This window comes from Brevundimonas vesicularis, from assembly GCF_027105095.1.
Lineage (GTDB): Bacteria > Pseudomonadota > Alphaproteobacteria > Caulobacterales > Caulobacteraceae > Brevundimonas > Brevundimonas vesicularis_E.
The window spans coordinates 503213-560883 of record NZ_CP114278.1 but is presented as its reverse complement, the minus strand read 5'-3'; the positions used below and the strand labels follow the sequence as shown (position 1 = coordinate 560883).

Annotated in this window: 47 protein-coding genes and 1 pseudogene (2 of these 48 running past the window's edge); 27 read left to right on the top strand and 21 right to left on the bottom strand. The window is 60.8% G+C overall.

The window, feature by feature from the left end:
• Positions 1–1105, bottom strand: partial view of a serine hydrolase domain-containing protein gene (locus O2K97_RS02695; protein WP_269220347.1) — the 5' portion only. 548 nt of this gene lie to the left of the window's left edge; only the first 1105 of its 1653 coding nucleotides appear in the window; the start codon lies at positions 1103–1105; its stop codon lies off the left edge, out of view.
• Between the two features lie 427 nt (positions 1106–1532).
• Positions 1533–2282, bottom strand: a complete 750-nt coding sequence (locus tag O2K97_RS02690) for a Bax inhibitor-1/YccA family protein (protein ID WP_017506258.1) — start codon at positions 2280–2282, stop codon at positions 1533–1535.
• A 130-nt stretch (positions 2283–2412) separates the two neighbouring features.
• Between O2K97_RS02690 and thpR the strand changes: the two genes are divergently transcribed.
• The 5 genes from thpR (at position 2413) to mmcB (ending at position 5284) form a co-directional block, all read left to right on the top strand.
• A complete protein-coding gene (gene thpR / locus O2K97_RS02685; RefSeq protein ID WP_269220346.1) occupies positions 2413–2952 on the top strand; it encodes an RNA 2',3'-cyclic phosphodiesterase in 540 nt (179 codons plus the stop codon).
• The gene (locus O2K97_RS02680) at positions 2949–3533 is read left to right on the top strand and encodes a GNAT family N-acetyltransferase (RefSeq protein WP_269220345.1); all 585 of its coding nucleotides are present in this window, start codon (positions 2949–2951) and stop codon (positions 3531–3533) included. Before thpR ends, O2K97_RS02680 begins: the two co-directional genes overlap by 4 nt.
• Before the next feature lie 58 nt (positions 3534–3591).
• Entirely contained in the window at positions 3592–4116 is a 525-nt protein-coding gene (locus O2K97_RS02675; RefSeq protein ID WP_269220344.1) for a lipocalin family protein, read from the top strand.
• A 157-nt stretch (positions 4117–4273) separates the two neighbouring features.
• On the top strand, positions 4274–4795 hold the full coding sequence (locus tag O2K97_RS02670; RefSeq protein WP_105625222.1) for a lipocalin family protein: 522 nt from the start codon (positions 4274–4276) through the stop codon (positions 4793–4795).
• A gap of 45 nt (positions 4796–4840) precedes the next feature.
• On the top strand, positions 4841–5284 hold the full coding sequence (gene mmcB / locus O2K97_RS02665; RefSeq protein ID WP_017506253.1) for a DNA repair putative endonuclease MmcB: 444 nt from the start codon (positions 4841–4843) through the stop codon (positions 5282–5284).
• Here the strand turns inward: mmcB and O2K97_RS02660 are convergent.
• Together O2K97_RS02660 and O2K97_RS02655 are read right to left on the bottom strand one after the other, a co-directional pair.
• Positions 5281–6063, bottom strand: a complete 783-nt coding sequence (locus O2K97_RS02660; RefSeq protein ID WP_269220343.1) for a C40 family peptidase — start codon at positions 6061–6063, stop codon at positions 5281–5283. The genes mmcB and O2K97_RS02660 overlap by 4 nt on opposite strands.
• Positions 6064–6146: 83 nt before the next feature.
• On the bottom strand, positions 6147–7529 hold the full coding sequence (locus tag O2K97_RS02655; RefSeq protein WP_269220342.1) for a leucyl aminopeptidase family protein: 1383 nt from the start codon (positions 7527–7529) through the stop codon (positions 6147–6149).
• A gap of 86 nt (positions 7530–7615) precedes the next feature.
• On the opposite strand from O2K97_RS02655, the gene O2K97_RS02650 reads away from it, so the two are divergent.
• The 7 genes from O2K97_RS02650 to O2K97_RS02620 all read left to right on the top strand — a co-directional run bounded on the left by O2K97_RS02650 (position 7616) and on the right by O2K97_RS02620 (position 13996).
• Positions 7616–8452 carry a tetratricopeptide repeat protein gene (locus tag O2K97_RS02650; RefSeq protein ID WP_269220341.1) on the top strand — a complete coding sequence of 279 codons (837 nt, stop codon included), beginning with the start codon at positions 7616–7618 and terminating at the stop codon, positions 8450–8452.
• A gap of 42 nt (positions 8453–8494) precedes the next feature.
• Positions 8495–9154 (top strand): HAD-IA family hydrolase, encoded by a 660-nt coding sequence (locus O2K97_RS02645; protein ID WP_269220340.1) that lies wholly within the window; start codon positions 8495–8497, stop codon positions 9152–9154.
• Positions 9155–9211: 57 nt separating this feature from the next.
• Complete coding sequence (locus O2K97_RS02640; RefSeq protein ID WP_269220339.1) at positions 9212–9667, top strand: iron-sulfur cluster assembly scaffold protein; 456 nt, start codon at positions 9212–9214, stop codon at positions 9665–9667.
• A 79-nt stretch (positions 9668–9746) separates the two neighbouring features.
• A complete protein-coding gene (gene yidD, locus O2K97_RS02635; protein WP_269220338.1) occupies positions 9747–9983 on the top strand; it encodes a membrane protein insertion efficiency factor YidD in 237 nt (78 codons plus the stop codon).
• A complete protein-coding gene (gene thrS, locus O2K97_RS02630; RefSeq protein WP_269220337.1) occupies positions 9980–11914 on the top strand; it encodes a threonine--tRNA ligase in 1935 nt (644 codons plus the stop codon). Before yidD ends, thrS begins: the two co-directional genes overlap by 4 nt.
• 90 nt (positions 11915–12004) lie before the next feature.
• Complete coding sequence (locus O2K97_RS02625; RefSeq protein WP_269220336.1) at positions 12005–12505, top strand: ferritin-like domain-containing protein; 501 nt, start codon at positions 12005–12007, stop codon at positions 12503–12505.
• Between the two features lie 186 nt (positions 12506–12691).
• Entirely contained in the window at positions 12692–13996 is a 1305-nt protein-coding gene (locus O2K97_RS02620) for a sensor histidine kinase (protein ID WP_269220335.1), read from the top strand.
• Here O2K97_RS02620 and O2K97_RS02615 read toward each other — a convergent pair.
• The 5 genes and pseudogenes from O2K97_RS02615 to argB form a co-directional block, all read right to left on the bottom strand.
• Positions 13997–14524, bottom strand: a pseudogene (locus O2K97_RS02615) (2,3,4,5-tetrahydropyridine-2,6-dicarboxylate N-succinyltransferase); the annotation flags it as partial.
• Between the two features lie 132 nt (positions 14525–14656).
• Positions 14657–16150 carry a GSCFA domain-containing protein gene (locus tag O2K97_RS02610; RefSeq protein ID WP_269220334.1) on the bottom strand — a complete coding sequence of 498 codons (1494 nt, stop codon included), beginning with the start codon at positions 16148–16150 and terminating at the stop codon, positions 14657–14659.
• 105 nt (positions 16151–16255) lie between these two features.
• Positions 16256–17125, bottom strand: a complete 870-nt coding sequence (gene dapD / locus O2K97_RS02605) for a 2,3,4,5-tetrahydropyridine-2,6-dicarboxylate N-succinyltransferase (RefSeq protein ID WP_269220333.1) — start codon at positions 17123–17125, stop codon at positions 16256–16258.
• Positions 17122–17796, bottom strand: coding sequence for a pyrimidine 5'-nucleotidase (locus tag O2K97_RS02600; protein WP_269220332.1), 675 nt, complete (start codon positions 17794–17796; stop codon positions 17122–17124). The genes dapD and O2K97_RS02600 overlap by 4 nt, the downstream gene beginning before the upstream one ends.
• A complete protein-coding gene (gene argB, locus O2K97_RS02595) occupies positions 17793–18722 on the bottom strand; it encodes an acetylglutamate kinase (RefSeq protein ID WP_017506718.1) in 930 nt (309 codons plus the stop codon). The genes O2K97_RS02600 and argB overlap by 4 nt, the downstream gene beginning before the upstream one ends.
• 115 nt (positions 18723–18837) lie before the next feature.
• Here argB and kdsA point away from each other — a divergent pair, with 115 nt between their 5' ends.
• Both kdsA and O2K97_RS02585 read left to right on the top strand, forming a co-directional pair.
• Positions 18838–19707, top strand: a complete 870-nt coding sequence (gene kdsA / locus O2K97_RS02590; RefSeq protein ID WP_194943592.1) for a 3-deoxy-8-phosphooctulonate synthase — start codon at positions 18838–18840, stop codon at positions 19705–19707.
• A gap of 19 nt (positions 19708–19726) precedes the next feature.
• The gene (locus tag O2K97_RS02585) at positions 19727–21019 is read left to right on the top strand and encodes a glycosyltransferase family 4 protein (protein ID WP_269220331.1); all 1293 of its coding nucleotides are present in this window, start codon (positions 19727–19729) and stop codon (positions 21017–21019) included.
• Positions 21020–21030: 11 nt separating this feature from the next.
• Here O2K97_RS02585 and O2K97_RS02580 read toward each other — a convergent pair whose 3' ends face one another.
• Both O2K97_RS02580 and O2K97_RS02575 read right to left on the bottom strand, forming a co-directional pair.
• On the bottom strand, positions 21031–21672 hold the full coding sequence (locus O2K97_RS02580; RefSeq protein WP_269220330.1) for an FkbM family methyltransferase: 642 nt from the start codon (positions 21670–21672) through the stop codon (positions 21031–21033).
• A gap of 515 nt (positions 21673–22187) precedes the next feature.
• Entirely contained in the window at positions 22188–24767 is a 2580-nt protein-coding gene (locus O2K97_RS02575) for a glycosyltransferase family 4 protein (RefSeq protein ID WP_269220329.1), read from the bottom strand.
• Positions 24768–24874: 107 nt separating this feature from the next.
• On the opposite strand from O2K97_RS02575, the gene O2K97_RS02570 reads away from it, so the two are divergent.
• The 4 genes from O2K97_RS02570 to O2K97_RS02555 are packed head-to-tail and all read left to right on the top strand — an operon-like array spanning position 24875 to position 32658.
• A complete protein-coding gene (locus tag O2K97_RS02570) occupies positions 24875–27913 on the top strand; it encodes a hypothetical protein (RefSeq protein ID WP_269220328.1) in 3039 nt (1012 codons plus the stop codon).
• The gene (locus tag O2K97_RS02565) at positions 27913–29433 is read left to right on the top strand and encodes a hypothetical protein (RefSeq protein ID WP_269220327.1); all 1521 of its coding nucleotides are present in this window, start codon (positions 27913–27915) and stop codon (positions 29431–29433) included. Before O2K97_RS02570 ends, O2K97_RS02565 begins: the two co-directional genes overlap by 1 nt.
• Positions 29430–31604 (top strand): hypothetical protein, encoded by a 2175-nt coding sequence (locus O2K97_RS02560; RefSeq protein ID WP_269220326.1) that lies wholly within the window; start codon positions 29430–29432, stop codon positions 31602–31604. The genes O2K97_RS02565 and O2K97_RS02560 overlap by 4 nt, the downstream gene beginning before the upstream one ends.
• Positions 31591–32658, top strand: coding sequence for an NAD-dependent epimerase/dehydratase family protein (locus O2K97_RS02555; RefSeq protein ID WP_269220325.1), 1068 nt, complete (start codon positions 31591–31593; stop codon positions 32656–32658). Before O2K97_RS02560 ends, O2K97_RS02555 begins: the two co-directional genes overlap by 14 nt.
• A gap of 457 nt (positions 32659–33115) precedes the next feature.
• On the opposite strand, the gene O2K97_RS02550 is transcribed toward O2K97_RS02555, so the two are convergent.
• The 3 genes from O2K97_RS02550 to O2K97_RS02540 all read right to left on the bottom strand — a co-directional run bounded on the left by O2K97_RS02550 (position 33116) and on the right by O2K97_RS02540 (position 36087).
• Entirely contained in the window at positions 33116–34186 is a 1071-nt protein-coding gene (locus O2K97_RS02550; RefSeq protein WP_269220324.1) for a GSCFA domain-containing protein, read from the bottom strand.
• A gap of 118 nt (positions 34187–34304) precedes the next feature.
• On the bottom strand, positions 34305–34901 hold the full coding sequence (locus tag O2K97_RS02545) for a hypothetical protein (RefSeq protein ID WP_269220323.1): 597 nt from the start codon (positions 34899–34901) through the stop codon (positions 34305–34307).
• A protein-coding gene (locus O2K97_RS02540; RefSeq protein ID WP_269218895.1) for an IS3 family transposase occupies positions 34898–36087 on the bottom strand; the annotation gives its coding sequence in 2 pieces (ribosomal slippage) (positions 34898–35829 and positions 35829–36087; 1191 coding nt in all). Before O2K97_RS02540 ends, O2K97_RS02545 begins: the two co-directional genes overlap by 4 nt.
• A 533-nt stretch (positions 36088–36620) precedes the next feature.
• Between O2K97_RS02540 and O2K97_RS02535 the strand changes: the two genes are divergently transcribed.
• Positions 36621–37349, top strand: a complete 729-nt coding sequence (locus O2K97_RS02535) for a hypothetical protein (protein ID WP_269220322.1) — start codon at positions 36621–36623, stop codon at positions 37347–37349.
• Between the two features lie 1073 nt (positions 37350–38422).
• Here the strand turns inward: O2K97_RS02535 and O2K97_RS02530 are convergent.
• Positions 38423–40570, bottom strand: a complete 2148-nt coding sequence (locus O2K97_RS02530; protein WP_269220321.1) for a glycosyltransferase — start codon at positions 40568–40570, stop codon at positions 38423–38425.
• A complete protein-coding gene (locus tag O2K97_RS02525) occupies positions 40563–43043 on the bottom strand; it encodes a glycosyltransferase (protein WP_269220320.1) in 2481 nt (826 codons plus the stop codon). The genes O2K97_RS02530 and O2K97_RS02525 overlap by 8 nt, the downstream gene beginning before the upstream one ends.
• Before the next feature lie 77 nt (positions 43044–43120).
• Here O2K97_RS02525 and rfbC point away from each other — a divergent pair, with 77 nt between their 5' ends.
• Genes rfbC through rfbA form a run of 4 tightly spaced genes read left to right on the top strand, consistent with a single transcriptional unit; the run spans position 43121 to position 46530 of the window.
• Positions 43121–43690, top strand: a complete 570-nt coding sequence (gene rfbC / locus O2K97_RS02520) for a dTDP-4-dehydrorhamnose 3,5-epimerase (protein WP_269220319.1) — start codon at positions 43121–43123, stop codon at positions 43688–43690.
• Positions 43691–43716: 26 nt separating this feature from the next.
• A complete protein-coding gene (rfbB, locus tag O2K97_RS02515) occupies positions 43717–44772 on the top strand; it encodes a dTDP-glucose 4,6-dehydratase (RefSeq protein ID WP_331276134.1) in 1056 nt (351 codons plus the stop codon).
• The gene (rfbD, locus tag O2K97_RS02510; RefSeq protein ID WP_269220318.1) at positions 44765–45667 is read left to right on the top strand and encodes a dTDP-4-dehydrorhamnose reductase; all 903 of its coding nucleotides are present in this window, start codon (positions 44765–44767) and stop codon (positions 45665–45667) included. The genes rfbB and rfbD overlap by 8 nt, the downstream gene beginning before the upstream one ends.
• Positions 45664–46530, top strand: coding sequence for a glucose-1-phosphate thymidylyltransferase RfbA (rfbA, locus tag O2K97_RS02505; protein ID WP_269220317.1), 867 nt, complete (start codon positions 45664–45666; stop codon positions 46528–46530). Before rfbD ends, rfbA begins: the two co-directional genes overlap by 4 nt.
• Before the next feature lie 29 nt (positions 46531–46559).
• Here rfbA and O2K97_RS02500 read toward each other — a convergent pair whose 3' ends face one another.
• The 5 genes from O2K97_RS02500 to putA all read right to left on the bottom strand — a co-directional run bounded on the left by O2K97_RS02500 (position 46560) and on the right by putA (position 53381).
• On the bottom strand, positions 46560–47456 hold the full coding sequence (locus O2K97_RS02500) for a hypothetical protein (RefSeq protein ID WP_269220316.1): 897 nt from the start codon (positions 47454–47456) through the stop codon (positions 46560–46562).
• Positions 47456–48136, bottom strand: coding sequence for an ABC transporter ATP-binding protein (locus tag O2K97_RS02495; RefSeq protein WP_269220315.1), 681 nt, complete (start codon positions 48134–48136; stop codon positions 47456–47458). Before O2K97_RS02495 ends, O2K97_RS02500 begins: the two co-directional genes overlap by 1 nt.
• Complete coding sequence (locus O2K97_RS02490) at positions 48136–49305, bottom strand: chain-length determining protein (protein ID WP_269220314.1); 1170 nt, start codon at positions 49303–49305, stop codon at positions 48136–48138. The genes O2K97_RS02495 and O2K97_RS02490 overlap by 1 nt, the downstream gene beginning before the upstream one ends.
• A 31-nt stretch (positions 49306–49336) precedes the next feature.
• Positions 49337–50065, bottom strand: coding sequence for an ABC transporter permease (locus O2K97_RS02485; protein ID WP_269220313.1), 729 nt, complete (start codon positions 50063–50065; stop codon positions 49337–49339).
• A 184-nt stretch (positions 50066–50249) separates the two neighbouring features.
• Positions 50250–53381, bottom strand: coding sequence for a bifunctional proline dehydrogenase/L-glutamate gamma-semialdehyde dehydrogenase PutA (gene putA, locus O2K97_RS02480; protein WP_269220312.1), 3132 nt, complete (start codon positions 53379–53381; stop codon positions 50250–50252).
• Positions 53382–53490: 109 nt separating this feature from the next.
• Here putA and O2K97_RS02475 point away from each other — a divergent pair, with 109 nt between their 5' ends.
• The 4 genes from O2K97_RS02475 to O2K97_RS02460 all read left to right on the top strand — a co-directional run.
• Complete coding sequence (locus tag O2K97_RS02475) at positions 53491–53952, top strand: Lrp/AsnC ligand binding domain-containing protein (RefSeq protein ID WP_269220311.1); 462 nt, start codon at positions 53491–53493, stop codon at positions 53950–53952.
• A 127-nt stretch (positions 53953–54079) separates the two neighbouring features.
• Positions 54080–56299 carry an AGE family epimerase/isomerase gene (locus tag O2K97_RS02470; RefSeq protein WP_269220310.1) on the top strand — a complete coding sequence of 740 codons (2220 nt, stop codon included), beginning with the start codon at positions 54080–54082 and terminating at the stop codon, positions 56297–56299.
• Between the two features lie 118 nt (positions 56300–56417).
• Positions 56418–57503 (top strand): glycosyltransferase family 4 protein, encoded by a 1086-nt coding sequence (locus O2K97_RS02465; protein ID WP_269220309.1) that lies wholly within the window; start codon positions 56418–56420, stop codon positions 57501–57503.
• A gap of 43 nt (positions 57504–57546) precedes the next feature.
• Positions 57547–57671, top strand: the 5' end (the start) of a protein-coding gene (locus tag O2K97_RS02460; protein WP_269220308.1) for a phosphomannomutase/phosphoglucomutase. The gene runs 1372 nt beyond the window's last position; 125 of the gene's 1497 nt are visible here — the first part of the coding sequence; its start codon is at positions 57547–57549; its stop codon lies beyond the right edge, outside the window.

Genomic DNA, 57671 nt, shown 5'->3' with positions numbered 1-57671 from the left:
GGCCCATGCCGTAATATTCGTCGCTGCCTTCCGCCACTTGGGGAATGCGACGCGCCAGAAGCGGCTCTTCGGCGATATAGCGCCGTCCGTCCGGCAAGCGTCCTCGCGCCAGTTCCATCTGCACATAGTGCAGCATGTCGCGCACGGTGCTCCATTCCCCGCCATCCGGGCGAGAAGGGACGCCGGCGTCGTTCAATCCCATCACGGCGATCCGCTGTACGCCGTCGATGTCGAGCGCATGGGGCGAGGCATGGTCGCCCGCCATCACGCGCGCCTGGTTGAAGGTCGTTTCCGTCATATCCAATGGGCCGAAAACCTCATCCTGCATGGCCAGATCGTAGGCCGCGCCCAACTCCATTTCCGGATGCAGGATGTGAGCCGCCAGATAGCCACCCGCCGCCGCCATCAGGTTCGAATATTGATAGAGTTCCCCGAAGTCGCTGGTCGGCTTCATCGCCGACAGCCAGTCAAGCACGGTCGCCGCCTGGGCTTCGTCGCCTTGGAATATCCACGGGTAGTCCTGTCTCGGCAGTCCAGTGCAGGCGCACACCAGATGACGAACGCGGACCTGTCGCGTGGTGACTGCGTCGCCCAGCCTGAAGGCCGGCCAGACTGAGGACACCGGCGTGTCCCAGTCCAGCAGTCCCCGTTCAACCAATCGCGCCAACAGAAGGGTCGTCAGGGCCTTGCCGTTCGAGCCGATCATGAAGGCGGTGTCGGCGTCGACGGTTTCGGACCGTCCAATCTCACGGACCCCGAACCCGCCTTGGAACACGACCTCGCCGTCCTGCACGAGCCCTAGCGCGACACCCGGGATGTCGAGGTCGGCCCGGGCCGTCTCGATGAAGTCGGTCAGCGCCTGGACCCGCGTTGCATCGAGGCGATGAGCCTGGCGCCCGGCGAAGTTTTCGCGCCGATAGCCTTGGGGGAAGAGGCGACCCAGCGCGACCTCGATTTGGGAATCGCGCTTTTCAGCGGTCTCGTCATCCATATCGTAAAGAACGACCGTCCAGTCGCCGCCCTCCCGATAGGCGCGCGCATACGCTGTTCGCCCTTCTTCAGCGCGATAGGCGTAGCTTGTGATCTGCGCCCAACCATCGCGCAAAGGCAAATCTCGCACAGAGAGCTGTGGCAGAGCAGTCTTGTCGTGAGCCGCCCACGCTGCGGCTACGGCGTGATCCGCATCCCCGCCGCTGGTGTCCGTAAAGATGAGAAACGAACCCGGCTCGGGCGTTTCCAGAATGATTGACGACGCCTCTCGTCGCACGGACCAGGCCGATGGCGCCACGACGCCGACGCCGTTAGGCAATCGTATTTCGGCCGCAGAGCTCTCCACTCGGGCCTGAACCTGGCCTGTCGCCGCCAGAACGAGCAGCCCAAGCCCTAGGCCGCACCCGAAACGCCGCATCATAGACATCATGCATCAGCCTCGCCGTTTTACGCAGGAGGCTGTGGAGCGTGCGAATGGATGCAGAGAGAGATAAAAAAGGGCCCCTCGAGGGGCCCTTTCCATATCCGTCTTTCGACAGACCTCAGTTCCGGTTGCCGCCCATGAAGGCGAGCAGGAATTGGAACAGGTTCACGAAGTTGATGAACAGGCTCAGAGCGCCGAACCCCGTGGCCACGCCCATCGCGTTCTGATCGCCGCCCAAGGCGTAGTAGGTCATCTTCAGACGCTGGGTGTCGTAGGCGATCAGACCCGAGAAGATCAGCACGCCCAGGCCCGAGATGATCAGATAGAAGGTCCCGGACTGCAGGAACATGTTCACGATCGAGGCGATGATCAGGCCGATCACGCCCATGATCAGGAAGGTGCCCATGCCGGTCAGGTCCTTCTTGGTCGTATAGCCCACCAGGCTTAGACCGCCGAACGCCGCCGCCGTGACCAGGAAGGTGGTGGCCAGCGAACCGCCCGTGTAGCGCAGGAACAGGATGCCGAGGCCCGCGCCGATCGTGGCGACCACGGCCCAGTAGAGCATGTTCACGCCCTTGGCCGTCGGGTTCTTCATGAAGAACATCGAGCCGAACAGCATCACCAGCGGCGAAAACTGGACGATCATGCCCAGCACAGTCAGGCCGATCCGGCCGTCCGCCGTCTGGACGAACAGCAACTGCTGCACCGCCGGCACATTGCCGGTGACATAGGCCAGGGCGCCAGCGACCACGAGGCCCAGGGCCAGCTTGTTGTAGACGCCCAGCATGAAGCTGCGCAGGCCGGCGTCGACGGACATGTCGGCCGTCTGCGGCAGAGGACGGGCGTAACCGTTGTTGAAATCGCTCATGGCGACAAACTTTCTCCGATTGGCCGGAGAGGCTTCTCCGGTCACAGGCTTTGAATATCGTGAGCCGAGGCCCGCGCTGCAAGGAAAACCGGACTTGGAGGCTTGTGTTCCGGCCGCTACCTTCGGTCGCATGCTTCGTCTGTTCACCGCCCTGACCCTGCCGCCCGACGTCGCAGAGACCATGAAACGCCGGCAATCGGGCCTGCCCGGCGCAAGGTGGCGGCCGCTGGACGCCCTGCACGTTACGCTCGCCTTCTATGGCGAGATCGACGAACGCCGCGCCGACGATTTGGCGTCGGAGCTGACGCGCGTGACGGGCGGCCCGTTCGAGATCGCGCTGAAGGGCGTCGGCTGTTTCGGCGACGACCACCGCAGCCATACGCTGTGGGCCGGGGTCGAAACGCCTAATGAGCGCCTGTCGGTTCTGGCCGGGCGCTGCAAGGCTGCCGGAGAACGCGCCGGGATCGGCATGGAGGCGCGCGCCTACAAACCGCATGTGACCCTGGCCTACCTGAAGACCCAGACCAATCCCGACCGGCTCGGCGCCTGGGTGTCGGGGCACAATCTGCTGCATTCACCGCCGATCCGCATTGATCGCTTCGGCCTGTATTCCAGCGTCCTGACCGACAGCGGCAGCCATTACGAACTGGAGCGGGAGTATCTGCTGTGATCACGGCCGCGTACACCGTGCCGCCCCATGTGACCTTGGGGCCGACGCTGGAGACGGAACGACTGATCCTGCGTCCGCCGGCGGTTGAGGACTTTCCGCGCTGGGCCGCGTTCATGACCGATCCCGAGACCGCCCGCTTCATCGGCGGCGTCCAACCCGCGCCCCAGGTCTGGCGCCTGATCTGCACCATCGCGGGCATGTGGGCCCTGACGGGAGAGGGCATGTTCTCCATCTTGGAAAAGGAGACCGGCCAATGGATCGGCCGCATCGGGCCGCTGCACCCCTATGGCTGGCCCGGCCGCGAGGTGGGCTGGAGCCTGCATCGCGACGCCACCGGCAAGGGTTATGCCGTCGAAGCGGCCGCAGCCACGATGGACTACGCCTTCGACGTGCTAGGGTGGGACGACGTGATCCACTGCATCGCGCCCGAGAACCTGCCCTCGGCGGCGGTCGCGAGACGGTTGGGTTCGCGCAATCGCGGACCGGGCGTCCTGCCCGAACCCCTCCAAGACATCGCCATCGATCTGTGGGGTCAGACGCGCGACGAATGGGCGATCAATCGGACTCGTCTGAATCGCTGACCGACAACCGAACGCGTCGTCGCATCGTATCCCTTCCAAACTGAACGAGGATACGCCCATGTTCCGCGCTAGCCTGATCGCCGCCTCCGTCGCCCTCGCAGCCTTTCCGTCAATGGCCTTCGCCCAGGCGTCGAACGTCGATCTGAACCGCTTCGACGGCCGGTGGTTCGAGATCGAGCGCAATCACAACAATGTCCAGAAGGACTGCAGCCGGGCGCAGATCGATTTTACGCCGCAGGGCGCGGCCGACCGCTACGCCATCACCGTCACCTGCGTCCGGCGCGCCGATGGCAAGGTCGAGACGCTGCGCGCCAACGCCCGCGTCACCGACACCACGACCAATGCGAAGTTCCGGTTCAGCCTGACCGGCTTGCTCAGCTTCGGCGGCTTGGCGGGCCAGAACTACTGGGTCTACGACCATGCCCCGGACTACCGCTGGGCCATCATGGGTCTGCCGGACAAGTCGAACTGGTGGATCTGGCACCGCAACCAGAATGCCTCGCAGGCTGAGCGCGACCGCATTCTGAGCCGCGTCCGCGCCCTGGGTTTCAGCACCGGCCGACTGGTCCACACCGGCCTCTAAGGCGCCGCTTGCGATGAGAGCAGTCTGCCGCAGCGCTCAAGACCTCACACGATCCATCCGCATATAAGTGTTGCGTGTGTACTGAGCGCATAATTGTTGGCGACAACCACCAGTATGTACGCTAGGCTACTCGCTCAAACTGAACGAGGATATGTCGATGATACGCGCCAGCCTGATCGCCGCCTCCGCGGTCTTGTCACTCATTCCCGCCACCGCGTTCGCCCAGTCGCAAAGCGTCGATCTAGGTCGGTTCGACGGGCGTTGGTTCGAGATCGAACGCAGTCAGAACGACGTCCAGAAGGACTGCAGTCGCAAACAGATCGACTTCAACCCGAGCTTTGGCGACGATCGATATTCTATGGCCGTCAGATGCACCAGAAGCGACGACGGCGGTGTTGAAACACTGCGCAGGAACGCCCGCGTCACCAACACGTCCACCAACGCCAAGTTCACGTTCAGCCGGAATGGCATCAGCGTAGGCCGTTTGGCGGGCGACAGCTATCGCGTCTGGGATCACGCACCGGACTACAGCTGGGCTATCATGGGTCTTCCTGACAAGTCGAATTGGTGGGTCTGGCATCGCGATCAGAATGCATCTCAGGCCGAACGCGACCAAATTCTAGCTCACGTTCGTGCCCTGGGCTTCAGCACAAGCGATTTGGTCCGAACCGGCCTCTAAGGCGCCGCTTGCGATAGGAACGTAGGCAGAACATAAGCTGTCGGCATGTCCGCCGTCGCCCATCTCGAACTCGTCTTCAGCCGCCCCGAGACCACGCTTTCGGTGACGCGCGGCGCGGCGCGGCTGATGATGGACATGGGCTATGCGCCACTCCTGGAAGTCTGCCTGCCCAACGGTCGCCGCGCCGATGTCATGGCGATCGGGCGCAAGGGCGACATCGCCATCTGCGAGGTCAAGTCGGGCGTCGAGGACTATCGCGTCGACCGCAAATGGCATGAGTACGGGCCGTTCTGCGACGCCTTCTTCTTCGCCGTCGCGCCCGAGTTTCCGCAGGACATCCTGCCCGAAGAACCGGGCCTGATCGTTGCAGACGGTTTCGGCGGGGCGGTCGTGCGAGACGCGCCGGTGATCGGCTTGGCGCCCGCCCGCCGCAAGGCGCTGACGCTGGCTTTCGCCCGGCTGGGCGCGATGCGGACCTTGCGGGACTAGAGCCGACGGAAGACGGCGGTCGCGAAACCCTCGGCGACCAGACGCGCCTCGACCTCGGCCAGGGTCTCGATCACCACGCCCTTGCCGCCCGTCGCGTGAATGATGCGTTCGCCATCCAGCATCAGCGCCGAATGGCCCGTCCAGTCCTGATCGTCGTTCGGCGCCAGCCAGACGACGATATCGCCGCGCTTAAGGTCCGACAAAAACACCGCTCGACCCAGCAGGGCCTGCGCGTCCGACCGGCGGGGACCGGGCAGGCCGCATGCCAGAAGGGCCTGCTGCACCAGGCCGGAACAGTCGGTGGAGATCGAAGACCGCGCGCCCAACTCATGCGGACGGCCGAGCAGCCGCTCGGCCACCGCGACCAGATCCGTCTCGAACGCGCCCATGGGTTTCAGATCAGCCTCAGCCACATCCGTCGTCTCGACCACCAAAGCGTTCAGCGGCAGGGCGGCATCCACGCCGGCGATCCAGTGCGTCGCCAGCGGCGCGCCGGCCGACAGACTGTCCAGGACGACCCAGCCGACGACGCCGTCTCGACGCGCCCGGCCCCAGGCTCGTCCGTTCGAACGATCAAGGACGTCGAAGATCTCGCCATGCAGCAGCTGGTCGATCCGACCGTCGGCGTCCGACAGGATGTCGGCCACGGCGACACGACAATGCATGGCCTCGGTCGCCCGATAGGCGTCTGCGCGCACCAGCCCTTCCAACGCCTGTTCGGCGAGTTCAGGGCGAACGAGTCGATCGCCGGGCGGAAGAAGGTCGAGGACGTCGGTCAACGTGAACTCGCATTGCTGAACCCACAGCCTTATCCCCCGATGGCTTAGGGGCCGTTAACGCGGGACGCTTTTGCGAAAGAAAATCAACAGAACCGCGTTCTGAGATATTGGAAGCAGGCTCTCAGCGCCTGGGCCTCGCCGCCTTCCGGATGGCCGGGGCGGGCGCGGGGGTTCCAGGCGAAGATGTCCATGTGCGCCCAGGCCCCGGTGGTCGGGGCGAACTTTTGCAGGAACAGGGCGGCCGTCACCGAGCCGGCCTGGGCCCAGCCGGCCGGGTCGTTCCGGAGATCCGCGATCTCGGCGTCCAGCGCGCCGCGATAGCCGGGCCACAGCGGCATCCGCCACAGGGGATCGCGCACCTGACCCGCCGCAGCAAGCAGCCCGGCGGCCAGACCTTCGTCGTCAGTATAAAGCGGCGGCAGCTCCGGGCCCAGGGCGATCCGCGCGGCGCCGGTCAGGGTCGCGAAGTCCAGCGTCAGGTCGGGTTGGTGCTCGCCTGCCCGTGTCAGGGCGTCGGCTAGGATCAGCCGGCCTTCGGCGTCCGTATTGCCGATCTCGATGGTCAGCCCCTTGCGGCTGTTCAGGATGTCGCCGGGCCGGAAGGCGTCGGCCGACACGGCGTTCTCGACCGCCGCGACGATGACCACCAACCGCACGGGCAGGTCGGCCTGCATCACCAAACGCCCCAAGGCCAAGGCATGGGCCGAGCCGCCCATATCCTTCTTCATATTGCGCATTCCGGCGGCGGGCTTCAGGTCCAGGCCGCCGGTGTCGAACACCACCCCCTTGCCGACCAGGGCGACCAGCGGCACGTCGGTTCGGTCCAGCTTCCAGCCGATCTCGATCAGGCGCGGCGCCCGGTGCGGGGCGGCGGCGCGCCCCACGGCGTGGACGGCCGGATAGTTGTCTTCCAGCAGGGCGTCGCCGGTCGTGATGGTGATCTCGGCGCCGGTGCTCTCTGCGATCTCGCGGGCGATGGTTTCGATCTGCAACGGCCCCATGTCGGCGGCGGGCGTATCGACCATTTCGCGCGCCAGGGCGCAGGCGGCGGCGATGCGCGAGATTTCGGCGACATCCACCCCGGCCGGCGCGACCAGCCGCACGGGCGTCCGGTCCGGCCGGGCCTTGTAGCGGTCGAAGACATAGGCCCCCAGTAGGAAGGCCAGGGTCGCCAGTTCCGCGTCCTGCGCGGCGACCTCGAGCCGATACAGACCGCCCGGCAGTCGCGCCGACAGCCCTCGCACGCTCATCGGGTCGAAGGTCGCGCCCACGCCGACAACCACCTGGCCGATCTCGCCGTCCGCGTCCGGCACGACCAACAGCTGGCCCGGCTTGCCTTCGAACCCATGCCGATCGCCCCAGCGGCGGGCCGCACCCTCCAGCACGCCGCCCGCCTGAATGAAGCGGATCGGGATGGCGCCGTCGCCGTCTTGGGCGGAAACCAGCAGGGGATGCGAGACGGACATGAGGCCCTCGAAACGAAGTTAACCATCGGTTGACGCGAACCGGCGATTCTAGAGGCGAGACCTCTAGGACCGTCTGGACCTGACCCATGTCGCGCATGCCCGCCCTTCTCGCAACCGTCGCCCTGATCGCCCTGTCCGGCACGCCGACGCTGGCGGCTGATCCGACGGCGGCGTCCGCAGCCCAGGCTCGCGCGCCGTCGTCCGCTGCGGTGCGGGCCACCTATGACCGGATGGACGCCCTGTCGCGCTCGGTCTTCTGGGCCTCGGAGCAGCAGGCCGATCCGACCGACGCCGTGGCGGGCGTGAAACTGGCCCAGGCCCTGCGAGAGCTGGGCCGCTACGATCAGGCGGCCGAGGCCGCGCAGGCGACCCTGACGATCCAGCCCAACAATCTGGACGCCCTGCTGGAGCTGGGCCGCGCCCACATCGCGCGCGGCCAAGCCTTTTACGGCGTCGCGCCGCTGGAGCAGGCGCGCGACCTGGCGCCACGCGATTGGCGCCCCTATTCCCTTCTGGGCGTGGCCTATGAGCAGGTGCGTCGCACCGACGACGCGCGCGCCGCCTGGAACCAGGCCCTGGCCCTGTCGCCCGACAACCCCGATGTCCTGACCAACGCCGCCACCGCCGCCCTGACGCATGGCGATGCGCCGGGCGCCGAGACCCTGCTGCGCCGCGCCGTGGTCCAGCCGACCGCCTCGGCCAAGGTGCGCCAGAACCTGGCCATGGTGCTGGGCCTTCAAGGCAAGATGGGCGAGGCCGAACAGATCCTGCGCCGCGAACTGCCGCCCGAACAGGCCGAGCAGAATCTGCAATGGCTGCGTTCGCGCAGCACAGGGGGCGCTGCGACGTCCGGCGGCGGCGCGGCAAATCCGTCGCCCGCGACCGACACCGCCCGCACCTGGAATTCGCTGCAAGGCAGCTGATCCGCCCGTTGCGGTCTGACCGCCCGCATGGTGGATGAGACCATGACCGCCTTCCCCGCGTCCCACGCCTATCAGGCCTTCCTGTTCGACATGGACGGCACCCTGATCACCTCGACCCTGGCCGCCGAGCGCGTCTGGACCCGCTGGGCCGCGCGCCACGGGCTGGATGTCGCCGCCTTCATCCCCACCATCCACGGTGTCCGCGCCATCGACACCATTCGTCGCCAGAACCTGCCCGATATCGACCTGGACGCCGAGGTCGCCTGGGTCGAGCGCGGCGAGATCGAGGACGTGGAAGGCGTCGCCCCCATCGCCGGCGCCATCGACTTCGTCAAACGCCTGCCGCCCGACCGCTGGGCCGTGGTCACCTCCGCTTCAGTCCCGCTGGCGCGCGCCCGTCTGAAGGCCGCAGGCGTGACCCCGCCCGCCGTCATGATCACCGCCGAAGACGTCGAACGCGGCAAGCCCGACCCGGCCGGCTATCTGAAGGCCGCCGCGACCCTGGGCTTCGACATCGCGGACTGCCTGGTGTTCGAGGACGCCGAGGCCGGGATCAAGGCGGGTGAAGCGGCCGGCGCCGACGTGCTGGTCGTCACCGCCGCCTGGACCCATCCGCTGGAAACCGATCATCCTACACTGGCGGGCTATGCGGATGCGGATCTGGAAGTCCGATCCGATGGGCGTCTCGTCCTGACACTTTGAATCCTCCCCCATTACGCTGCGCTTCACGGGGGAGGACTGAGCGCCTATCTTCGCCCCATGATCGACGACCTCTACAGCGCGCGCATCCTGTCTCTGGCGGCGAACCTGCCGCATTCGGGGCGTCTGCCAGCTCCTCAAGGCACCGGCGAGCGGGTGGCGAAACTGTGCGGGTCGCGCGCGACGGTCGATGTGACGCTGGACGACGACGGCCGCATCGCCGACTTCGCCCAGGACGTAAAAGCCTGCGCGCTCGGCCAGGCCGCCGCCGGGGTGCTGGGTCAGTCTGTGATCGGCGCGTCGGTCGATGATCTCAAGGACGCCCGCGACGCCATGATCGCCATGCTGAAATCCGGCAGCGACGGCCCCGTCGGCCGGTTCGAGGATTTGCGCCTGCTGAAACAGGTCGCCGACTACCCCGCCCGCCACGCCTCGACCCTGGTCTCGCTGGAGGCGACGCTGGAGGCGATGAACGAGGCCCTCGCCGCCCGAACTCGTCTCGCCGGCGCGGCCTGACGGGCACGACCGGTTGATCCCCCTGCTGCAACAGGGGATAAGCGCGGCGAACCTCTCAAGCCCCCGGCGAAGGGACGTGATGTCTCTCTATGAACGCGGCGTGCGCGCGGCCCATCGGGGCTACAAGCTGACGCTGTCCCCCCTGATCGGCCAGCAGTGCCGCTTCCTGCCGACCTGTTCGGATTACGGGCGCGACGCCCTGCTCCAGCACGGACCGGTAAAGGGGGGATGGCTCACCGTGCGCAGGCTCTGTAAATGCCATCCCTTCGGCGGGTCGGGATACGACCCGGTTCCGCCAGTAAAGACGAAGCCATGATCGACTTGAAATTCCCCGATGGCGCGGTGCGCCAATACCCGGCCGGCTCTACGGCGCGCGACGTCGCGACCTCCATCTCGCCGTCGCTGGCGAAGAAGGCCGTGCTGGCCGAACTGAACGGCGAGCAGCGCGACATGGGCCGGGTGCTGGAGACGGGCGGCGACTTCCGCCTGATCATGCGCGACGACCCCGCCGCCCTCTATACGATCCGCCACGACACCGCCCACGTCCTGGCCGAGGCCGTCCAGACCCTGTTCCCTGGCACCCAGGTCACGATCGGCCCGGCGATCGAGGACGGTTTCTACTACGACTTCTACCGCGAAGAGCCCTTCTCGACCGACGACTTCGCCGCCATCGAAAAGGAGATGGGCCGGATCGTGGATCGCGACGCCAAGTTCGAACGCGAGGTGTGGGAGCGGGACGACGCCATCCAATTCTTCGAGGCGCGCGGCGAGAAGTTCAAGGCCGAGCTGATCCGCGACCTGCCGGGAACCGAGACCATCACCCTATACAAACAGGGCGACTGGATCGACCTGTGCCGGGGCCCGCACTTCCCCTCGACGCGCCACGTCGGCAAGGCGTTCAAACTGACAAAGCTGGCCGGGGCCTATTGGCGGGGCGATTCCAAGCGCGAGCAGCTGCAACGCATCTACGGCACCGCCTGGGCGACCAAGGAGGATCTGGACGCGCATTTGCAGCGTCTGGAAGAGGCCGAAAAGCGCGACCACCGCAAGGTCGGCAAGGCCATGGAGCTCTTCCATATGCAGGAAGAGGGCCGGGGCATGGTCTTCTGGCACCCGAAGGGCTGGGTGCTGTGGCGCGTGCTCGAGGCCTATATGCGCCGCCGCCTTGACGCCGCCGGCTATGTCGAGGTCAAGACGCCCCAGGTTCTGGACCGCAAATTCTGGGAGCAGAGCGGTCACTGGGACAAGTACCGTCCGAACATGTTCGTCTGCGAGACGGTCGAGGGCGAGGAGTTGTCCCTCAAGCCGATGAACTGTCCCGGCCACGTCCAGATCTTCGACCAGGGCCAGCGGTCCTATCGCGAACTGCCCCTGCGTATGGCCGAGTTCGGCGCCTGCCACCGCTATGAGCCGTCGGGATCGCTGCACGGCCTGATGCGCGTGCGCGGCTTCACCCAGGACGACGCCCACATCTTCTGCCGCGAAGACCAGATCGTCGAGGAGACGGCCGAGTTCATCAAACTGGCCCGCAGCGTCCACGCCGATCTCGGCATGGAGACGGCCTATATCAGCCTGGGCACCCGGCCCGAGAACCGCGCCGGCACGGACGAGTTCTGGGACAAGGCCGAAACCCTGATGGCCGAGGCCGCCCGCGCCGCCGGAACAGAGCCGGTCGTGACCGAGGGCGACGGCGCCTTCTATGCGCCCAAGCTGGACTTCATCGTCAAGGACGCCATCGGCCGCGAGTGGACCTGCGGCACGATCCAGCTGGACTACGTCCTGCCCGAACGTCTGAACGCCACGTACATCGCCGAGGACGGCCAGAAGCACCGGCCGGTCATGCTGCACCGGGCGATCCTGGGGTCGTTCGAGCGCTTCATCGGCATCATGATCGAGAACTACGCCGGCGCCTTCCCGCTGTGGCTGGCTCCGACCCAGGCGGTGGTGGCCACCATCACCTCGGACGCCGACGATTACGCCCGCGATGTGATGGCCAAGTTCAAGGCCGCCGGCCTGCGCACCGAAATCGACCTGCGCAACGAGAAGGTCGGCTATAAGGTCCGTGAACACTCGGTCGGCAAGGTGCCGGTCATCGCCGTCGTCGGCCGCAAGGAGGCCGAAGAAGGCATGGTCGCCATCCGCCGTCTGGGCTCGCAAGAGCAGACGGTGGTGACGGTGGAGGAGGCCATTCGCATCCTGACCGACGAGGCGACCCCGCCGGATCTGAAGCGGGCGACCGCCGCCTAGGCCCGGATTCGGACACAGGAACATAAGCCGGCCTGATCGCTTGTGATGGGGTGCGCCCCCCGCGCCCCATCACCATTGCGAGACACGACCATGGCCGAGAAGACCCTCGACACCCTGTTCCACGACACGCTCAAGGACATCTATTACGCCGAGCGCAAGATCCTGAAGTCCCTGCCCAAGATGGCCCGCGCCGCTCAGTCGCCCGAGCTGAAGGCGGCCTTCGAAAAGCACAAGGACCAGACCGAAGGTCAGGTCGAACGCCTGCAACAGGTGTTCGAAATCATCGGCAAGGCCCCCCGCGGCAAGACCTGCGACGCCATCGAGGGCATTCTGGCCGAGGGCGACGAGATCATGGAGGAATACAAGGACAACCCGGCCCTCGACGCCGGCCTGCTGGCCGCCGCCCAGGCGGTGGAGCACTATGAGATCACCCGCTACGGCACCCTGAAGCGCTGGGCCAATGTCCTGGGCCTGAAGGACGCCGCCGCCCTGCTGGACGAGACCCTTCAGGAAGAAGCCCAGACCGACGAAGACCTGACCGGCATCGCCGACGCGGCTGTCAATGCGGACGCCATAAAGACAGCCGCCTGATACAGAGATGGGAGGCGGCTGACGACCGCTTCCTGCCTATCCGCGCATTCCGCGCTATGTCCGACGCCGGACACTTCGCGCATAAAGCTTAGCGTTCATAGTCTCTTAGTCGGATTTGGGCGACGATGCGTCATCGAACCCCGAGATCCGACGATGACGAACCACACGCGAGGCCAAGATCGCTCATTGCTGCAGCATCTGATTGCCAACGGTCATATGCGGTATCTGATCATCGCCAGTTGGGCGGTCGCCCTTTTTACCGTCACCGATTTGGCGACCGCAGTCTTGTGGTTTGCAGCAGGGACCGCGTCGGGCCTGCTGCGGACCTTCGTCGAACGTGTTCTTGTGCTGAGGGATGAAGGACTGCACGGCCGGATCAAGCTGACGGCCGCCACCATTTCCTGCATCGCCTGGTCAGCGGCGCCTCTGCTCGCCTTCCTCTACGGCGGTGCCTATGGCGTGCCGTTGGGCGTGGCTCTTCTGATGGCCGGCTATGTGTTGGTCTTCACCCAGATGCGCGCCGCGCCCCGCGAGGCCCTGATCGCATCGGCGCCCTATTCGGTGGTCGTGGTGCTGCTGTTGGCAAAACTGTGGGGCACGCCCGGCTTTTGGGTGGTGCTCAGCATGATCCCGGTTCTGGCGCTGGCCTTGGTGATCAAGGTGGCGATCAATCAGATGAAGGACAACGATCTGGAGGCCGTGAACCGACGCCAAGCCGAACTGATCTCCGAGTTGGAAGCCGCCCGCGACCGGGCGGACGCCGCCAGCGCTGCCAAATCCAGCTTCCTCGGCGTCATCTCTCATGAGCTTCGCACGCCGATGAATGGGGTTCTGGGGGCCGCACAACTGTTGCAGATGTCCGAGCTCAGCGACCGCCAGAAAGAATTCGTCGGGGTCATCCGCGACTCCGGTGAAGGGCTTATGGTGCTGCTGAACGACATCCTCGACATCACCAAGATCGAGTCCGGCAAGATGGAACTGGACTTCGTCGATGTCGAAGCCGAGACCCTCGCCGCCCGCCTGACAGGCCCGTTCAAGGCCCAGGCCGAAGCGCGCGGCCTGACCTTCGTGACCGACATCCGGGGCCCGCTGCCGCCGCTTCTCAGAATGGACCCGCTGCGCCTGGCGCAGGTGACGCATAACCTGCTGGCCAACGCCATCAAGTTCACGCCCCAGGGCGAGGTTCGCCTGATTATCGACAGCGAGCCGGCAGGCGAGGGCCGCACGACCTTACGACTTGGTGTGGTCGATTCCGGCATCGGCATCGCCGCCGACGATCTGACGCGCCTGTTCCAGCCCTTCTCTCAGGTGGACGGGTCGTCCACACGCAAGTTTGGCGGCACCGGCCTGGGCCTCAGCATCTGCCAGCGTCTGGCCGCCCTGATGGACGGCGAGATCACGGTGACGTCGACCCCCGGCAAGGGATCGACCTTCACCCTTCACGCGACCTTCGACACGCCTCAGATCGAGGCCGTGCGCGTCGCCGCTTGATCAGTCGCGCAGCAGTTCGTTGACGCCGGTCTTGGCCCGCGTCTGCGCGTCAACACGCTTGACGATGACGGCGCAATACAGCGACGGCCCGCCATTAGGATCCGGCAGTGAGCCCGGCACGACCACCGAATAGGCCGGCACCTCGCCCCGGAACACTTCTCCGGTCGCCCGGTCCACGATCTTGGTCGAGCCTGACACATAGATGCCCATGGCCAGGACCGCGCCCTCGCGCACGATCACGCCCTCGGCGACCTCGGCGCGGGCGCCGATGAAAAAGCCGTCCTCGATGATGGTCGGATTGGCCTGCAGCGGCTCCAGCACGCCGCCAATGCCCGCGCCGCCCGACAGGTGCACATTCTTGCCGATCTGGGCGCAGGAGCCGACCGTGGCCCAGGCGTCCACCATCTAGCCCTCATCGACGAAGGCGCCGATGTTCACGAACGACGGCATCAGCACCACGTTCCTGGCGATATGCGCGTCGTGGCGGACGATGGCGCCGGGCACCGAGCGGAAGCCAGGCGACTGATAATCCGACAACTACGACGATAGGTTGCAGGAAAAATCCGAACCAGCAAAGACCTGAACCGAATCGCCGACAACGCCGTCATGACCACATCGCCTGATAGTTACGAGAGACGGCCGCAAGGCCGCCTCCTTATTTTATGCGCCGATGGATTGGCGCTCAACGAGCGCCAATCCATCGGCTGCTCGCTGGTCGTCCGGCGCGAGCGTCAGTGCCTTTTGAAACAGCGCTTTGGCCTGTTCGAAAAGCCCCGCTCGACGCGCCTCTTCTCCATAACGCCAGGCGTGGTCTGGGGCATCAGGAGCTAAGCGAAACGCATTGTCGAAGAAAACAAGTGCCCGATCTCTGCGTGCTAAACGCGCGTTTCCTAGGCCAAGCTTATAGTGGAGCCTTGCGTCAAGCGGCGTCTCTGCCAGGGCGGCTTTCAAGGCGGAGACGCCTTCGATCGGTCGCCGCGCCCGAAGGTAGGCGACGCCCTTCGACGTCAGAACATCGCCGCGCTCCTCGTCAGTCATCTCATGGCCGTATTGGTCGAACAAAGCGCCGAATCCTGCCGCCGCATCATCATAGTTCGCCAACTTGAAGTGCTTGTCGGCCCAGCGACGAAGCTCGTCACGACTTTTCGGCTGTTCCTCGACTTCTATACGGACTTCGTCCTCGACCACGACATCGGGGCAATAAGCCTTGACCACCGAATTCATGATCCCTTGCACAACGTTTGGCCGGACGTGAATATTGTCTACCTCATACGCGCGCGCGCGATCAGTCAAGGTCACGACTTCGTAGCTTGGGAAGTAATCTACGTCGTTATGAGCGGCGGAAAAGACCTGACAGGCTGCGCGTTGAACGCTCTTACTATAGCAATTCGCCGCAAGGGCATCTTCCCCACTAAACGTCGCCTTAAAGGGCACTGGCGATGTTGTGATCAACATCTTGGCATTCATATTTGAGTATTTCGCCACCAGTGCATGAATGCGCTCAAGACTGTCCAAAATTTCGTCGTGGGTCAGAACGTCGAGCGTAAAGCGCCCCGGGTACCGTTTAAGCGCTGCGGGAGGAGGCGCGCCGTTCAGATACAGTTGGGTTTCGAGGTCGAACCACGACTCGGCTAGCCCTAGGGTTATGATCACCAGACCGCAGCGCGCCAGCTCTCGCGTCGCGGCCATAACCTGATCATGTCTGGCTTTCACCCGCTCGAACGATGAGGGCAACAGATTTGGTGCCAGTTGAGGATCGTGCCAGAATCCATCCTCAAGCTCCAGGAACAGCTTTTCCGGCTTGATCGACACACCCTCGAACGCCCACCGAATCTCATTCTCAATGGAGTGAACGCTGTATTTGTTGAGAATATCGTTTGCAGTTTCGCTGACACGCTCATCTCGAGGGATATCGACCTTCGTCATTGGCAGGTCAAAACCCAACTCCTGAAGGTGCCGCTCAATGTTGCGTGCGAAACACGAGCCGATAGTCAGGACAGGCGTATCCAGACCAAACGAAAAGGTCGGCGTAACCGCGACCTGAGCCACGCCTTCTAACCGCTTCCCATTCTTCCGCCCGTCGGGCCAGGCAGCGACGCGATTACGTCGTAAGCTCGCAAAGGCGTCATCGGCAGGGATACGAACGACCGGCATCTTATTACTCCAGAAAGCTAGTTAGCCCATCTCAACATCTCGCCCTCGGCCAACGCAACCGTCGCGTTGGTTTTGCGCGAGATGGGGCTTTAGAGGAGCGTATTTTCAGTCGCGCAGCAGCTCGTTGACGCCGGTCTTGGCCCGCGTCTGCGCGTCCACACGCTTGACGATGACGGCGCAATACAGCGACGGCCCGCCATTGGGATCCGGCAGCGACCCCGGCACGACCACCGAATAGGCCGGCACCTCGCCCCGGAACACTTCGCCCGTCGCCCGGTCCACGATCTTGGTCGAGCCCGACAGATAGACGCCCATAGCCAGGACCGCGCCCTCGCGCACGATCACGCCCTCGGCCACCTCGGCGCGGGCGCCGATGAAACAGCCGTCCTCGATAATGGTCGGATTGGCCTGCAACGGCTCCAGCACGCCGCCGATGCCCGCGCCGCCCGACAGGTGCACATTCTTGCCGATCTGGGCGCAGGAGCCGACCGTGGCCCAGGCATCGACCATCGAACCCTCGTCGACGAAGGCGCCGATGTTAACGAACGACGGCATCAGCACCACGTTTTTGGCGATATGCGCGCCGTGACGGACGATGGCGCCGGGCACCGAGCGGAAGCCGGCCGACTGATAATCCGACGCGGTCCAGTCGCCGAACTTGTTGGGCACCTTATCCCAGAAGGGACCGACGGCGACGGGATGATCCACCGACAGCGGCATGACGGACGGCGCGCCCGCCCGCATGATCTGGTTATCGTTCAGACGGAAGGACAGCAGCACCGCCTTCTTCAGCCACTGATGCGTGGTCCAGACGCCATCCGCGCCGCGCGAGGCGACGCGCGCCTGCCCGGAATCCAGCAGGGCCAAGGCGGTGTCGACGGCGTCGCACACCTCGCCATGCGTGGCGGCGGACACCTCGGCGCGCTGTTCCCAGGCGGCCTCGACGACGGATTCGAGATGCGACAGATCGGTCATGCGGCGTCCTTGAAGCTCAGGTCGGAGAGGAAGTCGAAAAGGTCGGGGGCCACATGGTCGATATGCGGCCCGACCGGCTTGCCGTGGCCGTCGCCGATCAGGACCGTCGCCATGCCCAGCGCCTTGGCCGGTTCCAGGTTCTTGGGCGTGTCCTCGAAGAAGGCGGCTCGGTGCGGATCGATGCCGAACTGCTCCAGCATCCGGCGGAAGGTCGCGGGATTGGGCTTGGGCGTCAGATCCCCATCCTCGATGGCGAAGACGCCTTCGAAACAGTCGGCGACGCCGATCCGCTCCAGAACACGATGGGCGTAGTCGCGCGCGCCGTTGGTGAAGACGTAGCAACGACCGGGCAGGGCATTCAGCCGCTCGGCCAAACGCGGATTGGGTTCGACGCCATCCAGCGGCACGTCGTGCACCTCGCGCAGGAACCGTTCAGTATCGACCGCATAGTTGGCCATCAGCCCGGCCAGGGTTGTGCCGTGCTCGTCCAGAAACTGGCGCTGCATCGCGGCTGCGGCCTCGGGCTCCAGCCCGACGGCCTCGACCACGAAGGCGTTGATGCGCGCCTGGACCAGCCGCATCAGACCCTGCTCGCGCGGATACAGGGTGTCGTCCATGTCGAACACCCAGGCGCGCACATGCCCAAGGGATGTGGAATGGGGGTCGCTCAAGACGCCTTCACCAGGGTGCCTGCGCCGAACTCTGTGAACAACTCGACCAGCATGGCGTGCGGCCGACGCCCATCCAGAATGACCACGGCTTCGACACCCGCGCGGACGGCGGCCATCGCGGTCTCCAGCTTGGGGATCATGCCGCCGGTGGCCACGCCCGTGTCGATCAGGTTTTGCGCCTCGTCCAGCGTCATCTGACGGATGATGTCGCCGTCCGCGCCTTTGACCCCCGGCACGTCGGTCAGCAGCAGCATCCGCTTGGCGTTCAGCGAACCCGCGACGGCGCCCGCCACCGTGTCGGCATTGACGTTGTAGGTCTGTCCGTCCTCAGCCACGCCGATCGGCGCGATGACCGGCACCCAGTCTTCCGTTTCAGACGCGATCAGGCCGGCGATCAGCTTGGGATCCACCTTGGTCGGTTCGCCGACATAGCCCAGGTCGACCTCGTGCTCGATCATGCTGTCGGGATCGCGCTTGGTTCGACGCGTCTTCTCGACGGTCAGCAAACCGGCATCCTTGCCCGACAGGCCGACGCCGCGCACGTCCGCCTCCTTGCCGGCCATGGTGATCCAGTGCGCGATCTCCTTGTTCACGGCGCCCGACAGCACCATCTCGGCGACTTCCATCGTCGCCGGATCGGTAACCCGCAGCCCATCGACGAAGCTGGACTTCACCCCGGCCTTGTCAAGCATGGCGCTGATCTGCGGCCCGCCGCCGTGCACCACAACCGGATTGACGCCCATCAGCTTCAGCAGCACCACATCGGCCGCAAACTGACGCGCCACGGCGCTCTCGCCCATGGCGTGACCGCCGTATTTGATGACCACGGTCTCGCGGTCATACACCTGAATGTACGGCAAGGCCTCGGCGAGCGTCTTCGCCGTCTCCCAACTGCGTTCTTCCGACTGGCGTTCTGTTTCGTTCATCACGCGCGCGAGATAGCGGGGCATGAGGGCGGTGTCACGCATTAAGCAGATGCTCCGAGGCCCGTCACAACTTGTACTATGGCCACACAGTCCTCGCTCATGTTAGGCCGCCAACATGAAAACTCCCAACGCTGTCATTACGTTGTCCGAAGGTCTTCGGACGCCTGTCGTCATCGGCGGCGGCGCAAGAATCGCTTTCATCGCCGGTCCTTGCCAGATGGAGAGCCGTCAGCACGCGCTGGAGACAGCCCACGCCCTGAAGGAAATTGGCGAGCGGTTGAATGTCGGCATCATCTACAAGACCAGTTTTGACAAGGCGAACCGGACCAGCGCCAGCGCGGCGCGTGGTATCGGTCTGAAAGACGCCATGCCGATCTTCGCCGAGATTCGCGAGGTGACCGGCCTGCCAACCCTGACCGATGTCCACTCCGAGGTTCAGTGTGGTCCGGTCGGCGAGGTCGTCGATGTGCTGCAAATCCCGGCCTTCCTCAGCCGCCAGACCGACCTGCTGCTGGCGGCCGCCGCTACCGGCAAGGCGATCAACATCAAGAAGGGTCAGTTCCTGGCTCCTTGGGACATGAAGAACGTCATCGCCAAGGTGGTCGGCGCCGGCAATCCCAACGTCATGGCCTGTGAACGCGGCGCCAGCTTTGGCTACAATACTCTGGTCAGCGATATGCGGGCGCTTCCGGTGCTGCGCGAGATCGGCTGCCCTGTCGTGTTCGATGCGACCCACAGCGTTCAGCAGCCGGGCGGGCAAGGCGCGTCGTCGGGCGGTCAGCGCGAGTTCGTGCCGGTGCTGGGCCGCGCTGCGGTGGCTGTGGGCGTCGATGCGGTCTTCATGGAAACGCACCAAGACCCGGATAATGCGCCGTCGGATGGCCCTAACATGGTGCCGCTGAGCCAATTCGAAGCCCTGGCCGCCGAACTGATCGCCTTCGACGACCTGGCCATCAAGATCGGGGCCAAGGCGCCGGTGGCTTAACGATCTGAAAAACAGCAGCATGGCTAAGGTTTGCATCGACGCGTTCAACCTCTCGCTGCCCAAGGGCTCCGGGATCGCCACATATGGGCGAAATCTGCTTGATGCGCTGTCCGATCTCGGCCATTCAGCTGAAGTTCTCTATGGCCCCCAAGGCGAAGTTTCGAAAGACAACCTGCTAAGTACAATCAGCCTGAGCGACATCACGGCTCGCAAAACCGGCGCCGGCAAGTTCACACGTTGGTGGATGACAAGAACCACCCATCGCGGTCGTACACCGACAAAGGTTGAAGTCAGCGAAGAGATAATTTGGTCCACGCTTGGAGGCGGCCGCCCTCGAGCATCAAAACACTGGGCCTCCCAGAAACTCTTCGACTATGCGCTGCGCGCTCATCGCCTCAACGGCCGCTTTACACCTGTCCTCTTTCCGGACCGGGACGCACCGGACATAATGCACTGGACGTGCCCTCTTCCCATGCACGCTCGAGGTCAGGCGAACGTCTATACATTTCACGACCTAATTCCTCTCAAGCTGCCCCACACAACCAATGAGCAGAAGGCGGCATATCTGTCGATGTGCCGTGAAATAGTCGACAGAGCAGACCATATACTGACGGTTTCCGAAACCACGCGGAACGACCTTGTCACTATGCTCTCGGCGCCCGACGACAAGATCACCACTACCTACCAGTCCGTCAGCATACCTTCAGAAATACTGAGCATGCCTGAAATAGAGGCGGAGCGATATGTCGCCGACGTCTTTGACCTGAACTGGAAAGGATATTTTCTTTTCTACGGAGCTATTGAGCCGAAGAAGAACGTCAACCGCCTTGTTGAAGCCTACCTGTCGTCCGGAGTTCGGACGCCCTTAGTAATCGTGGGCGGTCGATCCTGGCTCGATGGTGGCGAAGGCTCGCTCATCGCTTCAGTCATAGAAAGCGACAACGATCTGCGTAGAGGCAGAATAATAAAGCACGACTTCCTAAGCGCCGCGATGCTGAACACTCTGATACGTGGAGCCAGGGCAACACTGTTTCCATCTCTTTACGAAGGATTCGGGTTGCCTGTACTGGAATCCATGTTGCTGGGCACAGCGGTTTTGACGTCAACGGCCGGATCTCTGCCCGAGGTGGCGGGAGAAGCGGCCTTAATGGTCGATCCCTACGACACAGACACGATCAAGGCCGGCATCGTGAAGCTGGATGCGGACACCGACCTCGTGAACCATCTGGAACGTTCGGGGCAGCAGCAGGCGTCGAAGTTCAGTCCCGCGGCGCACAGACAACGCATAGCAGAAGCCTACGCCAAGCTTTAGTTCAAGCAGCTCTACTCAGGCATCATGACAAGGTCCCACCCTCTGGGGCAGGTGGCCACATGCTTGTACCCGATGCTCTCGAGATAGGTCTTCGCGGCATAAGGCTCTTCATCCGGCAGCCGGACATCATTTTGTTCGATCACGATAAGCGGCCGGAAAGCGGAAATTGTTTTCTGTCCACCAAGAAGTACCTTCTTCTCGAAACCTTCAACGTCGACCTTGATGTAGTCGACATCTTCCAGACCAAAGTCGTCGAGTCGAAACATCGGCACTTCCTTCATTTGTCCTTCAACGGTCTGGTGCGTCCCCCCAAACATTTCGATCGTTCCTTGAGCGTCACCCAGAGCGCAGTTGAAGTGTGTGGTATTTGATAGATCTACGTTCCAAGGAAATCTCGGATGAAGATTCGCATCGAATGCGAAAACATTGTCGAAATTTTTGCTCAAAAACCTTGTGTATTCACCCATACGGCAGCCCACATCCACAGCTGTGCGCGTTTTATTGATAAATGGCTTCGTGATATCGAAGGTGAGTTTGCAATGATGCGTAGGAGAGTTAGTGGGGCCGTCTGGAGTGAAAACATAGTTTTCCTCAAACCATTCGGCTCGATACGGATTATCCGAAAAAATCGATGGAGAAACGGGAAAGGTCATAAATCACCAATCTGGACATGCCGCCGAAGCTCATCGTCCTATCACTAAGAATTTTCAAATGTCGAGAGCACGACCCGCACTCGAGAGAGCCGCACTCCAAGTCGAGGCGGACAGACTCAATGCAGCGCCACTCAACCACAAAGCAAGAACCAAACGAACCGCCTTTTCAGTCACATAGGGAGGCAAGACGATCATACTATCATCGTCTCGCCCCAAAACCGCCAATGACTTTCCACGGACGGAACTCAGCGTGCGATTCAGGGCAACGAGGACACAGCCGTCGTAATGGTACGATCCGTCCTTAGTGGCGACCAAAATCTCTCTCAGCCTCAACATGTCGGGTGAAGCAGGATCTAGATTTTGACGACTCATCCCGGGGACAGGAAATTTACCGTAGGTGTAGGCCACCCCCTCGCCATTCACCCTCGATGCCGTTTCGGTCAATCGTCGAGCCATCGATTCATTATCGGCCGCGCAGGCCGACACGCCGATAAGCAGAAACTCGCCTTTCGCATTCAACGGTGAAGCTCCCTGGATTCGTTTTCAAGAAGCAGCCGCCACGCACGACCATCCCCGATCTCAGCTGCCGAGAACTGATTATAGGCCAAATGGGCCAACCAAGCGCTCCGATCCGGACGACGCGGCACCTCAATTCTCGAGAGATCGGTTTCTCCAACTGGCGCCGCAGCACTTGCCTCCGAAACGAAAACGGGCACGCCGGCTACGACAGCCTCCACGGCGACATTCGATGAATGAGTGACTATTGCCCAAGCGCGTTCGAAGGCATTATCAAGCGGCTCGACCGGTTGGCCGGCTACTGGTTTAGCCCGGACCTCGATCGGTCGGTCCGTGGCGTGCCGAATCTCTCTCATCGTCTGCTGAAGCCAATCAGCGCAGCCATGAGCATCGCAGAAGAACTGTGTAGGCGGGCACACAAGAATAGTATCTCCCCCGCTGCGCCATGATCTCGGTTGAACGCCAAGAGCTTCGAGACGGTCCGGCGGACATACTCGAACCGGTCCGGCATCATAAGAATCGCGCGAAATCCGGTAGTTCAGCCCGTGCCCACGCCCAAAATACGCATGGTCGATATAGTAGAAAGGCTTTCCATCCCGCCGAGCGCGCGCGATGACCTTGTCACTACCTCTTAGAACCCCCCAAACAACAGACACGCCAATGGCGTCATCGTCCGCTTGGTCTTCTGCGTGGGAAATTTGGGCGCCGATAGCGTTGGCGAACGCCTCGACAATGGGATTGCCCGCCCCTCCCCTGTTCAGATAGGCTCGCACCATATCGGGGGCTAGATTTCCGGCAACCCCTGAAAATAACATCGAACTTTCATCCCCCGCAGCCCAACGGAGGCGAGAGGGCGTATTTTTTACAAGATCCAACGGCGTAGGGAGTTCAAGAACGCGCCCTCGCCTCCCCCCGCTCCTACGCACGATTGTGCGCGGCCCAGCGGGACCATCAACAGCGATCCTAAGCCCCCCCCCGGCCTCCAACCGCAAGACGGGAGCTATTTCGCGCACAATTGGCCCTAACCTCGGTTTTGGATGAGCCGAACGAGCAGGAATTCTCAGCCGCGCGCAATCATGCTCCAAGAGATGATCACCCGCGTGCCAAGCCTCAACCAAGGCTAGGGCCTTGGACGCAGTTTCTGGCGACAGCTCCGCGCCAGACGCAATCACGGCCACAGGGCCATAGTCGACGACCTTGGCGATGCAAGCCTCCACGTCGGCGGCCGATACCTCGACAAGACCGTCCAGCGCTGAGAACCGCAAATCGCGTTCAAACAAACTCGCCGACTTTTGGTTGCCGGTCGCGACAAGCAGGTCCAGGTCCAAACCGACCTCAGCGAGTTGAGACAGGGCCGGCGTCCTGCCTATGTCTTGCAATGACGACGCTCCGGTCACGACCACGACCTGTTTCGCCCCTGTAGGCTCGACACGAGAAAGGGCGGCGGCCAAGCGCGCTTCCGAATTTCGCTCAATTTGGCTCAGCTTCGAAAACCGCCGCACCTTTTCTACATCGCCTTGGTCTGGCGCAGGAAACTCACGTGCGTTGGCCGGGCTCGCGTCCCGTCGAGACAGCTCAGCCCCCCCTGCAGCAGAGGCAGCCGCATCATGCTTTTCGCAAAGGGCGTGGATCGCAAGAGCGAACTCATCCCAGCTATAGGGAAGGACGGTGCGCCTGATATCGGCACGGTTCGAGAATGCGGCGTCGATCAACGGCGCAACGACATCGGCGCCTGCCCCCACGGGGAACAGATATCCGTTAACGCCGTGATCGATAAGATCAGGCGCGAAACCAGTTCGGCTGGCGACAGGAACAACGTTCTCCATCATGGCCTCGATCAGAGGGATCGGCCCCCCTTCCAGCATGGCCATGGAGAGGAAGACATCGAACTCGCGATAAAGGCTTGGATACTGCTCGTATGTAGCTTGAATATATGTGAAATTTTTCAGCGCCTTAAGCTCTGAAAATCGCGAATATTCCTCCCACTTCCGGCCGACAAGGGCGAAGTCGCGCTCCGGCATTCTCGAAACGACTTCAAGTAAGGCGTCTGGATTTTTCCGCTCGTAGAAGGACGCGGAAAGCCCGACGACATTCCCGCCCCTTCTCTCATGTCCCAAGAACAAATGCGGGTCAGCACCGCCGAGGATCACGACGGCCTTCTCAGGCCTCACCCCTCGCCCCAACCAAAGATCCCTATACTCACTGCAGGTAAACAGCACCTTGTGGGCTTTATTAAACCCAACCACTTGCTCATCAATACTGTACGGAATATCCCGCGGATGCGTGTACCATACAAGGACATTTCCATCCGAAATATGAGGATGCTTCTTTATTGCATCCAAATAGTTCCAGTAATGAGAAAAGAAATAATTCCTCGCCTCAGGTATAGAACTTAACCCATAGAAAACTTCCCAAGCCCCCTCTTGTCGACCGCCGATCTCTCGACATATCGCATCCAGTATCCAACCTTTTGAATCCCGAGGCGTAATGAAGGTCCATTCGCCCGGGCCGTGGAAGGCCTTACGTTCTGGATAGATCGGCAGAGGCAGGGGGGCGGCAAAGGATCCGGAAGCAGGCAAAGGTCGTCTCAGGTTGCTGCAGGGCGACCTGCAGGGTTTACACACTTAAGCCATTCTTTAGTAGTGCCTCCAGCACCACCACACGCTGAAAGACGTAGACGAAATTCATGGGCAACGACAAGAAATTGGGCTCGTCCAGCGAAATCACCGAACGTGAAGTCTCGAGCATTTTGGACCTGCAGCACCAACTGGCCGACCGGATCGCCCGTGCGGATCGCCTCAGCGAAGATGTAGCGGAACTGCGCGTTACCCTGGCGTCCGAACGCGCCGCCTTGTCTTATGCGCGGGAACAGGCGACCCGGGGCGACGAACGCCTGCGCGCTGTAAACGAAGAAGTGGAGACCCGCCGGAAGGAGGCGCTCAATTTCGGGCGGGAACTGACCTCGCTGGCCGCGAAGCTGAGTACGGCTGAAAACCAACTGAGGATCGAAAAGGCGTCCGCGCGGACGACGGATCAGTCAATCGCAGTCGGCGACGCTCCACGGCCCCCCTCCACCGCGCAGCGCCCTCTCGCCAAGTCAGCATCCAAACCCGCCGCATCAAGGCGGTCGATCAAGAGACGCCTCAAGGCCTGGGCCAACCGACTGCTCAAGCGCCATGCGGAAAAACCTCAATCCCCCCCGAAGAACGAACGCGAAGCCATGGCCATGATACTGGCCAGCGGCCTCTTCGATGCGGAGTGGTACCTCGCCAAATATCGCGATGTCCGCGAGGCCAAGGCCGCGCCGCTCGAGCATTTCCTTCACCACGGCGGCAGCGAGGGGCGATCGCCGGGCCCCGACTTCGATACTCGCTGGTATGTGAGCCAGGACGCAGGGATATCGAAGTCAGGCCTCAATCCCCTGATTCATTTCGTCACGCAGGGGCGCGCGAAAGGTCACAAGCCCGCTCCCCCTGCCAACGCCATGCTCGTTGAACGTCGCAAGGACGTGATGGAGTTGCTGTCCACGCCCCTGTTCGATTCCGCCTGGTATCGAGCACAGGTTCCAGGCCTACCCAAGGGCAATCACAACGTCGCCGCCCACTATCTCGATCACGGCTGGAAACAGGGAAAAAACCCCGGCCCTCAATTCGATGCCGCTGCCTACCTTGCGCAGAACCCCGATGTTGCGGAAGCTCAGGCCAATCCGCTCCTGCACTTTATTAGACACGGCCAAAACGAAGGCAGGAAGATAACGCCGGCCAGTGGATCGAATTCGCGAAGACATACGCCGCCTTCCGCTCGCCAGGATCAAACGCCGGCCAAAGCCATCACCTCCCGTTCCCCTACGGCTCAACCGTGGCCGTGGCGCAAAATTGCTGAGTTTGCGACTGATAATTTGCGAACGCTAGGCGGCGTCGCCATCGGCTTTCTTCCGACTACCTCAGACTTAGAGCAGCAGTCCGAAGACTTGTTACGGACGTTTGAATATTTAAGCCGAGGCCGGCGACCGCAAATACATCAAAAGGCGACACTATCCCTCCAGTCTTCTCACCCGATCTCGGACGCGTGGTTCGTCACTCGCTTTGATCTTCGGCTAAGATTGACGTCAACCTCTCCCTCAAATGTCGCTCTCCGCGCCTTCCAATGGGACATGACCGTTGGCGAACTCCGCCTGCTTTCCGAGCAATCGGTAGCCATCGATATCCTCGGGATCGCCGACGTCCGTCTTGCGAACCCCTATAGTCCGCTCTTGATCATACTGGATGACGGCGACGGAGCCTGGATCGACGCACAAGTCATCGCCTATCCGTCACTGGCCAGAAATGGGGATCACCACGCCGAGCTTGCCTCCGTCACAGAGACGCTCAGCGGGTTGAACCAGAGCTTGGCCGATCGTCAGTTGGCGAAAGTTCATCCCACGACCATGATCTCAACCATCAAGATCGACACCGCATACGCCTTGGGCGGCGAGCGTGTCCTGACGCAGGCCTTTTCGGACTGGGCCCGAGGCGTGCTGGGCATCGAGCTGACGACCACTGACAACGGTAAAATCAGCCTACCTTCCCAACCCGCAACGCCGACTCCTCGACCGAAGGGGCGCACATTGGAAATTGGCCACGACCAATTACCGACTATCGGCGCACTGATTTCGACGCCAGCCGATCATGGGGCGTTTTTGATCGCAGATGTGATACGCGGCAAGCCGCGCTGGATGATAGATCCGGGGGATATCGAAGTTCCTGCTGAGGCGCAGCCGATACACGGCCCCTCCTCCCTGGCGCGCCTGTCACCTATCGACCCCGAGACGGACCTTGTTTCGCCCCCTCATTCGGGCGCACTGACGATTCGCTTCATGGAGAACGAAACGGCCGAGGACGCCACCTTGCTGTTCCCGATCTCGCCCGACGCGCCGGGCGCCCTGTTCTCGGACACATCTCCACTGCCTCACATCGTCACCGCGATCCTGGTGGTGGAGACGGACACGGACATGGAAAGCCTGCGACTTACGATGGAAGCCCTTCGGGCTCAGCAAGAGGTTGAAGTCAGCGTCATCATAGCGGCGCCCTCGATCGACAGCGTGCCGGAGCCGCTTCAGGCGATCTTCCCAGACCTTTTGGTGATCGAGGCCGGCAGAACCGTCGCGCACAGCATCAACATGGCCGCCGAGAAAGTTCAGACGCCGCTGTTCCTCACACTTGAGATCGGCATGATGCTGCACGATGTCCGCACCTTAGCGGGGCTGGCCTCTCTCGTAACGCTCGACAACATCGCGACAGCCTCCTGCGCCATCGTGCAAGCCTCCATCGGCCGCGGCGACAGAATGCTCCGTTTCTTCAGCGCGGGCGTATTTCCGATGCAGATGAGCTTTTCAGGAACGCCGACCCTGACCTTCTGCGAGCCGCTTGCCGCGTCGGCCCTTCCCCTCTCGACCTTCTCCGTGGCCGCCAACCGTCGACGCCTCACCGCTTACAAGAAATCCTCATGGGACGCGGCCGGCGGGTTCCCGGTCCACAGATCGAAACCTGGCGATGAAGATATCGCCTTTGGCCTTCAAGCGATCATGAATGGCGAACTCAATGTTTGCACGACCGCCATCACTGCTTTGGCGCCTGAACAGAAGACGTTCAACCAGTCGATCGACCCGATTTACAGCGATACTCGCCCCGCAACAGAATGGGTGCGCCTGCTCTCGGGCCTATCGGTGTTGAAGAGTCTGTCCTGATGAAGATTTGCGTCCTCACCCCATCAGTAAAATATAGATCAAGCGCAGGATCTCGGATACGTTATCTTCGCATTGAAAAAATGCTGCAGGCCCTAGGCCACTCCCTGACGCTACTCCCAATAGAAGAGTTCAAATCGAAGCATACTGGAGAGTTCGACACATTCATCCTAAGCAAATGTTATGATACGCGAGGATTATCCACCGCAAAGATCATACATTCTGCCGGAAAAATCGTCGGAACTGACCTTTTCGACGATAATTTTTCTCAAATACTGGATAGTCGCCTACTCCAACAACGCAGTTGGATGAGTGCAATAAACGCCTCAGTCGATTTTGCCCTTTGCTCTACCCCCACAATGGCGGGGGTTGCCGCCCATTTCTGGCCTGGCAAGCCCAGTCATGTGATGAATGACCCCTTCATCATCACAGAGATGAACGACCTGGCAGCCAAGCTTGGGCGCAAATTCCAGCATGCCGCTGAGTCAAAGCACCTTCGCGTTGCATGGTTTGGTCAGGGAGACAATCCACGCTTTCCTGTTGGCTTGCGCGACCTTGATGCGTTTGGGGAAGCCATCGGCCAACTCGCCGGCACCCATGTCGTCGATGTCACCGTATTGACGAACCGCCGCAGCCTGACCGCTGCCGGCTTCGAGAGAATTAACTCTCTTCCCGCCACCGTTTCGGTCCAAGAGTGGAGCGAAGCAAAAGAACACCAACTTCTTGACGGGGCTTTGATCGCCTTCATCCCCGTCAATGCACAGCCTTTCAGTATCGCAAAATCCATGAACCGGGCCCTGACGGCGCTCACCGCCGGGGCCCAGATTCTGTCGACGGGCTACCCTCTTTACGAAGCTCTTAACGACTTCATCTACGAAAGTTCGAAAGCACTTGTGAGCGACCTTGGCAGAGGCGAGTTGCGCATGAGGCCGCAGGTCATTCCGGAGCTTGCGAAACGCATGACGCAACTCGGCAACCCGGCCATCGAGGCCGCACAGCTCGCCACCTTCCTGTCATCCCTGCTGGCGCTCAAGCCGACACTTTCCGACACCTCCGCCCCCTTGTCACCGCTCGGCGTATTACATGGCATCAGCAGCCCCAACGATTGCCATCGATCGATACAAAAGCTTGGGCATTTCTCAATCGCCGGACCATTCAGTCGACCTGGACCTCGTTACGACCTGTGGATCGAGGGAGAGCAGGGACTTTCAGCGATCAATTTCTCTGAGCGGCTTCTCCCTCATCTGAAAGACGAATTTCGCGCCTTTCTTACGTTTCACACGCTTGAAAGGCGTGACGAAATCATATGCCGCATTCCTTTGTCCGCTTTGGCCAGCGAAACAGAGATCGATCTGTTGAGGCCCCACCCTCTCGAGAGGATCACGTCTGCACTGCCGGGCTACAAGGCCGTCATGGCTAAAATGACGGAGATTTGTAAGCGCTTGGCGCCCTCCATCGACGTTATGGTATCCGAAGGCGACGCCGCATTCACAGCACTTCTTTGGCAGGAGAAGGCTCAATGAAACGCCGCCTCGTTTTCCTGATCAACCTTCTGCAGGACGTGAACATCCTACGGCCCCTTGCGCTGATGGCAGCGGCTGAGCGCGACGATGAGATCCTGTTCCTTGTTTCCGAGAAGTTCGGCGGTCGCGACCGCTCCGGGCTCTGGCAGAAGGAACTGGTGACGCTGCGCCAGGAGACGCACGGCAGCGTGAAACTCTATGCAACGCCGTTTGATGCCGTGATCCCGCTCTATGGCGGAGAGGGTCTCATAATTGCGGCGAGCGAATCGAACCTTTCAGCGCATTCGGAAACGCATGACGTCATGCGTGCGGCTCCTTCGACCTATGTCTGCATAACACTCCAGCATGGCTATGAGTGCGTAGGGTTCCTTCAGAACCGCGACCACAATGCCGCTCATGGTCAAGGCGTGCGCTTTGCCGCAGATATCGTGGCCGGATGGACGCCGCTCGATAAGCAGCACTCCATGGCCGCAAGCCAGAGGCCGAAGTATTATCAAAGCGGGCCCACCGCCTTTCTCCCCTCGCGAGATGTCCGCACCCCCGTCATGGCGGAAGGTCTGATTTGCGAGAACCTTCATTCAGTTCGCTTCAACTCGTCCGGCAAGTCGCGCGACTCCTTCATGGAAATGTTCGTGGGGTTCGTCAGCGCGCTTAACGCCGCTGGAAAGACCATTGCCCTGCGCCCCCACCCCGGCGGCAAGCGTGGTTTTTCCCTGGGGGCAACCGGTCTGGATTTCCAGATTGCGGATCAGCCCATCTATCGGCTGGATCTGTCTTCTTTCCTCTATGGAATATCGCCGCCTTCATCCGTTCTGATCGACATGATCGCCGCAGGCATTCCTGTCGCGGTATGGCGAGATCCGGACGGGATAATGGACGTGGACGCCTACCGCGGCCTGCCTGCGGTCAGCCTCCCAGGCGACGTCCTCGAGTTCCGCCAGAAAGCTTTGCATGAACGAAGCGCTCTGCTGAAACGCCAAGAGGCGTTTCTTCGCGAAATCGATCTGCCCTGCGAGAGCGAAGACGTAGCGCGACGCTTCCGCGCCTTGCTCAATATCGGCGTTTCACCAGTCGTACCGACAACGAGGCAGAACATTCTGGTCGTGGCGGATCCTGTCTCCGCGACCCAGGTCATAAGCTTCGAGCGCCCAGTCTCTCTATCCGACGATCACCACCTGACCATGGTAAGCGACTCGGCCGATTGGGCGGACGGGCATGCAGTCGATGCCTTGCTGGAACGGTCCAATGCATCATGGATGGTGCTCTCCCGTTATACGGGCGACAATGGAACCTCCTTGATCGCCGGCGCGCGGCGAAAGGGCATTCCTGTCATTTTCCACATTGATGATGACCTGCTGAACGTACCCCATACCTTGGGGCCGGCCAAATACGCACGCTACAACGCACCGGAACGCCTATCCGCACTGAGGTTCGCGATGGAAGCGTCAGATTTAATTTATGCCTCAACGCCCGAACTCAAGCGAGTGCTTGGGGAGCACGGAATAAGCACCCCCATCGTTGCAGGCGACATCTACTGCGCTTCGCCAGGCCTCATTGATCGCCCTCGCCCGAACATCCCCCAAGTGATTGGCTACATGGGAACCGGCGGACACAGCGCCGACCTGGACATGGTGCTGCCGGTGATTTACGATCTGATGGGCGAGTTCCCTGACCTGAGATTTGAAACTTTTGGCAGCATTCGCCCGCCAAAGGGTCTGGAAGTTTTTGGGCCTCGCGTCCGCCACCATGAAGGTGTTGGCGATTACACTGGATTTCTCGAGAAGCTGGCGTCTCTGGGCTGGACCGTTGGCTTGGCGCCCCTTCAAGATTCCAGCTTCAACCGGTGCAAAGCGGACACCAAATGGGTCGAGTATGCATCGGCCGGCATAGCCACCGTGGCCTCCGATCTTCCTGTCTATGCGTCTGCATGCGCTGGCGGCGCCGGATTGTTGGCGTCACGGAAGGAGGAGTGGGCTTCTTCAATCCGCTCACTCATCACGGATCATGATCTCCACACTTCCACGCTCCGGAAAGCCGAAACTCGGCTTGCTGACCGCTACACATCACACCGGCTGATGGCCCAAGTAAAATCGGTTCTCAAGCAGGCAGAATCGCTCCGCACGAAACAGCGCGACGAGGATCGCGAAAGGACTTTTGTTGAACCTCTCTGATCTCAGAATATTCGTGACCGGCGGAGCCGGCTTCATCGGATCTCGTCTTTGCAAGCGTTTGACGCAGGCCGGCGCCTCGGTAACGGCGTTCGACAACCTCCACCCTCAGGTACACGGCGAAAATCCTGCGCCCTTTACGGCGTGCGACCTCGTGGTCGGCGACGTTTGTGATCGCGCGGCGCTTGATGATGCGCTTCAAGCATCTCGCCCGGACATCGTGATCCATCTGGCGGCCGAAACAGGCACCGGCCAGTCCGCAGACGAACCGGCGCGTTATTGCAACGTCAACGTCATGGGCACGACCTATCTGCTCGAGAGCCTCAAACGACTTCCTGCACCTCCGCGTCGGATCGTCTTAGCCGCGACCCGCGCTGCTTACGGTGAAGGAGCCTATCAGAACAAGAAGGGCGAGCTTGTCGTCCCCCAACCGCGTGATTCCGCAGCAATGGCGGGAGGAGAGTTTGACCTCTTCGACGAATTGGGCGACCGGCTTACACCCATCCCCACTCCGGAAGACTGCCCCCTTCGCCCCGGCTCGGTGTATGGCTCGAGTAAATTGATGCAGGAATATCTGCTGCAACAAACACCGGCGCCTTGGGAAACCGTGCGTCTGCGATTGCAGAACGTGTACGGGCCAGGCCAGTCGCTTCGAAATCCTTACACCGGCGTCCTCTCCATCTTCTGCCAGCAGGTCCTGGAAGGCAGAACGCTGCGCATATTCGAAGATGGAGAAATCTATCGCGACTTCGTTTTTGTCGACGATGTCGTCGAGGCCTTCGTCTTGGGATGTGTCAGCGCGGAGGCGGCGAACCGGGTTTTCAATATCGGCTCCGGCGAGCGCATCTCGATCCGGTTTGCCGCCGAAAGCATTCTCGAGGCGCTTGGGAACACCACGTCTCCGGAGATCACCGGCGAATTTCGTGCAGGCGATATTCGCCATGCAATCGCGGACATCTCCGCCGCCAAGGCAAACCTCGGCTGGTCTCCCCAGACGGATTTCGCCAAAGGCGCGAGCCTCCTCGCTCAATGGGCCAAGGCGGAGCACGATAGTTAGAATTCTCAGCAGTTAACGACGTGGCCTGCGAAGCGTCGCTCGGATTCAGACAGCGCTCAGGATCAGCGAGCGGCAGGTCTGTTCCATCCTGACGGCAGACCGCAAAGTGGTGCGACACCCTCGGACATGGCCTCACGCGAACCCCTGTGGGAACCGGTGGCCAGGCGACGGGGGTTCGGTGATCGCGGCTTGTTCGCGCTGCTCAAAAGCGGGAGGCAGGGCGTCGATCAAGAACCGCGTCCACACCCCGTTCAGAGGAGAACATGACCATGCACCGTCGCCCGTCGCCCGTCGCCCGTCGCCGCAGCGGGTTGGCGGCATGGACGGGCGACCACAACCACACCCGACCACAGTCCTAGATCGACCCCTTCCCATGCAGCTTATACCGCGAGCCTGAACACGCCGAGAAGTAAAGCTCATGTCTCTGCTGGATAACAGCTCAGATCCTGAACCCGGGTCAGGCGTCCAGCTTTTCCTCGTCACACAACGCCTCGGCAATCTTACTGGAGAGTTCAACAAAATCCCCCGGCAGAGCAACCTTGTCTTTTTGCGAAGGCCTAGCAGTTTCCGTTGCAGTTGCATGACTCAGGAAGATTCTCATGACATGTGAGACGCCTTCTTCCGTTACATTGCGCAAATCATGAGCGTAGTAGGCCCCGCGAGACGCCATGCCGGTGATGATCTCGAATGAGGGGAAATAGTGCACATGGCGGTGTTGTTTGGCCAGCATCTCCGCCACAACGCGTAAAACCGACTTGGAGTAGGTGGTCGCTGAAAGTACGTGCTGGTCCGGCTCAGCTGTCGCAGCCAGTGGGACTGGAGAGACGGTAAGGATCACTTCTGCGGCGGGATTGAGCAGGCGTAGGTGATCGAGGAATGCGTTCATATCACCTAGAACTTCATTAACGTCATAATTCTTGAAGGCGTATAGATCGGGATTGAACACGCCGCCCTCGACGCCTGGCGCGATGGGATAGGCTGCGCCATCTGCCTTTGATACCCAACCTTCAGTCAAGCCAAGGGTGAAGACGAAAACATCCAGATTCTCGAACATCTCACGCACAATGCGCAGGTGCTGGTCACGATCGGCCAGCATTTCGACTTTCGAGATGTAGCCGCCAGGCTGAGTTGACGGCCTGAACGGGTCGATGAAGGAGCCATCGTTGGCGGTCCATACGTCATCGCTCGGCGTGAACGATCCAGTTGACCTCTGAATCAACTGAAGGAGTTGACGGGCGGTATAAATGTTACCGTATCGGGCCGAGAACAGGCCGTAATTTTGACTGGATGCCACATCCGCAGGAATAATCGGATGAGCCTTCTCGGCTACATAGTAGGAAAATCCGCTAGCCTTTAGGTGCCGCGCGATGTGTTGAGCAAAACAACTCCCTGCGGTGGCGACCTTGGTTTCGGGCATGATTATAAGATCGAAGCGCCCGACAGGATCGATATCGCCAGGCGCGACCGATCCGACGGATCGTTTCCAAAAGGCCTTGTCTGGGAGGTTTTTATATGGATGCACACTCATGCTTGCACGCTTCTAGGCAGCACCCTATCGAGCAGGTCGAGAACCATATCCCCGTATTCCTTGTTCGCGTGGGTGGCGTCCTTGCCGTAAAATTCTGGGGCGAGAAAGCCAACTGAGGTTAGAGCTTCAGATGGGGGGCGATCACCTCAACCTTGAGCGGGGTGAACATCTCGCGCATCAAACGCACTTGAACAGCCCAAAGCTTCAGGCGAACGATAGCAGGCGTCACCCCAGCCTCTTCAATGCCGTTAGCCCGAAAAAGACTTTCAGATCGAGTCCTGACAAACTCGTCATCTTCTTTCGGAGGGGGCGGAGCAAGCGCGAAGACGCGACCTGCTCCGGCCTTACGGTACCTCTTTAAGAGGTCAATATCACGCACCCCCATTAGGCGCCGAAAAGTCGCTTCGACGGCACGCACGGGAACAACTGCGGCGTCAGGCAATAGGCTTTTCGTTGGGATATCTGGGTCGTAGAAATCGAAGGGCACCGGGTGCTGTATCATCCCGAATGCGTTGAACTGATTACCCCCCAAAGTTGAGACTAGAACGCCATTTTTGCCTGCGTCTGCAAACATCGCTACGCCATCATCGTGCAGGATGCCCTCAATTAGGGTTTCACCCTTGGACGTTTGATACCGGCTGACGAATACGTGGCGGCCGGCGATCAGGCCGCCTCGGGTCTTGAATGCTCGAGTGACGTGACCCCCGTTTCTCATCCAGCCATAACGAGAGTCCTTTGCTGATCTGAACTGGGGTTGGTGGGGTTGGCAAGAGGCCGGTCAGCGCAGCCTTCAACCAGCGCAGCGGACCGGCCGATCTGTCCGTTGAGCGCATCTGCGTAAGCCTGCGGCGTCAGCCATCCCAGCTTCGAGTGCGGCCGGGTTTCGTTGTAGTCGCGCCGCCAGGTTTCGAGCACGGCACGGGCGTGCGGCAGGGACCGGAACAGCGTCTCGTTCAGCAGTTCGTCGCGCAGGCGGCCATTGAAGCTCTCGTTGAAGCCGTTCTGCTGGGGCTTGCCCGGCGCGATGTAATGCCAGCCCACGCCGGTGCCGTCGGCCCAGGCCAGGATGGCGTTGGACGTATATTCCGTGCCGTTGTCGCTGATGATCGTCTCGGGGCGCCCGCGTCGCAGGATGATGGCGTCCAGTTCGCGCGCCACCCGCCGGCCCGACAGCGAGGTGTCGGCGACGAGTCCGAGGCACTCACGTGTGCAGTTGTCGATCACCGTCAGGATGCGGAAGCGCCGCCCGTCGGTCATCTGATCGGACACGAAGTCCAGCGACCAGCGCTGGTTCGCGACCAGAGGAATCTCCAGCGGCCGCCTTGTGCCCATCGCGCGTTTGCGCCCGCCGCGCCGACGCACCGTCAGCTTTTCCTCGCGGTAGATCCGCTGGACCCGCTTCTTGTTGACCGCATGGCCCTCGCGCCGGAGCATCACGTGCAGACGACGATAGCCGAACCGCCGACGCTCCTGGGCCAGGGCCTTCAGCCGATCGCGCAGGGTGCCATCGTCCGGTCGTGTCGCCTGATAGCGCACGCTCGTCCGATCAATGCCCAGCACCCGGCAGGCCCGCCGTTCGCTCATCTCGTAGGCCGACTGCAGGTGCGCCGCCGCCTCTCGATGCGCAGCGGGCGTCACCACTTTTTTCCCAGCAGATCCTTCAGCGCGACGTTGTCCAGCATCGAGTCCGCCAGCATCCGTTTCAGCTTGGCGTTCTCGTCTTCCAGCGCTTTCAGACGACGGGCCTCCGACACGTCCATGCCGCCATACTTGGCCTTCCACTTGTAGAAGGTCGGCGAGCTCAGCCCGTGCTTCCTGCACAGGTCCGCCACCGGGACACCGGCCTCCTGCTCGCGCAAGATTCCGATGATCTGCTCTTCCGTGAACCGTGATCGCTTCATTCTGTCCGTCCTTTCGAGGGGCGGACTCTAGCTATTCCTGGAGGAGTTTCAGGGGGTCACGTCACGAGCTATGGCAGTGGTGTGGCTGTCACCTAAAATTAAAAGATCGCAACTGTCGGTCATTGATCGGCTCTAGCGGTCGATTCTTTCGACCTCAACTTTCCTCTTAATGCGAAAATCATGCAAAAACCGCACTCGATTTTGCCATGGCCGCGATGCCGAGCCAAAAGGACATTCACCCATCGTTTCTGGAAATCAACGATACGCTTTCCTGTGCCTAGACAGACTAGAGAGCACCGCTGACGGCATAACCGCGAGACAACCAGCGACTCGCCTTTACCTAGTGTGATAATTTTAGAGGCTGCAAACGCCTCCCCAAAACCCCTAGAAGCTTATCATTGTTGGAACCTCCAACATCCTCATCGATCAAGTGCCGCAAAATCGGCACATCACCCGCGGCGCCGGTGAATATCAGGCTCGACCATCATGCCCATGGCCTATAGTTTGGGCAGAAGGTAACCAGGAGCCTGCTGATGTTCGACGCCGTTCGTCCCCTCAAGATTTTTGTCGGCTACGATTCGCGCGAAGATATCGCTTGGCAGGTGTGCCGCCACTCCCTTCTACGGCACGCCAAACGTCCTATTGAGGTGACCCCCTTACGGCAGCCGACGCTGCGCGAAGTCGGCCTGTACAATCGCGCTCCGGACGCGACGGCCTCGACCGAATTTTCTTTGACCCGATTTCTGACGCCTTACCTCGCCGCCTACGACCAATGGTCTGTTTTCGTCGATTGCGACTTCCTGTTCACTCAGGACATCAACGATCTGATCGATCAACTGGACAACGAGAAGGCCCTGTACGTGGTCCAGCACACCTACGAACCGAGCCACCAGATAAAAATGGACGGCAAGGCTCAAACCGTCTATCCGCGCAAGAATTGGTCGTCATTCATGGCGTTTAATGGTCGCCACAAAAGTGTGCGTGACCTTCGGCCAGACACGGTCAACGACGCCGCGCCCGCTTTTCTCCATCGGTTTGAATGGATCTCGAACGATCGGGACATCGGCGGATTGGATTTAGAATGGAACTTCCTAGTCGGCGAATACGAGCCCCTCTCCAAAACGCCCGCCGCCATACACTACACAAACGGTGGTCCTTGGTTTGAACAGTGGCAAGGCGTTGATTACGGGGATCTGTGGGAGGCGGAACGCGACCTTTATCTCGCCGCCGAACAGGCCCCACAGGTCAACCACGGATCCTAGATCCATTCCAATTTCGGACGGCCAGCGTCTTCGACTCCAGCCCAGCCTTCTCGAACAGATTCGTCTCGCCACAAGCTGCGAAAGTCATGATCACTCGTCGCATTTTTTCTAACCGTACGCGACGCCGTCAGCATGGCGATTTTTAGCCGGACGGCGCTCTTTTCGGTGGCGGTGTAGGCGGAGCTTAAGCCGCGGGCGCTACAGCGGTTGCGACAGCAGGACTGCCTCCATTCGTCGTTGCTCAAGACGGCAACATCACCCTGCCATTCGCAGGGTAGGTGCGCCTCGCGGCGCGTGTCGGCACAGCAGTCCGAAAGGGAAATTCTTTCGGCGCTTCGAGGCAAAGTCGTGAGCCCTCAGGTGGTCGTGTCTCTGGCGCCGTGGCCCACCAATGGCGTGACGGTTTTGGGTCACTTGGCCACCCCCGGGCGCGTCCAGTTGATCTACGGTGTCAGCAACATACTGGACATACTAGCCGAAGCAGGCGGCGTTCAGGGTCTGCCCGAGAACGCCATTATCCACCTAATTTCAGATGGCCAGACGTGTGCGACGCCTTTGAAGGCCATCTACAGCGACCCTCGCGAAAACATCATACTTAAGCGGGGGATCAGATCAATTTGGCGGCCCAGCCGCGACGTTACAGCAGCTTCGAGGCTTTCGGAGCTGTTACGCTTTCAGAAATGCCCACAGGTTACGTAACCTTGACTGCCGCGTTCAGCGCCTAGGCGGACTGAACACCAACAGCGTCGATGCGCGCTCTTTTTTTCTTCCGGCTCGAATGCGTGAACATCGCACGATCAATCGGCACCAACGCGCCTGAGACACGCAAAGGCGTGCCCGTCATTTCCAGACTTAATCTGACAGACCCCTCCGGCTTCTTTACGGCGAACAATTTTATCCTTCAGCCCGATGACATCCTCTAGGTACCCCGGACAAATTCAGCGGAACTAAGAAAGTTCTTCGAGTTGATCCAATACGTCACGCGGGTCATCTATGACGTGATGATCACTGCGGGGACTAGTGTCTTGCCGAAACGACACGCGACCATCGGGACGTTTGGCTTCACCGCATCTCTACCCAAATGAAGGGGCGGTGACCGTCCAAGATCGGGGACGCGCACTGCGGTCAATGTGGCGCAGGATTTCAGGCAGGCTTGGCTGAGCCAGACCAAGAAACGGGTTGGCGTCCATACCTCGCCAGTTGGGATTTCGACTTGGGTCATGCAGGAGCTCGCGCCCCCAGTCTTTGAAGATTTCCTGACGTTCAAGCAGGTCCCAGGAGATTTTCACGGGGGTGTCATTACGGCCCCTCGATCGAGATTCGAAGTGAATGGCTTCAATGTCTCCCGCATAGATCGCCATCAATCCAAGCGCACGGACCCGCATACAAAAATCGACGTCATTATAGGCGACGGCTAGGCTCTCATTGAACCCTCCGGCTCGTTGGAAGACCTCCGAAGATACGGCCATAAAAGCGCCAGTGACCGCTGCAGCTCCACGCGCACGAATCCAACGCTGCAGAGGGCCGACCGCCTCTTTTGGCGCGCCCACCCCTTCATGCGTCAGCCCGCTCTCCCCGCCGCCAAAGGCGATTCCGCCATGTTGGATTGTGCGATCGGCATAAACCAGCCTCGCCCCCACCACACCAGCACATTGACGCCGCAAATGATCCTTCAACAATGCGTCCCAATCTTGGGTCAACATCTCAAGATCATTATTCGCAAATAACAGGACGCCGTCTCGTCCATGTGCAGCATGATTATTGAAACGCGCCCAGTTAAAGGGCTCATCCATTTTCAATATTTCATGACCTCGCCCAGTTAAGTTCTCCAAAAGAGCGCCCATAGCGGGCTCATCACTGCGATTGTCTATTATGATAAAGGACAGGTCTTCTGGGTCGGCTGCCTTGCTTAGCAAGCTTTCCACACATGCAGACAGCATCGCCGATTCGTTTCGGGTCGGGATGATCACCTGAATTCGGCCGCGTTCCGCTTCCTCATTATCCGTTCCCACGACAGCGCATTTCCATGCCGAGGGAACCACAACCTTTGGAGTTGCATCGACTTCAATTTGCACTTCCATCACCGCGCCCAAGAAAAGAGGAATATGAGCCGCCCCCCCCCTCGTTGTTGCGTCCCGCACAAGGTTGCGCCTTACCTCGAGTAGGCCATCGTCAAGGCCGCTGAGAGTCGTTGATGGCGCCAGAATGACGATCTCAGGCGGGTAGCCTGTCGTTTGGAGATCTATAGGGTCGGCCTCGGCGAATAATACCGGGTCCCGCCGCGCCAGGCCGTCACGCCAGTCGGAAAATCCGTACTCATGATCAGAATAGGCGACATCAGAATTTGTACGTTCGATCGCAAAGATTAGCCAGGACAGCGCATTGGGATCCAAAGCCAGCCCGGCAGACAGTAACACCAGCGGCGTCGAGATACGCTCCTCGGACATTATGCTGCCGCCTGTGGAGAACCTCTCGTCCGCCACGATCAGAGAGCCGACCGGATGATCAATCAGCTCGGGAGCCCCAAAGATGGTGGCCTGCCAGTCTTGGTGATCCTGCTGTTGAAGCGATCGAATGGTCACCCTCAGTTTTGCGGGCCCCGCGTTCATCGCATCGATCCACACGTGAACATTGGCCGGGGACTTCACCGGAGCCGGCGGAGTGGGAACATGTCGGCGAAAGACGTCATAGTCTCGCAGCAGCCACAGCGCCCTTTCGGAAGACAACTGCGAGTCGTCCGCGCTATCCAGCCCCAGAGCACGACGACTTGGCCATTGCGTACGATTGCGCAAAATATCGAACGCAGTCGCAACTTCAGAGCTGCGGGGTTCAAGGCTGTGCGCATGCGCAAGGCTTTGCAGCGCGACCTCGCGGCGGCCCTGCCTAGACAGATTTATTGCAAGCTGCACATAGGCGCCTGCAGTTTCATGCGCTTGTAAAGACAGACGGAAAGCAGCTTCAGCCAGGTGAAGCTCTCCGAGCTCCATCAACATATTGCCGTGTTGAACATGAATCGCATGGGCGTCAGGCTTGAGACGCAGATGCGCCGCATAATGTCCCGCCGCCTCTTCCCAACGCCCGGCATCCCGGGCGAGATTGCCGGCCTTGAGCTCGGCTCGTGCAGTCAAGTGGAGACGTCGAGCCCAAGCCTTGTCCGACGCCGGCCTGGGCTTACGCAGCTCGCGAAAATACCGACGCACGCCCCCGCGCCAATCAGACATGCCGGTCTCCAACAAGACGGACCCGAGACACGCGTGGCGGTATTTCACGGTCAAGCGACGCATGCTCAAGCGTGGACGGATCCAGACTGGCCAGAGGCGAATACCAAGGATCGCCCGCTTGCAGCAAAGCCTCCCAACGAGATCTAAAGCGTGCGGCGTCGTCAGGATGCAGCACTTGGTTGGTCACCTTGCGTGTCGCAGACTCATGGTGAACCAGCCAGCAACCGCCATCATTCAAAATTTTATAGCCAGCCGCTCCGACACGTAAACAAAGATCCGTATCGTTAAAGCCGACTACCAGCGCCTCATCGAATCCGCCTACTTCGAGAAAGACAGATCGACGCATCATCATACAAGCTGCCGTGACTGCGGAAACATCGCGCGTGGCAGCGAACGCACATCCTGGCCCAACATTCTTCTGTGTTGAATTTGGGTGCAGTTGAGCGAACTTGAAAACATGCTCGGCAGGGCCACCCAGGCCAAGAACAACACCAGCATGCTGGACTCTCCAGTCCGGATACATGAGGCTGGCACCCACAACCCCTACATCGGACCGGTCCGCCAAGCCGGCAAGGCGCTCATGCCATCCCTTCTCAGTACTTTCTATATCATTATTTAGAAAAAGGACTCTACCGTATCCATCTCCGCACGACCGAACAGCGCGGTTATTTATGGCAGAAAAATTAAATCCACCTTCATGGCGAACAACCTTAACTCTAGGGGGAAGATTTGAGAAATAAGAAAGAGTTTCTTCTTTAACAGAATTATTATCCACTATTACAATATCTAACTCATCACCAGTCGTTTTAAGAACACTTCCAATAGCCTTTGATAAAAAATCAATACCATCACGCGTTGGCATCACTGCTAGCGTTCTCTCTTTCGATTTTGGCCACTTAATACTATATGTATTGAAGGACGCCCCCTCACCAACCTCAGCCGATAGCCCGAGGCGGCGTAGGTGCCGCTCAATGGCGCTTACGGTCTCTCGCATGACTAGCGGCTTTTTTGCATGGCCCAGGCTCTTACCATGGACCCGCCATCGATAGAGAAGCGAAGGAACATGAGAGACACTCTTAGAGCGCTCAAGAACTCTCAACACAAAATCGATGTCCGTAGATATGTTTAGATTTTCATCCAAACCGCCAATTTCTACTGCAATAGATCGCCTAACAGCGACAAGATGAACGAAATAAGGATGAGATAGATAATAATCGTGCGAAAAAGCTCCGCGAAGCTCAACACTTCGCACTATACTAGAATTTTCTTCCGTCAGAAGTTCATCAGAATAGACAACATCCGCTCCAAGATCGAAGGCCTCAATAATACGCCTTGCGGCCTCCGGCTCAACACGATCATCATGATCTACAAACGCAACAATTTCGCCCTTGGCCGCCTGCAGACCTCTATTTGTCGCGGCGGACACACCAAGCGACTTCTCGTTGCGACACAAATTTATCCTTGAATCTCGCGCCCGCCACTCATCGAGGATATTCGCCACTTCAGGCTCCGATCCATCGTCGATGCAGACCAGTTCCCAATCACCTCGATCCTGACTGCACACGCTTGAGAGCGCTTCAACCAACCACGACGGTTCGGGATTGTGGACAGGCATTATAAAGGTCAGACGCGGCGTCTCCGCAGCCTTCCCGGGAAGAGGAGCAGATCTCAGCAGCCACTTCTGAAGTGCATCCGGGATTTCGATGCGGAACGGAGAACCGATCAGATCGCCGCCCCGCCGCGCTACCCTTACTTCAATCGGAGCATCCCAGTTTGGAACCTTGTCCAAACTGCCTACATCGGCAGCAAATCCACAATTGAGGCGCGCCAACCCCTCCCTCTCAATCTCGGGGCGCGGAATATCTACGATCACACGCCCGAGCATCACGTCATCTTGGACGAACTCGACCTCGCAAAGTTCATCGGAATCGAAAACGCGGACCCAACCGACGACCATGCGGCCGCCGCCCGTTTCAATACGTCCCAACGGCAGGTCCAAGCCGGCGCGATTAAATGCATCGGACACGTACGGCAGGCAGGCGGCTTCAAACAGATCCGAGGCGCTGTTCTTCGTTGGGTTTTCGAGCCAAGCCTGCAAAAAATAATCGGCGGCACGTGAAGGCGCGTCCATCCGAAGGGCAAGATAACCGCGCATCTTGAGCACCTCGACGTCGCGATTTTCAGCTTGCACCCTGGCGTATGCGGCGTCCGCCTCTTGAAACCGGCCAGCCTCCTTCAGCATATTTCCGTACTGAATCCGGACGCCGTGATCGTGGGGGCGTTTGGCGAGATAATAACGATAGGCTCGCGCCGCTTCGTTCCAAAGCCCGTTATCTCTTAATCGATTGCCCTCACGCCGCAAATCGGACGGACGACACCAAAAGTTCGCGAAACCACGCCAAGATCCAAGCCAGCCCTGCTGCACGTGCGCCCCATATTCAACCGCCCCCTTTCTATAGAGAAAGAGGGTCACAATTGCAGCGTCATAGGTTTCGCGTGGCAGGAAAGAAAGGTCGCGGTATAGGACTGTGGCATAAGGGGAATCTGCATATGAGTCGCGTCGTTCTTCTCCGCCCTCGTCGTTTCGGCGATGCACGTGGTTGGTTTATGGAGACCTATTCGGAAGCTGCGGCGCAGGCGGCGGGTATCGACGCGCGCTTCGTTCAGGACAACCAGTCGTTCTCGGCCTTCGAAGGCACGATCCGCGGGTTGCATTTCCAGCGTCCGCCGCACGCCCAAGCCAAGTTGGTGCGCTGCGTGCGTGGTTCGATCATGGACTATGCGGTGGACGTTCGACGCGGCTCTCCGACCTATGGCCAACACGTCGCCGCCAAACTGACAGCCGAAGGCGGAGAGCAACTGTTCGTGCCGGTGGGCTTCGCCCACGGCTTTGTCACCCTCGAACCGGACGTTGAGATCGCCTACAAGGTAACAGATGTCTATGCGCCGGACTGTGACGGCGGCATCGTCTGGAACGACCCCGCCATCGCCATCGACTGGCCCCTGCCACCCTCGGGTGCGGTTCTGTCGGACAAGGATAAGATTCTGCCCACCCTGGCCGAGTTTGACAGTCCCTTTGAATACGACGGCCGGCCGCTCGAACCGCTGCCCACGCCCTGACCTGAACTCGGACCAAGAGACATCTGATGCGTATTCTGATCACCGGCGGCGCCGGTTTTATCGGCTCGGCCCTGGCGCGACGCCTGATCGAACAAAGCGATCACGAGGTTCTGGTGTTCGACAAGCTGACCTATGCGGGCGTGCTGAGCTCGCTGGAGCCGGTGGCTTCCAGCAACCGCTACAGCTTCGTGCAGGCTGACATCTGCGACGCCGACGCCGTGTCCAAGGCCCTGCACGACTTCCAACCGGAAGTGGTCGCCCATCTGGCGGCGGAGAGCCATGTCGACCGGTCGATCGACGGGCCGGGCGCCTTCATCCAGACCAATATGGTCGGCACCTTCGTCATGCTGAACCAGGCCCTTGGCTACTGGCGCGGCCTGCCGGAGACGAAGAAGGCCGGCTTCCGCTTCCATCACATCTCGACCGACGAGGTGTTCGGATCCCTGGGCGAGGACGGCTTCTTCACCGAGACCACCCCCTATGCTCCGCGCTCGCCCTATTCGGCGTCCAAGGCCGGGTCGGACCATCTGGTGCGCGCTTGGGGCCATACCTACGGCCTCCCGGTTCTGGTGACCAACTGCTCGAACAACTATGGCCCCTATCACTTCCCCGAGAAGCTGATCCCGCTGATCATCATCCGTGCTCTGAATGGCGAGCCCCTGCCGGTCTACGGCGACGGGTCGAACGTGCGCGACTGGCTGTTCGTCGATGACCACGCCCGCGCTTTGCAGGCCGTGTTCGAAAAGGGCGAGCCGGGCGAGACCTATAATGTCGGCGGCACTTCCGAGCGCACAAACATTGAGGTGGTCACCGCCATCTGTTCGATCCTAGACCGGCTGCGGCCCAAGGCGGAAGGCCAGTACGCCGACCAGATTACCTATGTCACCGACCGCCCGGGTCATGATCATCGCTACGCTATTGACGCGTCAAAGATTCGTGACGACCTGGGCTGGGAGCCATCGGTCACCTTCGAACAAGGGATCGAGAAGACCGTGATCTGGTATCTGGAGAACCAGGCTTGGTGGCAGGACATTCTAGACGCCCGCTATTCGACCCAACGCCTAGGCGAGGCCAATGGCTGATCCCATCCACATCCTAATAACCGGCGGCACCGGGCAGGTCGGGCTGGAACTGCTGGCTGCCGACTGGCCCGATGGCGTCGTGCTGCATGCGCCGACGCGTGCGGAGCTGGATTTGGGCAACGCCGCCTCGGTCCGGGCCGCCTTCACCGCCACTCCGTTCGTCGCCGTGATCAACTCAGGCGCCCACACCGCCGTCGATAGGGCCGAGACAGAGGTCGCCGCGGCCTTCGCCGCCAACGCCATAGGGCCGGCGGTGCTAGCCGATGCCACGCGAGAGGCGGGCATTCCGCTGATCCAGGTATCGACCGACTACGTGTTCGACGGGGCCAAAGACGGCGCCTATGTCGAGACCGACCCAGTCGGGCCTCTTGGTGTCTACGGCGCGTCCAAGCTGGCCGGCGAATTGGCGGTGCGCAGCGGCAATCCGCGCTCTGTCGTGCTGCGGACGGCCTGGGTGCTGAGCGTGCATCGCGCCAACTTCCTCAAGACTATGCTGCGGCTCGGCGCCGATCGGCCGGTTCTGCGGGTGGTCGCCGATCAGCGCGGCTGTCCAACCTCGGCGCGCGATATCGCGGCGACGCTGAAGACCATCACGTTGAAAATGATCGCCGACGTCGATGCGCCGACCGGCGTGTATCAGTTTGTCAACGCGGGCGAGACCACCTGGGCTGAGTTGGCGACCGAAATCTTTGTCCTGAGTGCTGCGGTCGGCGGGCCGTCGGCTGCGGTCGAGGGCATCCCCTCGTCTGAATACCCTACTCCGGCGAGCCGCCCGACCAACTCGCGCCTGTCGACCGACAAACTGACCCGCGACTACGGCGTCGTCCCTCGCCACTGGCAGGCCGCAGTCGCCGAGATCGTCAACGAGTTACACGCCGAAAGGGCCGCCGCATGAAGGGTATCATCCTGGCCGGAGGTTCCGGCACCCGACTGCATCCGATGACCCTGGTCACCTCGAAACAACTGATGCCGGTTTATGACAAGCCGATGATTTACTATCCGCTGTCGACCCTAATGCTGGCCGGCATCCGCGAGGTGCTGATCATCTCGACTCCGCGCGACGTGCCTAGCTTCCAGGCCCTGCTTGGCGATGGTTCGCAGTGGGGCATGGAGATCCAGTACGCCGTCCAACCTAGCCCCGAGGGCCTAGCCCAGGCCTATGTGATCGGCGCGGACTTCGTCGGCGACAGTCCGTCGGCCTTGATCTTGGGCGACAACATCTTTTATGGTCACGGGATCAACGACCTGTTCACCAGCGCCATGGCCCGACCGGACGGGGCGACGGTCTTCGCCTATCACGTCAACGATCCCGAACGGTACGGGGTGGTCGAGTTCGACGAGCAAATGCGCGCCCTGTCGATCGAGGAGAAGCCCCAGACACCCAAGTCCAGTTGGGCCGTGACGGGCTTGTATTTCTACGACAAAGACGTGGTCGAGATCGCCCACGATCTGAAGCCCTCGGCGCGGGGCGAGCTGGAGATCACCGACGTCAACCGCATTTACCTGGAACGCGGCAAGCTGTCGGTCGAGATCATGGGACGCGGCTATGCCTGGCTAGACACCGGCACACCCGACAGTCTGATCGACGCGGCTCAGTTCGTCAGCGTTCTGGAGAAGCGTCAGGGCTTCAAGATCGCCTGTCCCGAGGAGGTCTCCTACCAAAAGGGCTTCATAGACGCAGCCCGGCTGGAAGAACTGGCCGCCAAGCTCGGTAAGAGCGCCTACGGCCAGTATCTCAGGAACATGATCCGGATCTGAATACCACCTCTGTCGGAGCCTTGGTCGTCCTACCTCTTACCGGGGAATGTGTCGGTCATTTCAGGGAGAAGTTCCACCCTGCACTCCTCGATGACGATCCGTCCCATAAAATGGGCTCGTTCGCTGGAGATTTTCAACTCCGCAGGGGCTGGCTCATTCCAGAAATGGTCCAGCACAAGCTCGTAGTAGCCTGGCGTGTCAAATGCCCCCACGTACAAGGTGGTATCGTCGGCCGCCCCCCATTCGAACATCAGGTGAGCCGCCTCGTCCGGATCGACCGAAAATCGCACCGTGACACGCCACCATCCTAACGGAAGGGCGAAACATGGACCGTGCATCAATACGCGAGCACCGCCAGTCAGATCTATATCGGGCGAACCGCCTGTGGGCTCTCGGCGTAGGCTATAGCTGAAAATCGAGGTTGGCCAGACCATGCTGGACCCAGGGGTTGGAGGCATATTCCGATAGAAGGCCAACGGCGCGGCCATTGCGGGATCCACACTGAATGGTGCGGTGTTCAGCGCGGATACCTCCGGAGAAATCAGACCTAGACCCGGCACATCAGCGGCGTAGGCTTCGTGGTCCAGAACAACCGCGCCCGCTTCGATCAGAGCAGAGGCGGTCCCCAAACGTACGGATGCGAAGCGTTGAGCTTCCAACTGATCCGACCTTCGCTCAAGGGCGCTGTTCAACACCTCTTCTAAAGCCCCGCCTCCTATAACGACCCAGGCATCGACGGCATCCAATGGCACCGCTTGGAAATCTGTGACCAGAATGATCTTCGGGCAGGGCGTCCTTACGGCTTCGTCCCCCCGCGCCTTCGTCACTGTCCAACCACGCTCCTTGGCCGCCGCCCCAATAGCGCCACGCCATGCCGCTTCACGATGTGACGGCATTAACAACAAGCCTACAGACCGCACCGCCATCAAGCGGCCCGAAGAGACGTATAAATGTCCACAGCCTGTTCCACGTCGGTAAACATCCGGGCCTTGCCACTCTCAATGATCAGCACACGGTCGCAGACCTTGGATATGAGATTCATATCATGCGAAGCCATGATAAATGCTCGATCTGATCTTCGCTGGAAAAGCTCTTCTCTACATTTTCTTTGGAAGCGTGCGTCTCCTACAGCGACAAGCTCATCAACCAAATAGCAATCGAACTCGATGGCTATCGATAAACCGAATGCAAGACGCGCCCTCATACCTGAAGAGTAATGTTTGACGGGAAGAGATAACTTTGAACCAAGCTCAGCGAAATCATCCACGCGCTCCAGCAACTCGTCAAAGGGACGCTCATACAGACGCGATAGAAATCGAATATTATCCAAGCCCGACAAACTGCCCTGGAAACCGCCGCCGAACCCGATAGGCCATGAACCAGACATATGCCAGCGCACCCTGCCTGTCGTTGGAGCTAGGGCCCCGCCCAGAATTTTAATCAGCGTGGATTTGCCTTGGCCATTGCGTCCGAGGACTGCAAGGCGGTCATTGCGACGCACGTTGAAGCTCAGACCTTTGAACAGGGGTTTGGCGCCCGGCGCATGTAGATAGGTCTTGCCGAGATCGATGACCTCAAGACCCACGCCATCCTTGGAGGGAGACATCAAATCTGCCTGTGCTCCCGTAGTCCGGCCCAGATGAGCCAGCCTATGCAATAAATCAAAAGTGTGGAGATGAAGACAGCGAGAATAGCAGCCCACCGATTTGGCACCGAGGGTTTGTCAGGCAGGCCAGGATTCACGACGCGCACAAGATAGAGTTTCTGCTGACGCGCCTCTACACGCGCCGCGTCCAACCCCAAGCTGGCGGTGGCCAGCGCCTTATCAGCCATCTCGCGCTCCAGGGCCAAGGACTCATAGCCACTGATTTTGCTGGCTAAAGAGTTCTGCCCCCCCGCCAGCTTGTTTCGTTCGGATTCGATTTGCTGTTCGTAGGCGGCGAGACGTGCATCCAAAATAGACAGTTGCGGGCTTTGCGGCGCTTGGCTAGCGAGTTGAGAGCGTTCAGCCCTCAAACTAGATATATTCGCCAGCAACTCACCAATCAGCGCCGATCCTTCAGTTGCAGAGACTATAGGATCGATAATGCCTTCGCGATTTCTGTAATTTTGTAGACGAGTCTGAATATTAGTTAAACGGGATTCCGCTTCTACAAGATTTGCTTCGGCATCAGTAACAGCTCGAGCTGTAGATCTCTCATTCAGGGCATTAACGAGATTCTCGCCGCCGTCCAGCAAACTATCTGCAACTCGCTTTGCATCTTGCGGCGTAAACGCCTCAACCCGGAGGGTGCTAATGCCCGAGCTTGTGTTGTAGCCGACCGTCAAAAAACGCTGAAAGCTTTTGTAAAGACCCTCGCTGCTGGCGCTCTGGCCTACCCTTGGATAGCGAGAAAACGGGTCAGCGCCGGCCGCTGACAAGATATTTGCCAGAGGAAGCTTCTTTTTGAGATCTCGAACTGCGTCTCTCGATTTGATGTATTCATGCACCGAAAAAGCGTCAGTCGCATTTGTGGATAACCCCACGCCTTGTAGGGCGACACCCAGAGATGACGGCTGCTCCTTCGAGGCCGATCGCACGAGGAATTTGGCCTCGGATACATAACGCGGGCTCGCGATGCCGAGGTAATAGACCGCGGCGACAAGCGTCGGCACCCCCACAACTAGAGCAAAAGGTAGGTAGGAGCGAACCGAAAACTTCTTCGAGGTAGGCTCAGGTTGACTCTGTGGTCTTCCGAGCAGCGGGCCAAGAAAATTCAGACGTGAGTCGTTCATGATCTTAAAATCCTATCGGCCTTGGAGCATCTTAATCGACATCCAAGTGATCCTTGGCGCGGGCCAGCATGATGAGGCCTAAAGAAACAAGCACACCGCCCCAGAAAACCGGATAGAGTGGATCGTAGTGCGTCTCGATGAACTCGCCAAAAACACCAGCACGTATCATTTCAATTGTGTGGGGCAGCGGAAAGATAAGATAAAGGTCGCGATAAGCTGGTGGAAACCAGGCGGCCATTACAAAAACGCCAGAAAAAGGCAAAATTAAATACATAAATACAGGGACGAGGCGTTCAAGAACATCGAATTCCATAGCAAGGGCACTGATGACCATCGCCATGCCTGAAGAGAACACAAAAAGACTAAACCAGCCCCAATATACAAGCATGAGATTGTGAGGAAAACCTACCTGGCCAAAAGCCATCAACACGGCATAGGTAATGACAAACGCGGCTGTCGAACCAGCAAATTCTAGTACGTACCTAGATATGTAGACATGAAGTATTTTTATCTTCTGGTGAAACAAAAGACCCGCGTTTCCAGTGACAGCCCCCATACTGTAGGAAATAAGATGACGCATCATTAGCAAGCTAACATATCCCGTCATGATGAACGGTCCCACGGGCAAACCGTGCTGGTAAGGAGCCTTAATGAAAGACCAGACCAGTATGACACCAAATATGAATAGAAGAGGTTCGCCAACTAACCAGACAAAACCAAGGCCTTTACGGCCATAACGGGTAATGATCTCGCGCAACATTAGAGCGATGATAATGTTGCTATGTGATCGAACTGCGCTCAACAAAATAGTGCCGATCCAGTGTTAAAGGTCTCGAGCCAGCCGTAAGCCAAGGATCGTCACACGTGCATGCATCACCGCGCGAGATGCGCTGCTGGTCCATACTCGCTCAATCTAACACCGGCAAGCGTTAGACACCGACCGCCTACAGGTTCAGCAGCGCCGGATCCCCGCCTTGGGCGGCGATGTTCACGCTGATCGCCTTCTCGGCCGCGTAGCGGATCAGGCTGTTCGGCCCGCCGGCCTTGGGACCGGTGCCTGACAGGCCTTCTCCGCCAAAGGGTTGGACGCCGACGACCGCGCCGGTGATCGAGCGGTTGACGTAGACGTTGCCGGCGGGGACCAGGTCGACGACTTCGGCGGCGAAGGCTTCGATGCGGCTGTGGATGCCCAGGGTCAAACCGTAACCGCGGGCGGCCAGCTTGCTGGCGACCGACTTCAGGTCGGACGGGGCGTAGCGGTGGATGTGCAGGATGGGGCCGAAGACCTCGCGTTCGAGGAAGTCCGGCGTCGGGATTTCGGCGATGGTGGGGGCGAACAGGTCGCCCTTTTCGGCGCCCATCGGCAGGGCGGCGCGGGCGATGATCTTCGCTTCTTTCGACAGGCGCTCGACATGAGCTTCCAAAGCGCGACGGGATTCGGGATCGATAACGGGGCCGATGTCGGTCTTGGGATCGGCAGGGTCTGCGACGGTCTGGACAGCGAGAGCGCCCTTCAGGCCCTCGATCAAGGCGTCGGCCGAATCCTTGGGCACATAGAGGACGCGAAGGGCCGAGCAGCGCTGACCGGCCGAGCCGAAGGCCGACTGGATCACGTCGTCGATGACCTGTTCCTTCAGCGCCGTCGTGTCGATGAACATGCCGTTCAGGCCGCCGGTCTCGGCGATGAAGGGGATAATGGCGCCAGGCCGGGCGGCGATGGAGCGGTTGATGGCCGCGGCCGTGTCGGTGCCGCCGGTGAAGGCGACGCCGTCGATTCCGGGGTGGGTGACGAGGGCCGCGCCGACCGTCTCGCCACGCCCTGGGACCAGAGCCAGTAGGTCGGGGTTTAGACCGGCCTTGTGATACAGGCGCACGGCCTCGGCGGCGATCAGCGGCGTCTGCTCTGCGGGCTTGGCCAGCACGGCGTTGCCGGCGGCGAGGGCGGCGGCGATCTGGCCGGTGAAGATGGCCAGGGGGAAGTTCCACGGCGAGATGCACGCGAAGACGCCGCGTCCGTGCAGGAACAGCTGGTTGGTCTCGCCAGTTGGGCCCTTCAGGGTCTCGGGGGCGGTGAAGTCGCGCTCGGCCAGCAGGGCGTAATAGCGGCAGAAGTCGGCGGCCTCGCGCACCTCGGCGACGCCGTCGTTCAGAGTCTTGCCCGCCTCGCGGCTGAGCAGTGCGACCAGCCGATCCAGATCGGCCTCCAGCGCATCGGCCATGGCGCGCAGGACGATGGCGCGCTTGGCGCCGCCCTGGCGGTCCCATTTGACCTGAGCCTCGGCGGCGGCGTGGACGGCGGCGTCGATGTCAACCGCCTCGGCTTCCGAGACATGGCCCAGCACCTGTGATCGATCGAAGGGATTGGTCACGTCCTGAGCGTTGAGGCCGGCGCGCAGCTTGCCGCCGATGATCGGGCCGCTGGTCAACTTCTCGCGGTCGACCAGTTCCAGCGCCCTGGCGTGGGCTTCACGGTCGGCGGCCTGAGAATAATCGCGGCCGAGGGAGTTCTGACGATCGCCGTACATGTCTTTCGGAACCGGAATCTTGGGGTGACGGTCGGGCGCCTGCTCGACCAGGGAAATGGGATCGGCCGCGACGGCCGAGGCGGGCACGCGCTCGTCCAGAAGGGCGTGGACGAAAGAGGAGTTGGCGCCGTTTTCAAGCAGGCGACGCACCAGATAGGGCAGCAGTTCCTCGTGCCCGCCAACGGGGGCGTAGGCGCGGACGATGACGACCTCGTCGGCCCAGGCTTCTTGAGCGGCGTCATAAAGCGCCTCGCCCATGCCGTGCAGCCGCTGGTGCTCGACCGTGACGCCGTGATCACGCGCCATACGCCGCACGGCCGCCAGGGTGTGGGCGTTATGGCTGGCGAACTGGGAATAGATGGCCGGCGCGGCCTCGATCATGGCCTTGGCGCAGACCAGGTAGTTCAGATCGGTCGCCGCCTTTGTCGTATAGACGGGATAGTCGGTGCGGCCGAACACCTGGGCGCGCTTGATCTCGGTGTCCCAATAGGCGCCCTTGACCAGGCGCACCATCAGACGACGGCCGGAACGGCGGGCGAGGTCGGCGACGCGTTCGATCGTCTCCAGACCGCGCTTCTGATAGGCCTGAACCGCCAGACCCAGGCCCGTCCAGCCGCCAAGCGACGGCTCGTGCGCCAGCCGGTCCAGCAGCTTGAGCGACAGGGCCAAACGGTCCGCCTCCTCGGCGTCCATTGTGTAGTTGATGTCGTATTTCGCCGCGATCTGGGCAAGGCGCAGGATGCGGGGATACAGGGACGCCCAGACGTCATCCTCATGCGTCGCCTCATAGCGGGGGGACAGGGCCGACAGTTTCACCGAGACGCCGTGGCCGTGCTCCGGTCCCTGGCCATTCGACGTCTTGCCGACCGCCTCGATGGCGTCGGCGTAGATTTTCTCGTAGCGGTCGGCGTCGGCCATGGTCCGGGCGCCCTCGCCCAGCATGTCGAAGCTGCACAGCCAGCCTTCCTTGTTCGACCGTTTCAACGCGCCCTGGATGGTACGGCCGACGACGAACTGCTCGCCCATGATTTTGACGGCGGTGGCCACCGCTTGGCGAATGACCGGCTCGCCCAGACGACCGGCGATCCGCTTAAGGAAGCCGGGCAGGTCGCTGCGGGCCTCGTCGTCCACATCGACCAGCTTGCCGGTCAGCATCAGACCCCAGGTCGAGGCGTTGACGAACAGGCTGTCCGACTGACCCAAGTGGGCGGCCCAGTCGGCCGAGCCGATCTTCTCTGCGATCAGGCGATCGCGGGTGTCCTCGTCCGGCACACGCAGCAAGGCCTCGGCCAGACACATCAGGGCCAGACCCTCGCGGGTGCCCAGCGAGAATTGCTGCAGGAAGCTTTCGACGACCCCCTGTTTTTTCTGGCTGCGGCGGGCGTGTTCAACCAGGGCCGTCGCCTCGGCGACCACATCGGCCCGTTCGGTCGCATCCAGAGGCATGCGCGCCAGATTGGCGGCGACGGCCTCGCGCTCGTCGCGGAACTTGTGCGCGTCCAGACCGTCCCAGGCGGCCAGGCTCGAAGGCGTGAAGGCGGTCGAAATCATCGGTGGCAAATCCTGTGGATTTCAGCCGTATATGACGGAGTTCATTGAAGGTGCTTCGTATGATATGCAGTCAGGCCGAAGATCGTTCGGCTTACCTCTCCAATTTCCGATGATCGATATCGACGCCGTCGACCGCCGCATCCTGCGGGTGCTCCAGACCGACGCCCGCATCTCCAACGCCGAACTGGCGCGGCGCTGCAACCTGTCGCCCGCCGCCTGTTTCGAACGGGTCAAACGGCTTCGAGAAAAGAAGATCATCACCGGCTACGCCGCCATGATTGACCCGGCCCAGGTCGGTCGGGATCTGCTGATCTTCGTTGAGGTCCTGCTGGATCGCACCACCGGCGACGTCTTCGAAGCCTTCGCCGCCGCCGTTCGCAGTCAGCCGGAGGTGCTGGAATGCCACATGGTCGCCGGCGGCTTCGACTATCTGATCAAGGCCCGCGTCGGCGACATGGACGCCTACCGCGTCTTCCTGGGCGACGTTCTGGTGCGAATGCCGGGCGTCCGCGAAACCCGGACGTATGCGGTGTTGGAAGAGGTCAAATCGACAACGGTGTTGCCTTTGTGATCAAACATCTGCCACGCTCAACATCCGGCTCCCCGCACACTCGCAATTTCGGATCAGCAAATGAGATGACGACGTCAGTCGTCTAACCTAATAGGCTGATCAACCTCACTGATCACAGCGATGATAAATGGTCACCATCTATCCCGTCATCATGTGCGGAGGATCCGGAACGCGCCTGTGGCCTGCGTCACGGCCCTCGCTACCCAAGCAGTTTATCCCACTCTCCGGAAACCGCTCCCTATTTCAGGAAACGGTTTCTCGCGTATCGGTGCTTGCGGATAACGGCGGTGAATTGATTGTCGTGGGCGGCGTTGCTCACAAGCGATCCATCCTCGAACAGCTTGAGGAGATCGGCGTCGCCGCCGTCATCCTGCTTGAACCCGAAGGTCGCGACTCATCCGCCGCCATGGCCGCCGCTGCGTTGTGGACATCGCGTCGCTCGCCGGACGCCGTCAACCTCTTCGTCGCGTCCGACCATCACATCCCCGACGCCGAAGCGTTCAGACAGTCGGTAAAAGAGGCCGTTGCCACCGCGTCGAAGGGTCGCATCGTCACCTTGGGCGTCGTGCCCACCGCACCCTCTTCAGCGTACGGCTATATCGCGCCGCTCGGCTCAGGGCTGTCGGAGGTATCCGCCTTTGTCGAAAAGCCTGATCATGAAACGGCCCGTCGATACATTTCCGAAGGCTATCTCTGGAACAGCGGCAACTTCATCGTTCGTGCTGATGTGCTCGGCCAAGAAATCACTGATCGAGCACCCGCTGTAGGAGAAGCGGTTCAGGTTGCTCTGGATCAGGCAGAGATCGACGGACCCTGCATAACTCTTGGCGCAGGCTTCAAAACGGCCCCCAAGATTTCCATCGATTACGCCGTCATGGAGAAGACTTCCGTCGCGTCGGTTTTGCCGGTGCAGTTTATGTGGTCGGACCTCGGCGCCTGGGATTCAGTCCATGCTTCTGGCGAAGGCAACGTCGGTCTTCACATCTTAGAGGACTCCGAAGGTTGCCTGATTAGAGCGTGCGACGGAGTGATGGTCGCGGCCATCGGCCTCACCGATGTCGGTATCATCGTCGAACGCGATGCGGTGCTGGTCACGGATCTGAAGAAGAGTCAGGACGTCAAGAAGGTGGTCGACCGACTACGCAAGCTGTCGCCGCAACATCTCGACTTTCCCTCGGCCGAGCCGCTCGAAACGCTCGAAACTGGAGCCACGCGCTTGGCGACTTGGCTGAGGCAGGCTGCGCTGCCCGTCTGGTCTAGCCTGGGCCAAAATGAGATGGGCGCCTTCGAAGAGGTCCTTGCGCTTGATGGCCGGCGCATCGCCACCTCCCGCCGCGCGCGTGTCCAGGCACGCCAACTGCAGGTCTACGCCGAAGCCGGACGGCAAGGCTGGCAGGGGCCATGGAAAGCAGTCGTAGAGAGCGGACTTGTGCACCTTAGTTCTGCCTACCGACGCCCCGACGGCCAGATACGTACATTGTTGGCGGCGGACGGCGCACCGCTGGACGCTACGGCAATGGTCTATGATCAGGCCTTCCTAATCCTTGCCCTAGCGTGCATTTCAAGCGTCACGGAAGATCTAGCGCTGGAAGTCGAAGCCGCTGGGATCCGCGATCTGCTGATGCAAGGCGCGGATGCCAAGGGCGGGCTGAAGGAGGCCGGAAGCCATCCCTATCAATCCAATTGCCATATGCATCTCCTAGAAGCGGCCCTGGCTTGGGAGGACGTCGGCGGCGGCGATCATTGGACAGCGCTGGCCGACCAAATCGTGCATCTGGCGCGAACGCATTTTATAGACGTTGAAACGGGGAACCTGCGAGAATACTTCGACTCGAATTGGCGACCCGCCGCCGGTGCCGACGGCTGGTTGGTCGAGCCCGGACATCAGTTCGAATGGGCTTGGCTGATGGCGCGCTATGGCCGAAGCCGGAAAGACACAACGGTCATCGGTGACGCTTGGCGGCTGTATGAAGCCGGACTTAAGGGAGTCGATCCAAAACGCGGCATCGCCATGGACGCGATGAATATCGACGGCAGCGTGCGTAGCCCGCGTTCCCGATTGTGGCCTCAGACCGAATGGCTGAAAGCGTCGCTCATCTTCGCTGCGCTTGGCGACGATGCGCGACGCGTCCATTGTCTCGATCAGGCGGCTCACGCGCAGCGGGCGCTATGGCTATACCTGACGCCTCAAGGCCTCTGGCATGACAAGATGTTGGAAAACGGAATTTTTATCGACGAACCCGCTCCCGCTAGCTCATTCTACCACATCATGGCGGCATACGTTCAGATCAGCGAAGCCGTAAGCCTGCTTGCGCCAGACACAGCTCAGTCACTCCGGCTGTTCTGAGATGCGGTCAGCTGCGTCTCAAGGGCACTAACGCCTAACATAAGACCGTCTCGCCTTCGTCATTCTAACCGTCTAGAAGTTCGCCCCTTACTCAACGGCTCAGGGTCCGCCCGCCCCAATGCGCATCGTTCTGGCCACCGACGCCTGGGAACCTCAGGTCAACGGCGTCGTCCGCACCCTGACGCGCACGGTCGCGGAATGCCGCGGCATGGGCCATGAGGTCGAAGTCATCGAACCCAGCTTGTTCAAGACCATCCCCTGCCCGACCTATCCAGAGATTCGGCTGGCGCTGGGAGCGGAAGAAGAAATCCGCGAGATGCTTCGCGCCTTTGAACCCGAGGCCGTCCATATCGCGACCGAGGGCCCGATCGGCATCGCCACACGCCGCATCTGCGTGGAGTGGAAGCTGCCGTTCACGACCAGCTATCACACCAAATTCCCCGAATATGTCTCGGCCCGTTTCCCGATCCCGATCCAGGTCGGCTATGCCTATATGAAGTGGTTCCACAAGCCGTCCGGACGGCTGATGGTGGCGACGCCGACCCTCCGCGACGAGCTGGTCGAACACGGGTTCAAGAACGTCTCGCCCTGGTCGCGCGGCGTAGACACGGAGGTGTTCAACCCTGACTTGGAGCGGATCTACGGCGAGCTTGGGGGCAAGGACTGGCCCCGGCCCTTCTTCCTGAACGTCGGGCGTGTGGCGGTCGAGAAGAACATCGAGGGCTTCCTACAACTCGACCTGCCCGGCACCAAGATCGTCGTCGGCGATGGCCCGGCCCGCGCCGAGCTCGAAGAGAAATATCAGGATGCCAAGTTCCTCGGCGCCAAGTTCGGCGACGACCTGGCCCGCTGTTTCCGCGACGCCGATGTTTTCGTCTTCCCCAGCTGGACCGACACCTTCGGCCTTGTAATCCTGGAAGCCATGGCGGCCGGGACGCCGGTCGCTGCCTATCCGGCCCACGGCCCGATCGACATCATCCCCGGCTCGAACGCAGGCGCAATCGACAAGGACCTCAAGACCGCCTGCCTGCAGTGCCTTGAACTCGATCGCAAGGCTGTGCGCGCCTATGCGGAAAAGTTTAGCTGGCGCGCTTCGGCCGAGCAGTTCGTCGAGAACCTGCAACCCTATCCCGAACCTGAGCGCGGCCGGTTCTGGCGTCGGCTGCGGCGCATCGCTCGGATTCGCAAACGCGCCGCCGCCTGATCGATCGGCCCGTCGAGCCGCCCCCCCCCTAGGACAAGCCATCATGAAACCCAGTCAGGACCTGAAGCCGAACACGGCTGCTTACGAAACCCAGGCCTTGGTCAAGCCGACAGGCTTCCGCGAATACGACGCACGCTGGATCCTGGAGAAAGAGATCAACCTTCTTGG

Bases quoted from the DNA above. Each gene is read 5' to 3' on its own strand.
- O2K97_RS02565 (WP_269220327.1), top strand. From the start codon at position 27,913: ATGAAGATTTGCGTCCTCACCCCATCAGTAAAATATAGATCAAGCGCA.
- O2K97_RS02550 (WP_269220324.1), bottom strand. From the start codon at position 34,186: ATGAGTGTGCATCCATATAAAAACCTCCCAGACAAGGCCTTTTGGAAA.
- thpR (WP_269220346.1), top strand. From the start codon at position 2,413: ATGCTTCGTCTGTTCACCGCCCTGACCCTGCCGCCCGACGTCGCAGAG.
- O2K97_RS02655 (WP_269220342.1), bottom strand. From the start codon at position 7,529: ATGTCCGTCTCGCATCCCCTGCTGGTTTCCGCCCAAGACGGCGACGGC.
- rfbA (WP_269220317.1), top strand. From the start codon at position 45,664: ATGAAGGGTATCATCCTGGCCGGAGGTTCCGGCACCCGACTGCATCCG.
- O2K97_RS02585 (WP_269220331.1), top strand. From the start codon at position 19,727: ATGGCTAAGGTTTGCATCGACGCGTTCAACCTCTCGCTGCCCAAGGGC.
- O2K97_RS02535 (WP_269220322.1), top strand. From the start codon at position 36,621: ATGTTCGACGCCGTTCGTCCCCTCAAGATTTTTGTCGGCTACGATTCG.
- thrS (WP_269220337.1), top strand. From the start codon at position 9,980: ATGATCGACTTGAAATTCCCCGATGGCGCGGTGCGCCAATACCCGGCC.
- O2K97_RS02475 (WP_269220311.1), top strand. From the start codon at position 53,491: ATGATCGATATCGACGCCGTCGACCGCCGCATCCTGCGGGTGCTCCAG.
- argB (WP_017506718.1), bottom strand. From the start codon at position 18,722: ATGAACGAAACAGAACGCCAGTCGGAAGAACGCAGTTGGGAGACGGCG.
- O2K97_RS02670 (WP_105625222.1), top strand. From the start codon at position 4,274: ATGATACGCGCCAGCCTGATCGCCGCCTCCGCGGTCTTGTCACTCATT.
- O2K97_RS02570 (WP_269220328.1), top strand. From the start codon at position 24,875: ATGGGCAACGACAAGAAATTGGGCTCGTCCAGCGAAATCACCGAACGT.
- O2K97_RS02645 (WP_269220340.1), top strand. From the start codon at position 8,495: ATGACCGCCTTCCCCGCGTCCCACGCCTATCAGGCCTTCCTGTTCGAC.
- rfbC (WP_269220319.1), top strand. From the start codon at position 43,121: ATGAGTCGCGTCGTTCTTCTCCGCCCTCGTCGTTTCGGCGATGCACGT.
- O2K97_RS02640 (WP_269220339.1), top strand. From the start codon at position 9,212: ATGATCGACGACCTCTACAGCGCGCGCATCCTGTCTCTGGCGGCGAAC.
- O2K97_RS02470 (WP_269220310.1), top strand. From the start codon at position 54,080: ATGGTCACCATCTATCCCGTCATCATGTGCGGAGGATCCGGAACGCGC.
- O2K97_RS02650 (WP_269220341.1), top strand. From the start codon at position 7,616: ATGTCGCGCATGCCCGCCCTTCTCGCAACCGTCGCCCTGATCGCCCTG.
- yidD (WP_269220338.1), top strand. From the start codon at position 9,747: ATGTCTCTCTATGAACGCGGCGTGCGCGCGGCCCATCGGGGCTACAAG.
- O2K97_RS02690 (WP_017506258.1), bottom strand. From the start codon at position 2,282: ATGAGCGATTTCAACAACGGTTACGCCCGTCCTCTGCCGCAGACGGCC.
- kdsA (WP_194943592.1), top strand. From the start codon at position 18,838: ATGAAAACTCCCAACGCTGTCATTACGTTGTCCGAAGGTCTTCGGACG.
- O2K97_RS02500 (WP_269220316.1), bottom strand. From the start codon at position 47,456: ATGGCGGTGCGGTCTGTAGGCTTGTTGTTAATGCCGTCACATCGTGAA.
- O2K97_RS02560 (WP_269220326.1), top strand. From the start codon at position 29,430: ATGAAACGCCGCCTCGTTTTCCTGATCAACCTTCTGCAGGACGTGAAC.
- mmcB (WP_017506253.1), top strand. From the start codon at position 4,841: ATGTCCGCCGTCGCCCATCTCGAACTCGTCTTCAGCCGCCCCGAGACC.
- O2K97_RS02495 (WP_269220315.1), bottom strand. From the start codon at position 48,136: ATGTCTCCCTCCAAGGATGGCGTGGGTCTTGAGGTCATCGATCTCGGC.
- dapD (WP_269220333.1), bottom strand. From the start codon at position 17,125: ATGACCGATCTGTCGCATCTCGAATCCGTCGTCGAGGCCGCCTGGGAA.
- O2K97_RS02580 (WP_269220330.1), bottom strand. From the start codon at position 21,672: ATGACCTTTCCCGTTTCTCCATCGATTTTTTCGGATAATCCGTATCGA.
- putA (WP_269220312.1), bottom strand. From the start codon at position 53,381: ATGATTTCGACCGCCTTCACGCCTTCGAGCCTGGCCGCCTGGGACGGT.
- rfbB (WP_331276134.1), top strand. From the start codon at position 43,717: ATGCGTATTCTGATCACCGGCGGCGCCGGTTTTATCGGCTCGGCCCTG.
- O2K97_RS02490 (WP_269220314.1), bottom strand. From the start codon at position 49,305: ATGAACGACTCACGTCTGAATTTTCTTGGCCCGCTGCTCGGAAGACCA.
- O2K97_RS02545 (WP_269220323.1), bottom strand. From the start codon at position 34,901: ATGAGAAACGGGGGTCACGTCACTCGAGCATTCAAGACCCGAGGCGGC.
- rfbD (WP_269220318.1), top strand. From the start codon at position 44,765: ATGGCTGATCCCATCCACATCCTAATAACCGGCGGCACCGGGCAGGTC.
- O2K97_RS02625 (WP_269220336.1), top strand. From the start codon at position 12,005: ATGGCCGAGAAGACCCTCGACACCCTGTTCCACGACACGCTCAAGGAC.
- O2K97_RS02610 (WP_269220334.1), bottom strand. From the start codon at position 16,150: ATGCCGGTCGTTCGTATCCCTGCCGATGACGCCTTTGCGAGCTTACGA.
- O2K97_RS02485 (WP_269220313.1), bottom strand. From the start codon at position 50,065: ATGTTGCGCGAGATCATTACCCGTTATGGCCGTAAAGGCCTTGGTTTT.
- O2K97_RS02465 (WP_269220309.1), top strand. From the start codon at position 56,418: ATGCGCATCGTTCTGGCCACCGACGCCTGGGAACCTCAGGTCAACGGC.
- O2K97_RS02530 (WP_269220321.1), bottom strand. From the start codon at position 40,570: ATGTCTGATTGGCGCGGGGGCGTGCGTCGGTATTTTCGCGAGCTGCGT.
- O2K97_RS02675 (WP_269220344.1), top strand. From the start codon at position 3,592: ATGTTCCGCGCTAGCCTGATCGCCGCCTCCGTCGCCCTCGCAGCCTTT.